This window comes from Phenylobacterium sp. SCN 70-31, from assembly GCF_001724605.1.
Taxonomy (GTDB): Bacteria; Pseudomonadota; Alphaproteobacteria; order Caulobacterales; family Caulobacteraceae; genus Phenylobacterium.
Genome location: NZ_MEEX01000003.1, coordinates 169,398 through 227,068, shown reverse-complemented (window position 1 = coordinate 227,068; position 57,671 = coordinate 169,398). Strand labels below are relative to the sequence as shown.

Annotated in this window: 42 protein-coding genes (2 of these 42 cut by a window edge); 33 read left to right on the top strand and 9 right to left on the bottom strand. The window is 71.0% G+C overall.

Annotation, left to right across the window (positions count from 1 at the left end; genetic code table 11):
• Together ABS78_RS02265 and ABS78_RS02260 are read right to left on the bottom strand one after the other, a co-directional pair.
• Window positions 1-671: the 5' portion of a phytanoyl-CoA dioxygenase family protein gene (locus ABS78_RS02265; protein WP_293374449.1), read on the bottom strand. Its footprint begins 262 nt before the window's first position; only the first 671 of its 933 coding nucleotides appear in the window; the start codon lies at window positions 669-671; the stop codon falls past the left edge of the window.
• Window positions 668-943, bottom strand: coding sequence for a hypothetical protein (locus tag ABS78_RS02260; RefSeq protein ID WP_293374447.1), 276 nt, complete (start codon window positions 941-943; stop codon window positions 668-670). The genes ABS78_RS02265 and ABS78_RS02260 overlap by 4 nt, the downstream gene beginning before the upstream one ends.
• 171 nt (window positions 944-1,114) lie before the next feature.
• Here ABS78_RS02260 and ABS78_RS02255 point away from each other — a divergent pair, with 171 nt between their 5' ends.
• From ABS78_RS02255 to ABS78_RS02245, 3 genes are all read left to right on the top strand, one after another.
• Complete coding sequence (locus ABS78_RS02255) at window positions 1,115-1,894, top strand: SDR family oxidoreductase (protein WP_293374445.1); 780 nt, start codon at window positions 1,115-1,117, stop codon at window positions 1,892-1,894.
• A 10-nt stretch (window positions 1,895-1,904) separates the two neighbouring features.
• Window positions 1,905-2,699, top strand: coding sequence for an enoyl-CoA hydratase/isomerase family protein (locus ABS78_RS02250; protein WP_293374444.1), 795 nt, complete (start codon window positions 1,905-1,907; stop codon window positions 2,697-2,699).
• 78 nt (window positions 2,700-2,777) lie between these two features.
• On the top strand, window positions 2,778-4,484 hold the full coding sequence (locus ABS78_RS02245) for an ATP-binding protein (protein ID WP_293374442.1): 1,707 nt from the start codon (window positions 2,778-2,780) through the stop codon (window positions 4,482-4,484).
• 131 nt (window positions 4,485-4,615) lie between these two features.
• Here ABS78_RS02245 and purU read toward each other — a convergent pair whose 3' ends face one another.
• Entirely contained in the window at window positions 4,616-5,458 is an 843-nt protein-coding gene (gene purU, locus ABS78_RS02240; RefSeq protein ID WP_293374440.1) for a formyltetrahydrofolate deformylase, read from the bottom strand.
• A 152-nt stretch (window positions 5,459-5,610) separates the two neighbouring features.
• Between purU and ABS78_RS02235 the strand changes: the two genes are divergently transcribed.
• The gene (locus ABS78_RS02235; protein ID WP_293374438.1) at window positions 5,611-6,165 is read left to right on the top strand and encodes a hypothetical protein; all 555 of its coding nucleotides are present in this window, start codon (window positions 5,611-5,613) and stop codon (window positions 6,163-6,165) included.
• Between the two features lie 4 nt (window positions 6,166-6,169).
• Here the strand turns inward: ABS78_RS02235 and ABS78_RS02230 are convergent, their stop codons facing one another.
• The gene (locus tag ABS78_RS02230) at window positions 6,170-6,871 is read right to left on the bottom strand and encodes a superoxide dismutase (RefSeq protein WP_293374436.1); all 702 of its coding nucleotides are present in this window, start codon (window positions 6,869-6,871) and stop codon (window positions 6,170-6,172) included.
• Between the two features lie 342 nt (window positions 6,872-7,213).
• Here ABS78_RS02230 and ABS78_RS02225 point away from each other — a divergent pair, with 342 nt between their 5' ends.
• From ABS78_RS02225 to ABS78_RS02215, 3 genes are read left to right on the top strand one after another with little or no spacing between them, the layout of a single operon-like run.
• The gene (locus tag ABS78_RS02225) at window positions 7,214-8,767 is read left to right on the top strand and encodes a ShlB/FhaC/HecB family hemolysin secretion/activation protein (protein ID WP_293374434.1); all 1,554 of its coding nucleotides are present in this window, start codon (window positions 7,214-7,216) and stop codon (window positions 8,765-8,767) included.
• Window positions 8,767-11,487 carry a filamentous hemagglutinin N-terminal domain-containing protein gene (locus ABS78_RS02220; RefSeq protein WP_293374432.1) on the top strand — a complete coding sequence of 907 codons (2,721 nt, stop codon included), beginning with the start codon at window positions 8,767-8,769 and terminating at the stop codon, window positions 11,485-11,487. Before ABS78_RS02225 ends, ABS78_RS02220 begins: the two co-directional genes overlap by 1 nt.
• The gene (locus tag ABS78_RS02215) at window positions 11,484-14,630 is read left to right on the top strand and encodes a CHAT domain-containing protein (protein ID WP_293374430.1); all 3,147 of its coding nucleotides are present in this window, start codon (window positions 11,484-11,486) and stop codon (window positions 14,628-14,630) included. Before ABS78_RS02220 ends, ABS78_RS02215 begins: the two co-directional genes overlap by 4 nt.
• A 102-nt stretch (window positions 14,631-14,732) precedes the next feature.
• Here the strand turns inward: ABS78_RS02215 and ABS78_RS02210 are convergent, their stop codons facing one another.
• On the bottom strand, window positions 14,733-15,545 hold the full coding sequence (locus tag ABS78_RS02210) for a glycine zipper 2TM domain-containing protein (protein WP_293374428.1): 813 nt from the start codon (window positions 15,543-15,545) through the stop codon (window positions 14,733-14,735).
• Between the two features lie 686 nt (window positions 15,546-16,231).
• Here ABS78_RS02210 and ABS78_RS02205 point away from each other — a divergent pair.
• The 20 genes from ABS78_RS02205 (at window position 16,232) to ABS78_RS02110 (ending at window position 46,663) form a co-directional block, all read left to right on the top strand.
• Complete coding sequence (locus ABS78_RS02205; RefSeq protein WP_293374426.1) at window positions 16,232-16,723, top strand: hypothetical protein; 492 nt, start codon at window positions 16,232-16,234, stop codon at window positions 16,721-16,723.
• A gap of 12 nt (window positions 16,724-16,735) precedes the next feature.
• Complete coding sequence (locus ABS78_RS02200; RefSeq protein WP_293374424.1) at window positions 16,736-18,082, top strand: amidohydrolase family protein; 1,347 nt, start codon at window positions 16,736-16,738, stop codon at window positions 18,080-18,082.
• Between the two features lie 39 nt (window positions 18,083-18,121).
• On the top strand, window positions 18,122-20,134 hold the full coding sequence (locus ABS78_RS02195; protein ID WP_293374422.1) for a PQQ-binding-like beta-propeller repeat protein: 2,013 nt from the start codon (window positions 18,122-18,124) through the stop codon (window positions 20,132-20,134).
• A gap of 143 nt (window positions 20,135-20,277) precedes the next feature.
• Entirely contained in the window at window positions 20,278-22,803 is a 2,526-nt protein-coding gene (locus tag ABS78_RS02190) for a DUF1592 domain-containing protein (RefSeq protein WP_293374420.1), read from the top strand.
• A complete protein-coding gene (locus ABS78_RS02185) occupies window positions 22,800-24,098 on the top strand; it encodes a DUF1552 domain-containing protein (RefSeq protein ID WP_293374418.1) in 1,299 nt (432 codons plus the stop codon). Before ABS78_RS02190 ends, ABS78_RS02185 begins: the two co-directional genes overlap by 4 nt.
• A 2-nt stretch (window positions 24,099-24,100) precedes the next feature.
• Window positions 24,101-25,765: an ankyrin repeat domain-containing protein gene (locus ABS78_RS02180; protein ID WP_293374417.1), complete on the top strand. Its 1,665-nt coding sequence runs from the start codon at window positions 24,101-24,103 to the stop codon at window positions 25,763-25,765.
• Between the two features lie 41 nt (window positions 25,766-25,806).
• The gene (locus ABS78_RS02175) at window positions 25,807-27,432 is read left to right on the top strand and encodes a carboxylesterase family protein (protein ID WP_293374415.1); all 1,626 of its coding nucleotides are present in this window, start codon (window positions 25,807-25,809) and stop codon (window positions 27,430-27,432) included.
• Between the two features lie 49 nt (window positions 27,433-27,481).
• Window positions 27,482-28,645 (top strand): FMN-dependent L-lactate dehydrogenase LldD, encoded by a 1,164-nt coding sequence (gene lldD / locus ABS78_RS02170; protein ID WP_293374413.1) that lies wholly within the window; start codon window positions 27,482-27,484, stop codon window positions 28,643-28,645.
• Between the two features lie 126 nt (window positions 28,646-28,771).
• The gene (locus tag ABS78_RS02165) at window positions 28,772-29,671 is read left to right on the top strand and encodes a fumarylacetoacetate hydrolase family protein (protein ID WP_293374411.1); all 900 of its coding nucleotides are present in this window, start codon (window positions 28,772-28,774) and stop codon (window positions 29,669-29,671) included.
• Between the two features lie 82 nt (window positions 29,672-29,753).
• Complete coding sequence (locus ABS78_RS02160; RefSeq protein ID WP_293374409.1) at window positions 29,754-30,572, top strand: helix-turn-helix domain-containing protein; 819 nt, start codon at window positions 29,754-29,756, stop codon at window positions 30,570-30,572.
• 4 nt (window positions 30,573-30,576) lie between these two features.
• Window positions 30,577-31,044: a cytochrome c gene (locus tag ABS78_RS02155; protein WP_293374407.1), complete on the top strand. Its 468-nt coding sequence runs from the start codon at window positions 30,577-30,579 to the stop codon at window positions 31,042-31,044.
• Window positions 31,045-31,136: 92 nt separating this feature from the next.
• A complete protein-coding gene (locus tag ABS78_RS02150) occupies window positions 31,137-32,441 on the top strand; it encodes an MFS transporter (protein ID WP_293374405.1) in 1,305 nt (434 codons plus the stop codon).
• Between the two features lie 295 nt (window positions 32,442-32,736).
• On the top strand, window positions 32,737-35,370 hold the full coding sequence (locus ABS78_RS02145; RefSeq protein WP_293374403.1) for a TonB-dependent receptor: 2,634 nt from the start codon (window positions 32,737-32,739) through the stop codon (window positions 35,368-35,370).
• 228 nt (window positions 35,371-35,598) lie between these two features.
• Window positions 35,599-36,615 carry a dihydrodipicolinate synthase family protein gene (locus ABS78_RS02140; RefSeq protein WP_293374401.1) on the top strand — a complete coding sequence of 339 codons (1,017 nt, stop codon included), beginning with the start codon at window positions 35,599-35,601 and terminating at the stop codon, window positions 36,613-36,615.
• Between the two features lie 312 nt (window positions 36,616-36,927).
• A complete protein-coding gene (locus ABS78_RS02135) occupies window positions 36,928-37,791 on the top strand; it encodes an IclR family transcriptional regulator (protein ID WP_293374400.1) in 864 nt (287 codons plus the stop codon).
• Window positions 37,792-38,314: 523 nt separating this feature from the next.
• The gene (locus ABS78_RS02130) at window positions 38,315-39,064 is read left to right on the top strand and encodes an SDR family NAD(P)-dependent oxidoreductase (protein WP_293374398.1); all 750 of its coding nucleotides are present in this window, start codon (window positions 38,315-38,317) and stop codon (window positions 39,062-39,064) included.
• 102 nt (window positions 39,065-39,166) lie between these two features.
• The gene (locus ABS78_RS02125; protein ID WP_293374396.1) at window positions 39,167-40,768 is read left to right on the top strand and encodes an MFS transporter; all 1,602 of its coding nucleotides are present in this window, start codon (window positions 39,167-39,169) and stop codon (window positions 40,766-40,768) included.
• Between the two features lie 139 nt (window positions 40,769-40,907).
• Window positions 40,908-42,551: an ATP-binding protein gene (locus ABS78_RS02120; RefSeq protein WP_293374394.1), complete on the top strand. Its 1,644-nt coding sequence runs from the start codon at window positions 40,908-40,910 to the stop codon at window positions 42,549-42,551.
• A gap of 134 nt (window positions 42,552-42,685) precedes the next feature.
• Window positions 42,686-44,761: an ATP-binding protein gene (locus ABS78_RS02115; RefSeq protein WP_293374479.1), complete on the top strand. Its 2,076-nt coding sequence runs from the start codon at window positions 42,686-42,688 to the stop codon at window positions 44,759-44,761.
• Between the two features lie 96 nt (window positions 44,762-44,857).
• Window positions 44,858-46,663, top strand: a complete 1,806-nt coding sequence (locus tag ABS78_RS02110; RefSeq protein ID WP_293374392.1) for a PAS domain S-box protein — start codon at window positions 44,858-44,860, stop codon at window positions 46,661-46,663.
• Window positions 46,664-46,667: 4 nt separating this feature from the next.
• On the opposite strand, the gene ABS78_RS02105 is transcribed toward ABS78_RS02110, so the two are convergent.
• Window positions 46,668-47,963: a PLP-dependent transferase gene (locus tag ABS78_RS02105; protein WP_293374390.1), complete on the bottom strand. Its 1,296-nt coding sequence runs from the start codon at window positions 47,961-47,963 to the stop codon at window positions 46,668-46,670.
• Between the two features lie 50 nt (window positions 47,964-48,013).
• Entirely contained in the window at window positions 48,014-49,021 is a 1,008-nt protein-coding gene (locus ABS78_RS02100; RefSeq protein WP_293374477.1) for a LacI family DNA-binding transcriptional regulator, read from the bottom strand.
• 180 nt (window positions 49,022-49,201) lie between these two features.
• Between ABS78_RS02100 and ABS78_RS02095 the strand changes: the two genes are divergently transcribed.
• From ABS78_RS02095 to ABS78_RS02080, 4 genes are read left to right on the top strand one after another with little or no spacing between them, the layout of a single operon-like run.
• Complete coding sequence (locus tag ABS78_RS02095) at window positions 49,202-50,419, top strand: MFS transporter (protein WP_293374388.1); 1,218 nt, start codon at window positions 49,202-49,204, stop codon at window positions 50,417-50,419.
• A 31-nt stretch (window positions 50,420-50,450) separates the two neighbouring features.
• The gene (locus tag ABS78_RS02090; RefSeq protein WP_293374386.1) at window positions 50,451-51,434 is read left to right on the top strand and encodes a sugar phosphate isomerase/epimerase; all 984 of its coding nucleotides are present in this window, start codon (window positions 50,451-50,453) and stop codon (window positions 51,432-51,434) included.
• Window positions 51,435-51,460: 26 nt separating this feature from the next.
• Complete coding sequence (locus ABS78_RS02085; protein ID WP_293374475.1) at window positions 51,461-52,579, top strand: Gfo/Idh/MocA family oxidoreductase; 1,119 nt, start codon at window positions 51,461-51,463, stop codon at window positions 52,577-52,579.
• On the top strand, window positions 52,576-53,631 hold the full coding sequence (locus ABS78_RS02080) for a sugar phosphate isomerase/epimerase (RefSeq protein WP_293374384.1): 1,056 nt from the start codon (window positions 52,576-52,578) through the stop codon (window positions 53,629-53,631). Before ABS78_RS02085 ends, ABS78_RS02080 begins: the two co-directional genes overlap by 4 nt.
• 4 nt (window positions 53,632-53,635) lie before the next feature.
• Here the strand turns inward: ABS78_RS02080 and ABS78_RS02075 are convergent, their stop codons facing one another.
• On the bottom strand, window positions 53,636-54,442 hold the full coding sequence (locus ABS78_RS02075) for a DUF1080 domain-containing protein (protein WP_293374382.1): 807 nt from the start codon (window positions 54,440-54,442) through the stop codon (window positions 53,636-53,638).
• 152 nt (window positions 54,443-54,594) lie between these two features.
• Here ABS78_RS02075 and ABS78_RS02070 point away from each other — a divergent pair, with 152 nt between their 5' ends.
• Together ABS78_RS02070 and ABS78_RS02065 are read left to right on the top strand one after the other, a co-directional pair.
• Window positions 54,595-56,328 (top strand): GMC family oxidoreductase, encoded by a 1,734-nt coding sequence (locus tag ABS78_RS02070; protein WP_293374380.1) that lies wholly within the window; start codon window positions 54,595-54,597, stop codon window positions 56,326-56,328.
• On the top strand, window positions 56,328-56,882 hold the full coding sequence (locus tag ABS78_RS02065) for a gluconate 2-dehydrogenase subunit 3 family protein (protein ID WP_293374378.1): 555 nt from the start codon (window positions 56,328-56,330) through the stop codon (window positions 56,880-56,882). The genes ABS78_RS02070 and ABS78_RS02065 overlap by 1 nt, the downstream gene beginning before the upstream one ends.
• 29 nt (window positions 56,883-56,911) lie before the next feature.
• Here ABS78_RS02065 and ABS78_RS02060 read toward each other — a convergent pair whose 3' ends face one another.
• Window positions 56,912-57,671: the 3' portion of a hypothetical protein gene (locus ABS78_RS02060; protein ID WP_293374376.1), read on the bottom strand. 161 nt of this gene lie beyond the right edge of the window; 760 of the gene's 921 nt are visible here — the last part of the coding sequence; its start codon lies off the right edge, out of view; it ends in the stop codon at window positions 56,912-56,914.

Sequence of the window (57,671 nt, the reverse complement as noted above, 5' to 3'; positions counted from 1 at the left end):
ATGCGGATCTTGAACATGGTGCGCGTGCGGTCCGACCGGTTCACGCCGCCGCCGTGCCAGACGCCCGAATGCAGGAACAGGAGCGTCCCGGCCTCGCAGACCATGTGCTGCTGGCCGCGGATATTCTGGTAGCGGGCCAGGGCGGCCTCGCTGACCTTGCGCAGGTGGGTGCCGGGGATGAAGCGCGTGCCGCCCATCTCGAGGGTCACGGCGTGCGGGTAGTACATGATCTGCACGTCGAACGCCCGGCGAGGGTCGATGGTGGAGTCCTGGTGCGTGTGCTGGGAGACGTTCTCTCCGCCCGAGGCCTCGTGATAGGCGGGCGGGAAGGTGACGTGCAGGAAGTGGTGGTCGAAGAGGGGATTGTCGCCCACCAGGCTGCGGATCGCGCCGGCCACGACGGGCAGCTCCAGCATCCGGGCCAGGGCCGAACCCTGGGCGTAGGCGCGGGCGAGCGGCACGCCCGCCGGCGTCTCGGGGATGTCGGCCTCGGCCAGCATCCGGCCGTAGGCGGCGCGAAGCTTGCGGCCGGGCTCGGGGGCGGCGACCTGGCCCACCTCGTCCAGGAACTGGCGGTTGACGTCGTCGGGGACCACGGCGTCGAGGCGCAGGAAGCCGCGGGCGGCGAAGCTGGCCATCTGATGCGCCGAGAGCAGGGGAAGGCCGGTCATGGGACAATCTCTTCGAGCTGTTCGAACCAGAACTCGTACTTCAGGTAGCTGACGTCGAACTCGGCGCCGGGAATATGGGGATTGAGCTGGGAGGCCTGGAACAGGCGCCAGCCGTCCTTCAGGGCGTCGAGGCCCGTGCGGTAGGGCGGCTCCTCGGAATCGCCGGCCATGTGGCGCTCGCGGCCCGTGCCGTCGTAGCGGGACCAGCCGACCACGGCCGAATCCAGCGCCGAGTTGGAGAGGTAGAGCACCAGGACGCTCTGTCGCCGCATTCCGTTTCCCCCGTCGGCGCGAGGGTGGCGCCGCGGCGCCGGAAGGGAAAGGGCGCCGCCACGGAAGGGGAGGCGGGTGAAAGCGGGCGCGGATGAAAGCTGGCGTGGGCGCTTGACCTCCCCAGGGGCGCCCGCGACAAGTCGCGCCAACAATCGTGGAGGATATCCGAGATGGCGTTCACACCCTTCGACCTGACCGGCAAGGTCGCGCTGGTGACCGGCGGCAACGGCGGCATCGGCCTGGGCATGGCCGAGGGTCTGGCGGCGGCGGGCGCCAAGGTGGCGATCTGGGGCCAGAATCCCGAGAAGAACGCCAAGGCCGAAGCGGCGCTGAAGGCCTACGGCGGCGAGGTGCTGGTCCAGAAGGTGGACGTGGGCGACGAAGCCGCCATCGTCGCCGGCGTGGCCGAGGTGATCCAGAAGCTGGGCCGCCTCGACTTCGTGGCCGCCAACGCCGGCATCGGCGGCGGCGCGCCGTTCGAGGAGATGACCACCGAGAAGTGGCGTCGCGTCACCACGGTGAACCTGGACGCCGTGTTCTGGACCTTCCGCGAAGCGGCCAAGCACATGGTGGCGCGCGCGAAGGACGGCGACGCCGGGGGCTCTCTGGTGGTGACATCGTCCACCTCGGCCATCCACGGGGCGCCGCGCAACCAGGCCTACGCGTCGACCAAGGGCGCGGTGCTGTCGATGATCCGCGGGCTGGCGGTGGAGTACGCCCGCTACGGCATCCGGGCCAACTCGATCCTGCCCGGCTGGATCGCCACCGACATGACGTCGGGCCTGCAGTCCAACGACAAGTTCAACGACAAGGCCATCGGCCGGGTGCCCATGCGGCGCTGGGGCGAGGGCGACGACTTCTCGGGGATCGCGGTCTACCTGGCCTCGGACGCCTCGAAGTTCCACACCGGCGACAGCTTCGTCATCGACGGCGGCTACACCATCTTCTGAGGCGCGAACCATGTCGGACCGCTACGCCCGCTACGTGCGGCTGAAGTTCGAGAGGCCCGCCGACGGCGTGCTGCGGATCGTGATGAGCAATCCGGGCAAGCTGAACGCGGCCGACGCCGACATGCACCGCGAGCTGGCCGAGATCTGGCGCGACGTGGACGCCGATCCCGACGTGCGCTGCGCCATCCTGACCGGGGAGGGCGCGGCGTTCTCGGCCGGCGGCGACTTCGAGATGATCCAGGGGATCGTCGACGACTTCGAGGTCCGGGCGCGCGTGATGCGCGAGGCGCGCGACATCGTGATGAACATCATCGACTGCCAGACGCCGGTGGTCAGCGCCATGCGGGGCGTGGCGGTGGGCGCGGGCCTGGTGTGCGGCCTGCTGGCGGACGTCTCGATCGCCACGCCGGACTGCCGGATCATCGACGGGCACACGCGGCTGGGCGTGGCGGCGGGCGACCATGCGGCGATCGTCTGGCCCCTGCTGTGCGGCATGGCGAAGGCCAAATACTACCTCCTGACCTGCGACCCGCTGGACGGGGCGGAGGCCGAACGGATCGGGCTGATCTCGCTGGTGGCCGACGACGCCGAGCTGGACGCCCGGGCGCTGGCGGTGGCGACCAAGCTGGCCAACGGCGCGCCACGGGCCATCGCCTGGACCAAGCACGCGCTGAACCACTGGCTGCGGAGCGCGGGGCCGGCGTTCGACGCCTCGCTGGCGCTGGAGTTCCTGGGCTTCACCGGACCCGAGGCGGCGGAGGGACTGGCCTCGCACAAGGAGAAGCGGAAGCCGAAGTTCGTCTGAACCCCGGGCGTTAACCCGCCGCTTCCCTCACCTGGGTCATGCTTGGCGCTTCTCGGTCTCTGGGGGAGGGCGCCGACGATGCGCGGACCTTACACGCTCCTGGCCGCGGTGCGGCGCAAGGAATTGCCGACGCGGCTGGTGATGGCCGCGGCGCTGGCGGGCATCGGCTGGTGGCTGGCGCCGTCGGTCTGGCCGGCGGCGTGGTTCGCGCTGGTGGTCGTGACCCAGTTCGCCGACTGGGCCGTCTATCGCGACATCGCCCGGGAGCCGACGGTCGGGCGCAAGGCGGCGTGGGCGGCGGCCACCTTCGCCTCGACGGCGGTCTACACCTCGCTGGGCGCCTATCTGTGGCTGGCCGGCGGACAGGCGGGGCAGCTCTTCGGGATGCTGATCTCGGCCGGCGGGCTGCTGCACGTGACGATCCACATGCACCATGTGAAGTCGCTGCTTGTCGCCGCGGCCGTCCCGCACGCGCTGGTGTTCTTCTGGATGCCGCTGCGCGGGGTGCTGGCCGGCGACGTCCACATGTGGGCGCTGGTGGCGGGGGCGGCGATGTACGTGGCCCACCTGCTGGTGGCCTTCCGGCAGGCGAACGCCACCACGCGCCAGCTCGCCGACGAGCGCAACCGCGCCGAACAGGCCAGCAAGGCCAAGTCGAACTTCCTCGCCACCATCAGCCACGAGATCCGCACCCCGATGAACGCCATCGTGACGGCGGCGCACCTGCTGCGGGGCTCGCGACTGAACAAGGCCCAGCGCGAGCAGGTGGAGATCCTGACCGACGCCAACGACGTGCTGCTGAGCCTGCTGAACGACGTGCTGGACCTGTCGAAGATCGAGGCCGGCAAGATGGCCCTGGAGTCGGCCGACACGGACCTTCGACGCACGGTCCAGGGCCTGCACCGCCTGTGGCGCCCCCGGGCGGCGGCCAAGGGGCTGGAGCTGAGGCTGGAGATGGCCGACGACGCGCCGGCCGCCGTCTCGCTGGACGCCCTCAGGCTGAAGCAGATCCTCTCGAACCTGATCTCCAACGCTGTGAAATTCACCCAGAAGGGGACGGTCACGATCCGCCTCGCGGCCGAAACGCGCGACGACGGCGAGGTCCTGATCTTCGAGGTGGCGGACACCGGCGCCGGCATTCCGCCCGAGGCCGTGGAGCGGCTGTTCGACGCCTTCGAGCAGGGCGAGGCCGGCACGACCCGCAAGCACGGCGGCAGCGGCCTGGGGCTGGCGATCAGCCGACGGCTGGCCACCCTGATGGGCGGCGGCCTGGGGGTGGAGAGCGAGCCGGGGCGCGGCTCGACGTTCCGGCTTGTGCTGCCGCTGGTGCGCAGCGTGGCGGACGCCGAGGCGACGCCCGAGGATGCGGTCGCCGGGGGCGAGGACATGCTCCGGAACATGGAGGTGCTGGTGGCCGAGGACCACCCGGTGAACCAGCGGGTGCTGGAGCTGCTGCTGGCGCCGCTGGGGTGCCGACTGACGTTCTGCGAGGATGGCGGAAAGGCGGTCGACCTCGCGGCGGGACGGCCGTTCGACGCCATCCTGATGGACATGCAGATGCCGGTCCTGGACGGGCTGGAGGCCACGCGGCGGATCAAGGCCGGCGGCGGGCCGAACGCCGGGACTCCGGTGATCGCCCTGACCGCCAACGCCCTGGAGCATCACCGCGCCGCCTGGGCCGAGGTGGGCGTGGAGGCGTTCGTGAGCAAGCCGATCGACCCCCGCCAGCTCGTCGCCTCACTGACGCAGGCGGCGACGGACGGGGCGGTGCGGCGGGCCGCCTGAGCGTCCGGGAGTCGTCCTGGAGGTCGTCGGGGACTCGAAAGGCGAGACGAGCGGGATGTCGCCTCACGCTCCTCCCCCGTCGGGGGAGGAGGAGCGGCGCCGCAAGGTCATCTGCGAATCCCTGACAGCTTCTAATCCGTGAAGACGACGGTCTTGCGGCCGTTGAGGAGGACGCGGTCCTCGAGGAACCAGCGGACGGCGCGGGCCAGGACGCGGCGCTCGATGTCGCGGCCCTTGCGGACCAGGGCGGCCGGCGTGTCGCGGTGGCTGATGCGCTCGACGTCCTGCTCGATGATCGGGCCTTCGTCGAGGTCGGCGGTCACGAAATGGGCGGTGGCGCCGATCACCTTCACGCCGCGCCCGTGGGCCTGGTGATAGGGGCGCGCGCCCTTGAAGCCCGGCAGGAACGAGTGGTGGATGTTGATGCAGCGCCCCTCCAGCTTGCCGGCCAGGTCGTGGGACAGGACCTGCATGTAGCGGGCGAGGACGACCAGTTCGGTTCCGGTGTCCTGGACCAGCTTCCAGAGCTGGGCCTCCTGGGCCGGCTTGGTCTCGGCGGTCACGGGCAGATGCCGGAACGCCACGCCCTGGAGATCGGTGTGGGGGTAGGTGGAGGCCGGGTGGTTGGAGACCACGGCGGTGATGTCCATCGGCAGCTCGCCCTGGCGCCAGCGCCACATGAGATCGGCCAGGCAGTGGTCCTGCTGCGAGGCCAGGATCATGACCCGACGGCGCTCCTTGCGGCCCCGCAGCGTCCAGGTCATCTCGTAGTCGTCGACCAGGGGCTGGAGATGCGCCCGCCAGGCGTCGACGTCGGCTTCGCCGGGATCGAACACCACGCGCATGAAGAAGCGACCGGTCTCCTGGTCGTTGTACTGCTGGGCGTCGAGGATGTTGGCTCCGCGCTCGAAGAGGAGCGTCGAGACGCGGGAGACGATGCCGGGGCGGTCGTCGCAGGAGAGGGTGAGTATCATCGCCCGGGGCCTCTGCACGCCCCGCGCGGAGGCCGTCAAGCCGGTGATCTCCGAAAGGCGCGATCGCGCGCGGACGTCCGTCCTCGATCGCGCATTGCGGTCACGCCTGTTCGGCGCGAAGACTGGCCGCCTTGCAAAGGACCGAGGCCCATATGCGGATCGCCCACACCCTCGCCATCGCCGCCTTGGCCGTCCCGCTCGGGACCGCCCCCGCGCCCGCGGTCGCCCAGCCGGGGTCGCCGGCCGAAGCCTGCTCCCTGGCCATCCGCTACGAGGTCCAGGACCGGTTCCCGCAGGCGCGGGGCGTGCGGGTCCGCAGTGCGGACGTGAGCCAGGCCGGCCGCAACCAGGCGCGCGTTTCGGGCCGGGGAGAGTTCGAGGACCGCAACGGCGGCGAAGCCCGTTTCCAGTACGGCTGCACCTACAGCTATCGCAACGGCCGCACCTCGCAGCTCGACATCAGCGACGTCCACCACAAGGACGGCGGGTCGAACGGGGCGGCGGTGGCGGGCCTGGTGATCGGCGCCATCGTCCTGGGGGCCATCGTCGCGGGCAGCAAGGACAAGGACAAGGACCGGGACGACGACTGGCGTAACGACGAGGTGTGGAGCCCCGCCAACGGCGTGCGCTGCGTCCAGCGCGAGCGCGCCTGCTACAAGAACGGGCGCTTCTCGCAGTCGTGGACCGACCGGGTCTTCTACCGCTGAGCCGTCAGGCTCCGGCCCGGCGCTCGCCCGACTTGTCCTTGCCCTTCACGGCGGCGGCCTTGGACGCGTCGTCGACCGGCGGCGGATAGCGGAAGCCTTCGCCGCGGCTTCCTGCGGCCGCAAGCTGTTCCGCGGCGAAGTCCCAGTCGGCGAGGTTGTCGAACCAGCGCTCCAGGAACCGCTTCCGGTCGTTCTTGTGGTCCAGGTAGTAGGCGTGCTCCCAGACGTCGCAGACGATGAGGGGATAGATCCCGTCCTTGATCAGGGTGTCGTCGGCGTCATGGGTCGAGATCACCTTCAGGCCGTCCGATCCCGTCACCAGCCAGGCCCAGCCCGAGCCGAAGTGGCCGGCTCCCTCGGCGACGAAGGCGTCGCGCAGCTCGTCCAGGCCGCCGAACGCCGATTCGATCGCCGCTTCGAGGTCGCCGGACGGGCCCTTGCCGCCCGCCGGCCGCATCGAGCGCCAGAAGAAGGCGTGGTTCCAGGCCTGGGCGGCGTTGTTGAACAGCGGCTTGTCGCCCTTGCGGTGCGCCTCGCGGACCACGTCCTCCAGCGGCCGGCCGGCCAGCCCGGCCTTGGGCGCCAGGTCGTTGGTCTTGTCGACGTAGGTCTTGTGGTGCTTGCCGTGGTGGGTGCGCATGGTGTCGGCTGAGATGAAGGGCGCGAGCGCATCGACGGGGTACGGAAGGTCGGGCAGGACGTACATGGCGGGCTCCGGGAGACGGGGAAGGCTTCGACCTCTCCAACACCCGCCGGCGCGACCCGTTCCGGGACGGCGTCGAGATTCCCATTGCGCATCGCCCCTGGAACAGTGTGAATTGCGCGGAGTCGCAAGGAGGGCTGGCCCGCAGCCGTCCTTGTGGCGAACCAGACCTCCGAAAGGGGTCGCTGGCGTCGACACGGGACGCCCCAGGGGTTGGATATGGGGGCTTACCGAGCGCTTTCAGGCGCTGCGGCGACGCTTGCGTTCGCCGTAGCGCCAGCCGTGGCGCATGCGCAATCGACGACACAGTCAAGGCAGGAACTGAACCCCGCCGGGCGTACGCAGATGCAGGCGCCGCCGGCGGCCGACCTGTTCAGCGCGCCGGACGCGGGGCCATGTCCGCTGGCCGAGAACCCGGCCGCGCTGACCGTGACCTCGGTGACGTTGAGAGGACTGGAGTCGGTTCCGGCGACCGAGCTGGCGCCCGCCTATGCGGCGTTCCTGAACCGGCCGGACGGGGACGCAGGCGATCTCTGCAAGATCCGCGATGCGGTGGCCGAGGCGCTGTTCGACCGCGGCCTGCTCGTGCGGGTCGAGATCCCGGCCCAGACGATCGACGGCGGGGCGGTGACGCTGGAGGTGATCGAGGCGCGGATCGCCAACGTCACGCTGCGCGGCGACCCCGGCCCGGCGGCGCCGGCGCTGGAGCGCTACGCCGCGCGGCTACGGGGCATGGCGCCCTTCGATATCGCCCGCGTGCAGCGCTACATCCTGCTGGCTTCGGACGTGCCGGGGATGCAGGTGCGGGCCTCGGTGCGGCCCAGCACGTCGGGCGAGCGCGGGGCGGTGGACCTGGACCTTCATGTCGTGCGCGACGAGGAGGAGGCGATCGTCAACGCCCAGAACCTCCAGGCGCGCGCCACCGGGCGCTGGGGCTTCCTCGGCCGCTACGACCTGAATGCGCGCAGCCGCTACGGCGAACGGACCACGCTGGTCTTCTATCGCACCATCAAGAACGAGCAGTGGGTGGCCCAGGGGCTGACCGAGGCGCGGTTCGGGTCGGAGGGCCTGGTGGTGCGCGGCGGCCTCGCCTACGGCGAAAGCCATCCCGGCGGGTCGCTGAAGGGGCTGGGGCTGAAGAGCGAAAGCCTGATCGGTTCGGTGGAGGCGGCCTATCCGCTGGTGCGCAGCCGGCGCAAGAACATCTGGCTGGCGGGCGGTGTCGAGGTGATCGACCAGACCACGAGCCTGGGCGGGGCGGCCAAGCTGATCGACGACGAACTCCGCGTCGCCTATGTGCGGGCCGAGGCCGACCAGACCGTCTACTCCGGCTACCGGCCGATCCTGCTGCGCGGCCAGGTCGGCCTGCGGCAGGGCCTCAATGTCTTCGGGGCGACCGACAAGGGCGACCGACTGCTGTCGCGCGCCGAGGCCCGGCCCTCGACCTGGAGCCTGAGCGCCGAGGGTTCGATCCTCACGATGCTGACGCCCACGCTCGCGGCCTATGTGGAGGTGTCGGGGCAGTATGCGGACAAGCCCCTGGCGGCGTACGAGGAGTTCTCGGTGGGCTCGCTCACCGTGGGACGCGGCTACGATCCCGGCTACGTCACCGGCGACAAGGCCCTGGCCGCGTCGTTCGAGCTGCGGGGCGGGCCCTATCAGCCCCGGGCGGGCCTGAGCGTCAGCCCGTACGCCTTCTTCGACATCGCCCACACCAGCGACCACGACCGCACCGGCTTCAGCCAGACCCTGACCTCGGTGGGCGTCGGCGTGCAGATCCCCGTGCGGGAGCGCTGGATGCTGGATGTGGGCTACGCGCAGCCGCTGGACAAGCGCGCCATCGACCGCAGCAAGCCCCCGGGCCGGCTGCTCGTCAACTTCACCGCGAGGTTCTTCTGATGCCTGCCTCGACACGTCTCCGCCGGCTGGCCGCCGGCGTGGCCCTCGCCGCGCTGACGGCCGCGAGCGGCGCCTCCGCCCTGCCGGTCTACAGCGGCAACTTCCAGGTGAGCGCCGGCGGCGGCGCGCCGTTCATCAACACCCTGGGATCCGATCTGGTGATCGTCGACCTCAACGCGCCGCGGACCATCATCGACTGGACCAGCTTCAACCTGGCCGCGGGCGAGGTGGTTTCGTACGCCTTCGAGCAGAACAACTGGATCGCGCTCAACCGGGTGCCCAGCGGGCCCATCGAGATCAACGGCTTCATCAGCGCCGCGCGCAGCGCCGGGTTCCCCCTGGACACCGGCGCGACGGCGGGCGGCAACGTCTGGTTCTACTCGCCCGACGGCGTGATCTTCGGCCCCAACGCGCGGGCCAACGTCGGCGGGCTGCTGGCCACGAGCGCGGCCGTCAACCCGGCCCAGTTCCTGAACCCGTCCAACCTGACGATGCGCTTCACCGGGTCGGGCAGCGGCGGGCCGGTCACGATCGCGGGGGGCGGCACGTTCACCGGGCGGGGCCACCTGGCTTTCGTGGCGCCGCGGGTGACGTCCGAGGCCGGGGCCACGATCAACGCGGGCGACCTGGGGACCGCCGCCTACGGCGGGGTCGACACCTACGACATCACCTTCATCCCGATCGGGGCCAACGACCTGGCGTTCTTCACCTTCCAGGTGCCGAACGCGGCGGCGGGGACGCCGTTCTCCGAGGCGCTGAACCTGGCCGGGCAGACGACGGGCGCCAACGTCTATCTGCTGGCCATGAGCCGGGCGGCGGTGACCAGCCAGCTCATCAACGCCCCGGGCCTCCTGGTGGGGGCGTCGTCCGAGACCCGGTACGGCCAAGTCACCATCTCGACCGGCCGCAACATCGTGCTGGGCCAGGTGGGTCATGGCGAGGAGACGCAGCAGGTCGCGGGCGTCACAACCGGTTCGGTGCGGATCGGCGAGATCAACGCCATCGGCAACGTGAACATCTACCTGACCGGCACCGGTTCGATCGGCGACCTGACCGTGGACACGGGCGTCCGCGCCGGCCAGGGGCTGCTGGTCGCGGCCCGGAACATCAGCGTGGGGTCGGGCGGCCTGTCGTCTGGCGACACCGGCATCAACTTCGGCGGCATGATCATCGACACCTCGGGATCGGTCAGCACGCCCAGGCTCACGGCGCGGACCGACATCTTCGTGACGCCCGGCGCCGCGGCCGCCGGCCGACCGAACGGGCCGGGCGTGCTGAACGTGGGGGCGGCGACGGCCGGGGGCGAGATCCGTCTGATCGGCTCGTCCATCACGGGCGCGGCCCTGAGTTCGGGCGGACAGACCCAGATCTTCGCCACCCTGCCGGTGAACCTGTCGTCGCTGAGCACGGGCGGCTACACGCGGATCAGTTCCGACGAGACGATCACCGTCGGCTCGGTCAGCGGCGTCGACCTGGACATCCGCTCGGCCCTCGGCGTCACGGCCAGTTCGCTCACGGGGTCGACCTCGGTGCGGGTCGGCACGGGCGGCCCGGCCGTCATCAGCTCGATCTCGGGACCCACGCTGAACCTCGAATCGCCTTCGGCCCGGCTGGGATCCGTGTCGATTTCGGGCGAGGCGCGCATCCGCACGCGCAACCTCGACCTGCTCGCCGGCCTGACGGCGGGCGAGCTGATCCTGGAGCTGACCTCGCCGTCGGGCCCCCTGATCATCGGCGGCGCGGACGATCCCGGCCTCACCGACGAGGAGATCGGGCGCATCCGGGTGACCGGGGGGCTGACCATCTACGCCGGCCAGACGGCGACGACGATCAACGAGCCCGTCCTGACCTTCGCCGACATCGAGGTGGGTGACCTGACGATCGACCCCACCCGCATCCCGCGCCTGACCCTGGCGGCCAACTCGGGCCGGGAGGTCCGGATCGGCGGCGCGCTCAGCGTCACGGCGCCGGGCGGCGATCTCCAGATCGGCATGCCCGAGGCGGCCAGCCCCTGGGCGCCGGGCGCGATCATCGTGACGGGGTCGATCGGGTCGGCGTCGGGCGACGCCGTCGCCGGCTTCACCGACGTGCGGGCGTTCCGGAGCGTCCGGATGCATGCGACCAACGACATCCTCATCGGCTCGCCGCGGTTCATCGACCTGATCTCGCCCGTGCCGGCGGACCAGATCGACATCGGCGCCGGCCTGCCCGCGGGCGTGGCGCCCGTGGACGACGAGGTGGACCGGCTGTTCATGGTGGCGGGCGCGGTGACGCTCACCGCCAACGACCGCATCGTGCAGCAGAACACGGGCCTGAGCACCGAGGCGGGCCTGTACCTCACGGGCGAGGGGATCGCGGCCAGCGAGCCGCTGCTGACCCTGGGCCGCGCGCAGGTGGGCGACCTGTTCGGGGCGTTCGCCACCGCCGACGGGCTGCTCTCGATCGGCCGGGCCGGGGCGTTCTCGAGCCGGATCGTGCGCGAACCGGGCGACACAACATCGGGCGCCATCCGCATCAACGGCTGCCCGCTGGGCATCGGCTGCGCGACCTTCACGCCGGCCAACCAGTTCCGGGTGGAGCAGTTCCAGCCGGCGGGTCCACGGGGGGCGCTGGATCCGCCCATCCTGACCCCGCCGTCGCCGCTGGACGACGACGAACGCGAAGCGGAAGCCGTGACCACCGGCGCCGGCAACGAAGAGATCTGGCGGAGGGACCGATGAGCCCGCTCAAGACCCATGCACTGCTGTCGGCGTCGCTCGTCGCCGTCGGGGCCGTCCTGGCCGCCGGACCCGCGCTGGGCCAGGCCCGGGCGACATCGCTTCCCGAGGTGTTCCCGCTGGGCCAGAGCGGCGCCAGCGGCGCGGTCTGCGAGGCCGTGCGCGACTACCAGGACCCGCTGGCGCAGAGCGGCGAGGGGCGCGCCTGGCGCATCCGCTGCCGCGGCTATTCCACCACCCTGGGGCGCCTCTATCAGCTCTCGACCCCGCGGGCCTCGGCCTGGCGCGAGGCGCTGGCCGTGCGGGCGCAGTGCGCGCCGGCCCAGGCGGCCCCCGGCGGCCTGCCCGGCGCGCTGGCGGCGTGCCGACTGGGCGGGACCGAGGGCGCGCCCTATGTGGTGTTCACGGCGGAGGAGGGCGGAGCCGTCACCGCGGTCGAAGGGCTGGCGCCTCTGTCCGACATCCTGGAGACGGGGCTGAAGGTGGCGCTCGGCCTGGCCAAGGCGCCGGTCGCGACCCAGATCCAGACCTCGGCGGCCCAGGCCGAGATCGCGGCGGACTTCCCGAACATGGCGGGCCTGGCGGCGGCCGAAGCGGCGGCGGCTGTCGATCCCGAGCGCCTGCGCGCCCGCGGCTACGTCCAGAACAACGAATGGCGGTTCGACGAGGCCGAGACGGCCTTCCGGGCGCTGGTGACCGAGGGCGAGGCGCGAAACGCCCCGCCGGCGGCGCGGGCCGAGGCGACGCTGAACCTGGCCATGAACATCTCGAACAGCGGACGGTTCGAGGAGGCCGAGGCCTATTTCGCCGACGCCGAGGCGCTGATTCCGGCCGACGACCCGACGCTGCGGGCCCGAAGCCTGAACTATCGCGCGCTCCACGCCCGCAACCGCGGCCGGTTCGACGAGGCGGTGCGGCACGCCCGCGCCGCGCTGAGCCTGCGCGCCCAGGTCCATACCCAGGGGGCGGCGGCCACCACGGCCGGCCGCCCGGCGACCGCCGGGGCCGACGGCCCGCTGGTCATCGACCCGGGCACGGCGCGGCGGCTGAACGCGCCATCGCCGGCGCAGAGCCAGATCGAGGCGCCGCGGGTGAGTCAGGCCGAACAGCTCGCCATCCAGGACGCCCAGGCGTGGCAGGCGATCGGTACGTCGCTGGCGATGCAGGGCCAGGTCGCCGAGGCGCGTCAGGCGCTGATGCGGGCCCAGGACATCCTCGTCCGCAGCGCCGCGCTCGGTCGGCTGACAGCCTGGCTCCAGAGCCGGGTGACGGCCGACCTCGCCGAACTGGATCTGCGCGAGGGCCGCGCGGTTCAGGCGGCGGCGGGCTATCAGCGCGCGCTCGGCGTGCTGCGCACGCGGCATGCGGGGAGCGCGGGCGAGGGCGCGCTGCTGCTGGACCTGGGCCGCGCACAGGCGGCCGCGGGCCAGGACGACGTCGCCCTGGCGACGTTCGGGCGGGCCATGGAGATCTTCCGCGCCCAACGGGGCGGCCTGGGGGACTCGGCCAACGCCTCGGCGCCCTATTTCGACCTGCTGCTGAAGGCGATCGCGCGCGACCCGGCGCGGGCCGGCGAGTACGGCGCGCGCTTCTTCGACGCCAGCCAGACGGTAGTGTCCAGCGCCACCGCCGAGACGGTCAACCGCCTGGCGGCCCGCGTCGCGGCGGGCGACGGCCAGATCGCCGGGCTGTCGCGGGCGTTCGAGGATGCGCGGCGGCGGGTGCGGGCCACCGAGAGCCAGATCGCCGCCCTCCAGGCCGAGGGCCTCTACACCGACGACGTCCGGGCCCAGATGGAGATCATCCTGAACGTCGAGCAGGCCGAGGCCGACGGGCTCGAGGCGCGGATGCTGGCGGCCAACCCCCGCTACAACCAGCTCGTCGCGCCCGGCGCCTCGGCGGCCGAGATCCAGGCGGCGCTGAAGCCGGACGAATCCTACGTGAAGCTGCTGCCCCTCGGCGCACGCACCTACGGCGTCCTGCTGACGAAGACGTCGGTCCGGCCGTATGCGGTGGACATGGGGCGCGCCGAGGTGGACGCCGCGGTCCGGCGGCTGCGCGAGCCGCTGGAGCCGACCGAGAGCCTGATTCCGTTCGACGCGGCCGCCTCGGCGGCGATGTTCGACAAGCTGTTCGGTCCTGTGAAGGCGGAGGTCCTGGCCTCGCGGCACCTGGTCTATGAGCCGGAAGGGCCGCTGGTTTCGTTGCCGGTGGCGCTGTTCGTCACCGACGCGGGCTCGATCCGCAAGGGCGCCGACGGCGAGACCGACTATGTCCGCACCGCGTGGCTGGGCAAGACCGTGAGTTCGTCGCTGGCGGTTTCTGGTGCCAGCTTCCTCCAGTCGCGGGCCTTTGCGCCCTCGGCGGCCAAGCAACCCTACCTGGGCTTCGGCGACCCGGCGATGCCGCGCGCCGAGGCGCGGGCGTTCACCTCGGTCACGCGCTCGTTCGTCCGCCGCAGCGCGGCGCTGGAACGGGTGTGCGGCGAGACGCGCAACGCGCTGCTGCGCATGGAAGCCCTACCCGAAACGGCGGCCGAGGTGCGGCAGGTGGGCGCGAGCCTGGGGACTCCCGGCGCGGTGGTCGTGGGGGCCGAGTTCACCGACGACGCCATCCGCGGCCGCAGCGACCTGAACGACTATCAGGTGCTCTACTTCGCCACCCACGGCCTCCTGCCCCAGCCCGACGCCTGCGTGCCCGAGCCGGCGCTGGTGACCTCGCTGGGCGGTGACGATTCGGACGCGTTGCTGGATTCGAGCGAGATCCTGAACCTTCGCATCGACGCCGACCTCGTGGTTCTGGCCGCGTGCGACACGGGCGGCCGCGGCGCCAGCGTGGACCGGACGGGGCTGACCGGCGGGGGCGAAGCCCTGGGCGGCCTCACCCGGGCGATGGTCTACGCCGGCTCGCGAGCCATGGTGGTGTCGCACTGGTCGGTGGATTCCGAAGCCTCGGTGCGGCTGATGACGGGCCTGTTCGCGTCGTCCGCCCCCAGCATGGCCGAGGCGTTGCAGCAGTCGCAGGCGGCCTTGCAGGCCGAAGCCGATCACGCCCACCCCTATTTCTGGGCGCCGTTCACCCTGGTGGGCGACGGGGCGCGGGCGCTGCCGGGCCTTGCGCGGCGGACGCAGACCGCCGCGCGTTAGCCGGGAAAGGGGCGCGGCGGACGCAGACCGCCGCGCATCAACCGGAGAAAAGGACGCGGCGACGGTCGACCGCCGCGTCGGAGCGCAGCTTTCGGAGCGGCGTCAGGCGCGGTTGACCTGCCAGACGCCGTTGCGGTCGCGGCAGGCGTTGAGGCGCTCGGTGTAGCTGGGCTGGCCGCGTTCGTTGATGGTCTGGACGACGGTCTTGCACTCGCCGCGTCCCTGGCCTCCGCCATAGCCGCCGCCGGCCGGCGTGACCACGCCGCGCGAGACGTAGCCCTGGATCCAGCCGTCCTCGATCACGGCCAGCCAGCCGCCGGCGACGCCGCCCGCCACTTCGATCTCCTCGCCCGGCCGCAGGCGGTCGACGACGGCGGCGTTGGTGCTGGGACCCGCGCGCATGTTGATGCGGCTGTTGGCCGTATAGGTTCCGCCCACGTCGCTGGCGCGGGTGGCCGGGGTGACGCCCGAGGCGTAGCGCCAGCGGCCCGTATAACCCTGGGAGCCGCCGTAGCCGCCGCCGTAGTTGCCGCCGGTCGTGCCGATCACCTCGATGCGTCCGGTCGCGCCGGTGGTCGGATCGCTCCAGGTCTGGGGACGTCCCGTGTCGAGGGCGCGCTCGAACGCCACCTGGGCGTCCTGGGCGCTCTTGCGATCCATCCGGCAGCCGATGTTGTTGCCGATCATCGAGCCCAGGCCTGCGCCGATGACGGCGCCCAGGGTGCGTTCGTTCTTCGAGATCTGGCTGCCGGCCAGGGCGCCGACCAGGCCGCCGACCACCGCGCCGGTGGTGTTGCCGCTGCCGGCCGCGTCGCAGCCGTAGAGAGAGCCGAGGCCCTGGGCCGAGGCCCCCTGGGGCGCGGCGAGCGCCAGGGCGAAGCCGGCGAGGGCGGAAGCGGTCGCGAGACGGGGCATGGGGTCCTCCTGGACGTTTCCCCCATGATGAGCCAACTCGCATGGGAAGGCCAAGCCCTGCACGTCTCGCGTGTGTGGGGAATCCGTCGGGCGGCGCGCGCGGTGTCTCGGGCGCGATGTCTCGGGTGGGGCGGAGCTTCAATCCCTGTGGACTGACGTCGCCCGGCTGTGGCAAGCCGGGCCGTCACGCGGGCGTGGCGGAATTGGTAGACGCAACGGACTTGGGCTTCGGCTTCGAGTGCGCCGGGGGAAACCCCAGACGTAGAACCGCTCAAATTCGGGGAACCCTGTCAGATGGGAATCCCGAGCCAAGCCAGGGGAGGGCGCTCCTCTGGAAGGTGTAGAGACTAGACGGGCGGCGCCTGTAGCCCGAGGGCCGATGGCCTGGAGGCCAGGGCGAAGGGATAGTCCAGACCACGAACGTCCCGCCTCCGCGAGGCGGGCGGCGGCGAAAGCCGAAGTGGTACGAAAATCCGTAGGGCCGTGAGGCTCGTGCCGGTTCGACCCCGGCCGCCCGCACCACCGCGAACAGCGGGACTGCACAAGCCTGAGCGATGGCGGCCCTTCCCGAAGCCGCTCAGCGGGCTGTCGACCTCAGGCCGGCGGCTGGGCGCCCCTTTGCGATGCGGCGGTGGGCGGTCTGCGGAGATAGGGCGGCGTCCGCAGGGCCCGCGGATCGGCCGGCGATGGGCAACAAAGCGCTGGCCTTCCTAAAAATCCCACATTATGAACCACAATTCTATTTGTTCGCCGTCCTGGTTCTTTCGAGGGTTCGAATGCTCAAGCGTGCCGCCGCGTACCGGACTGCCTGTGTGGCCGTGGTGGCGATCGTCGCCGCATCGGGGAGCGCGCCCGCAGTCGGCTGGACGGGCGAGGAGCCGCCTGTGGAGGCCGCGCCGGCGACTGTCGAGGCGCCGGACCCTATGCGCGGGCTCGAGACCTTCGAGGCGGTCTGCGGCATGTGCCACGAACTCTCGCGGGCGACGGATGTGGGCCGCACACGCGCCGGCTGGAACCAGATCGTCGGCATGATGGTCGGCCACGGGATGACCGCGACGAGCGACCAGATCAAGGAGATCGTGGACTACCTTTCCGTCGCCTATCCCGCCGCGCCGCCGCCCGCCGCCGCCGCTCCCACAGCGCCGCTGCCGGACGCTCCAGCGTCGCCGGCCTCCTGAGGCGGCGTCGAGATGCCGCGCATCCTCACCTGGCTGGCGAGCCTTGCGGCCCCCGTCCTGGCCGCCCTCAGCCTCGGCGTCGCGCCGGCGGCCGCGGAAACGACGGTGCTGCGGGGCGTGACGCTCATAGACGGGACGGGGCGGTCCCCGCTTCCCGACGCGGCGCTCGTCCTGCGCGACGGACGCATCGCCTGGGTCGGTCCGACCCGCGCCCTGACGGTCGCGCCCGGCGCGGAGGTGATCGACCTCCAAGGCAAGTACGTCATGCCCGGGCTGATCGACCTCCATACCCATGTCGGCATCACGATCGACATGCGGCAGGACATCGGGAACTACACCCGCGACGCGGTCGAGCGCGAGTTGGGCGTCTACGCCGCCTATGGCGTGACGACGGTCCAGACGCTGGGAACCGACCGGGACTCCATCTTCGCGCTCAGGGCCGAGCAGCGGGCCGGACGCCCCACGATGGCGCGCGTGTTCACGGCGGGGCAGGGCCTCGTCTTCAAGGACGGGTTCGGGGGCGTCGCGGGTCTCAACCGACCCGTGGCCACGCCGGACGAGGCCGCCAGGGCGGTCCACGAACAGGCCAACAAGGGCGTCGATCTGATCAAGCTCTGGGTGGACGACAATCTCGGCGCGGCGCCGACGATGCCCCCCGACGTGACCCTGGCCGCGATCCAGGCTGCGCACGCGCGCGGACTGAAGGTGGTCGCGCACGTCTTCTACCTGGCGGACGCCAAGCGCCTGGTCGCGCAGGGCGTGGACGGCCTGGCCCACATGGTCCGCGACCAGCCGGTCGATCAGGACCTGATCGACGCGATGAAGACGCGGGGCGTGTGGCAGATCGCCGAGGCGCTGGCCCGCGAGTCGGCCATGTTCAGGCTGGCCGAACCCGAGGCGTATCTGGACGACGCGTTCTTCCGTCGCGGGGCCTCGCCCGCGACGTTGGAGGTGATCGGGAGCCCGTCCCGCCGCGAAGCCATACGCGGGGGCGCTCATTTCCACGACTATCCGGAGCATCTGGCCATGGCACAGGCGAACGCCCGGCGGCTCGCGGCCGCGGGCGTCAAGCTGGGGTTCGGGACCGACGCCGGCCCGCCGGGGCGTCTGGGCGGATATTCGGCGCACGAAGAACTCGCCCTGATGGTCGAGGCCGGGTTCTCGCCGACGCAGGCGCTGACCGCGGCCACGGCGACGGCCGCGGCGTTCCTGGGGGCCGAGGACCTGGGCGTGCTGGAGGCCGGCCGCTGGGGCGACATCGTCGTGCTGGACGCCGATCCGACGGCCGACATCCTGAACACGCGGAAGATCCACGCCGTGTACATCGCGGGCCGCCGGCTCACGCCACGCGGTGAATGAAAAAAGACCAACAACGACAAGTCGTCGGAGGGAAACGCCATGCCTGAACACCTGACTCGACGGACCGCATTGCTGGCGGGCGGGAGCACGTTCCTCGCCGCCGCCGCGGCGCCGGCCCTGGCTCTGGGCCAGACCCGTCCGGACGGATGGGCCGCCTACAGCACCGGGACCGGCGAATGGAGGACCTACGGCGGCGATCTCCGCAGCCAGCGCTATTCGCCCCTCGCACAGATCGACGGAGGGAACTTCAACCGGCTCCGGGTGGCCTGGCGCTTCAAGCCCGACAACCTGGGGCCGTCGCCGGAGGTGAACCTGCAGGCGACGCCGCTGATGGTGAACGGCGTGATGTACATGACGGCGGGGACGCGCCGGGCGGCGGTGGCGCTGAACGCGACGACCGGCGAACTCCTCTGGAAGTACAATCTCGACGAGGGCCGCCGCCGCGGGCCGCGGATGCAGTCGGGCCGTGGCCTGGCCTACTGGACCGACGGCCAGGAGGAACGGATCCTGTACGTGACGCCGGGCTACCAGCTGGTGGCCCTGGACGCGAAGACCGGCGCGCCGCTGCCGGGCTTCGGTGAGCGCGGGCGCGTCGATCTGCGCAAGGAGCTTCCGGACACCGACGTGGATCTCGACACCGCCGACATCGGCCTGGCGGCCGCGCCGCTGGTGGTGGACGACGTCATCGTGATCGGCGCGGCGCATCAGCCGTCCACATTTCCGCGCAAGTCGAACATCAAGGGCGCCATCCGCGCGTACGACGTGCGCACGGGCCGCCGGCTCTGGACCTTCCGTACGATCCCGCAGAAGGGCGAATTCGGCCACGAGACCTGGCTCAACGGCTCGGAGATCTACACGGGCAACGCCGGTTCGTGGGCCCAGATGAGCGCGGACCCGGAGCTGGGTCTCGTCTACTTCGGCGTCGAGCTGCCGACGGGCGACTGGTACGGCGGCGCCCGTCCCGGCGCGGGCCTGTTCGGCGAGAGCCTGCTGGCGGTCGATATCAGGACCGGCGAACGCCGGTGGCACTATCAGATGGTGCATCACGGGATCTGGGACGACGACGTGCCCTGCGCGGCCATCCTGGCCGACATCACCGTCAACGGGCGACGCATCAAGGCGATCGCGCAGGCCCAGAAGAACGCCTGGCTCTATGTGCTCGACCGCGAGACAGGAAAGCCGGTCTGGCCGATTCCCGAGCGCAAGGTCCCCAAGGGCGACGCGCCGGGTGAATGGTATTCGCCCACCCAGCCGCACGTCACCAAGCCCCCCGCGTTCGATGCGCAGGGGACCTCGATCGACGACCTGATCGACTTCACGCCCGCGCTCCGGGCCGAGGCGGTGAAGATCGCGGGCGACTACAAGCTCGGGCCGATCTTCACGCCGCCGGCGGCGAGCCGCTGGCCTCGGCCGCTGGCGACGCTGGTGGCCGCCACGGGCCAGGGCGCCGCGCAGTGGCCGGGCGGCGCGTTCGACCCCGAGACCAACCTCTTCTACATCTATTCCAACAGCGCCTATTCCGCCCTGGGGATCGTGCCGGGCGACCCGCAGGTCACCGACAACGTCGGCATGCTGGGCCAGGCCCCGGCCCCCGACGGGAGCGCCGACTCCTCGATGGCGGTGCCGACCGTCCAGGGGCTGCCGCTGTTCAAGCCGCCCTACGGGCGGATCACGGCCATCGACCTCAACAAGGGCGAGCACGTCTGGCAGACCGCGCACGGCGAGACGCCCGACGAGGTGCGGAACCATCCGGCGCTCAAGGGGGTGGACGTGCCCCGCACCGGCAACCGCGGCAAGGTGGGCGTCCTGGTCACCAAGACGCTGATCATCGCCGGAGACGGGACGACGACGACCGCTCCGGACGGCGAGCATACCGGCTGGCTGCGGGCCTACGACAAGGCGACGGGCGAGGAGCGGGGCGCCGTCAAGCTCGCGGGCCGGGTCACGGGCTCGCCCATGACCTACAGCGTGGGGGGGCGGCAGTACCTCGCCGTCGCCGTCGGCATGCTGGGCAAGCCGGCCGAGCTGGTCGTCTACCGGCTGCCCGGCTGAGGCCAAGCCCGGCGATCGTCGCCAAGCGCCGGGCTCATCTCATTTTGTGAGACTGCAACCCAGGTTCCCTTGACCGCCTCTCGGCCCTTGCCGAGAGTGCCCGGCGATGGGTCGAGGAACGTGCGTTTTCGGGATTTTTGAAGATGAAGCGTAGTCCTGACCCATCGACGCCGTTTTCCCGACTGCTAACCGCCGCCGCCGTGGCGGTCGCGATCGGCGTCGGGGTGGGCGTATCCGGCCTGGCCCTCTCGTCCGCCGGCGCTTCGGCGACCGGCGCTCAGGGGACGGCGCCGGGCGGATCTGCGCCGGACGCGACGGTCCAACGCGCCTCGGCGCCGGCGGCGCCGGCCGTGGACGAAGCCCTGCTGAAGTCGCTGGAGACCCCCGAAGGCCGCGACACCTTCGTCAAGACCTACTGCGCCACCTGCCACAGCAAGCGAGGCAAGGCCGGCGACCTGACCCTGGAAGGAGTCTCCAGCGCCGATCCCGGCGCCAACGCCGACCTGTGGGAAAAGGTCGTGCGGCGGGTGGCGGCCGGCGAGATGCCGCCGCCGCGAGTCCGGCGGGCGGACGCCAAGGTCGCGCACGCCTTCGTGGCGTCGCTCGTGACGGAGCTGGATCAGAACGCCGTGAAGCGGCCCTACGCGGGCCGGACCGTGGTGCGGCGGCTGAACCGCACCGAGTACGGCAACGCGGTGCGCGATCTGCTGGGGATCGACTTCCCGTTCGCCTCCGAACTGCCCGCCGACGCCCTGGCGGCAGGCTTCGACAACATCGGCGACGCCCTCGCCATGTCGCCGGTGCTCATGGAGAGCTATCTGCGGGTGGGCCGCCAGGTGAGCGAACTGGCGCTGGGCGTCAGCGACCCGTCTCCGGTCATCGACCAGTTCCCGGCCATCAAGAACCAGGCCGCCTGGCTGGGCGAGGGCGCGCCGTTCGAGACGCGCGGCGGCGTCGTCGCCCGGAAGTATTTCCCTCACGAGGGCGAGTACGAGCTGCGCGCCTTCCTGAACGACGAGGCGCTGACCCCGCTGGAGGGCGTGCGCTTCTTCCGGACGCGCGTACACGTGAAGCCCGGCCTGCACACCTTCGTCGTCACCTTCCCCAAGGATCGCGCGCTGCCCGAAGGGCCGGTGCCGGGGCTGGCCGGACCGGGCGGCTCGGCCTGGGGCGGTCCCCTGGACGTCAAGGGATCGGCGGTGCGCCCGACCCTGCTGTTCTTCCTCGGCGGACAGAAGGTGAAGGAATTCGAGATCGGCGGCCCCACGGCGAGCGAGGCTGCGTTCGGCGCCGCCAGTGGCCCGCCCGTGGTCGCGCGCGCCGAGATCTCGGGGCCGTTCGACGTCGTTCCGACGACCCGCCGGGCCGCCCGGTCGGACGTCCTGGCCTGCCGGCCCGAGAAGGCGTCCCAGGAGGCCGCCTGCGCCGAGCGGATCCTCCGGAACCTCACGCGCCGCGCCTTCCGGCGGGACGTGACGGGCGAGGATCTCCGCCCCTTCCTGGCGACCTACGCGACGGCCCGGACGAAGCTCGACTTCGACCATGCGCTGGCGGCGGCGATGCGGGACGTCCTCGTGTCGCCCGGCTTCCTCTTCCGCCTGGAGTTCGACCCCCGATCGGCGAAGCCGGGACAGGCCCATCGCATCTCGGATTTCGAGCTGGCCTCGCGCCTCTCGTTCTTCCTGTGGAGCACCATTCCCGACGATCGCCTGCTCGACCTGGCCAGCCGGGGACGGCTGAAGCAGCCCGCGGTGCTGCAGGCCGAGGTTCGGCGCATGCTGGCCGATCCGAAGGCCGACGCCCTGGTCAACAACTTCGCGGCGCAATGGCTGGCGCTGGGCGAGCTGGCGAACATCCAGCCCGACGCCAAGGCCTACCCCGAGTTCGACCCGGGCCTGAGGGAGGCCTTCGCCGAGGAGACGCGACTGTTCCTGCGCAGCGTCATCCGCGAGAACCGCAGTGTGCTCGACGTCATCAACGGCGAGTACACCTACATCAACGAGCGCCTCGCCGGCATCTACGGGCTTCCGGGGGTGAAGGGATCGGGCTTCCGGCGGGTTCAGCTCGCCGCGAACACCCAGCGCGGCGGGGTGCTGGGGCATGGCAGCGTCCTGATGCTCACCTCGCACACCAACAAGACGTCGCCGGTGCTGCGCGGCAAGTGGATCCTGGACAACCTGCTCAACTCGCCGCCCTCGCCGCCGCCCGCCGGCGTACCGCCCCTGGACGAGAGCCCGCGCGACGGCCGCCAGCTCACCACGCGGGAACAGGTGGAGCGGCACCGCGCCAGCCCCGTCTGCTCGAGCTGCCACTCCCGCATGGACCCGTTCGGCTTCGCGCTGGAGAACTTCGACGTGATCGGCCGCTGGCGGGTCCGCGACGAAGGGGGGCCGGTCGACCCGTCGGGCGAACTGCCCAACGGCGAGACGTTCTCGGGTCCCGACGGTCTTCGCCGGATGCTGCTGAGCCATTCCGACGAGTTCGTCGGCGCGACGGTCGCCCGGATGATGACCTATGCGCTCGGCCGACCGCTGGACGGCCGGGATCAGCCGGCGGTGCGCCGGGTGGTGCGCGAGAGCAAGACGGGGGGCTACCGCGTCCACGACCTGATCCTGGGGATCGTCACCAGCACGCCGTTCCAGATGAGACAAGCGAGTGAAGCGTCATGATCATCGCCCGTAGGCATCTCTCTCGTCGCGCCCTGCTCCGCGGGGGCGCCGGAATCGCCATCGCCCTGCCGTTCCTCGACGCCATGCACCCCGCGCTCGCCGCGGAACGCACGACGGCGGCGGCGCCCGTGCGCCGGCTGGGCGTGGTCTACTATCCGCACGGGGTGGTCGCCGACCGGTGGACGCCCACCGACGCGGGCGGGACCCTGAAACTCGGGGCCGGCCTCGCGCCGCTGGAGGGCCACAAGCAGAAGCTTCTCTTCGTGACCGGGATGTCGTCCGACCCGGACCGGGAGAAGCCGGGCTTCCACGACCGGGCTGTGACGTCCTGGCTGACGGGCGTGGAGATGGCGCGGGACAAGGTGAACCTGGGGCCGTCCATGGATCAGCTGGCCGCGGCGAAGCTGAGCGGCGAGACCCAGTTCGGCTCGCTCGAGCTGAGCACCGAGGCCGTCGGCCAGTTCGGCGGCGTGGCGTACCGCGACGCCACCACGCCGCTGCCCTACGAGCGCAATCCCCGCATCGTCTTCGAGCGCCTGTTCGGCGACGGGGGCAAGGTGGACGCCCAGGCCGTCGCCCGCCGGGACGCGATGGATCAGAGCACCCTGGATTCGGTGGTGGCGCAGATCGGCGCGCTCAAGCGCCGCCTCGGCCCCGCCGACCGCCGCAAGCTCGACCAGTACCTGGACTCCATCCGCGACGTCGAGCGCCGCATCCGCATCGCGTCCGAGCGCACCGCCGAACTCCCGGAGGCCACGCGCCCGCCCGGCGTTCCGGACAGCTGGGTCGAGCACGTCAAGCTGATGTTCGACCTCCAGGTTCTCGCCTACCAGGCCGACCTGACGCGCGTGGTCACCTTCATGACCCAGAAGGAGGCCTCGACGATCACCTTCCCGCACCTCAACGTCAGCATGCAGCATCACGAGGCGTCGCATCACAACTACGACCCGGCGAAGCTGGAGGTGCTGCACCGGGTGAACGTCACCCAATCGGAGCTGTTCGCCTACTACCTCTCGAAGCTGGATTCGATCGACGAGGCCGGCGGGACGCTGCTGGACAATTCGTTGATCCTCTTCGGCAGCTCGCTGTCGAATCCGACCGTCCACAGCCAGCGCGACCTGCCGGTGATGCTGGCCGGCGGCGCTGCGGGCCGCGTGCGCGGGGGCCGGATGGTGAAGCTCCAGGGCGATACGACGCCGCTCACGAACCTCCACCTCAGCCTGCTCGATCAGCTGGGGATTCCGACCGAGAAGCTCGGTGACAGCACCGGCATGTTCAACCGCTTGGGGATCTGAGGATGTTGAGGGCGCGCTACTTCGCCATCGCCGGCCTGTCGGCGACGCTGATCGCTTCGGGCGCGGGCGCGACGGCGTCTTCGGACCGCCTGCTCGCCGCCGCGCGCGACGATGTGGGGACCGAGGCCCTGGCGCTGGTGCGAGGCCAGGTCGACATCGACGCCCGGGACGAGAACGGCGCGACGGCGCTCGCCTGGGCGGTGATGCGCGCCAACCACGCGCTCGTGAGCGCGCTCCTGGCGGCCGGCGCCGATCCCAACGTCGCCGACGTGCGCGGCGTGACCCCGCTGGCGCTGGCCGTCGCCAACGACGACGAGGCGCTGGTGAAGGCGCTGCTCGAAAAGGGGGCGGACCCGAACCGGACCCGCGAGGGCGGCGAGCCGCCCCTGATGACGGCGATCCGCCTGGGGGCGACGGGCATCGCCCAGATCCTGCTGTCCCACGGCGCGGACGCCCGTGCGCGCGAGGATCGGTTCGGGCAGACCGCGCTCATGTGGGCGGCGGACAATCCCGCCGTCGCCAGGATGCTCCTGGAGAAGGGCGCCGACCCGCGGCTGGCGACCAAGTCCTGGGACGTCACCGCCACGATCTACACGCCCATGAACGCGACCCTCGGGGTGACGGGAATTCCCTGGAACAACGACGGGGACTTCACCGCCAGGGCGGGCGGGGACACCGCCCTCATCTTCGCCGTCCGCAGCCGGAACGTGGATGTGGTCCGCCTGCTCCTGGACGCGGGCGCCGACGTGGATCAGGCCTCCGCCGACGGGACGACGCCGCTGCTGGCGTCGCTCTACCAATGGCGTTCGTCCGACGGACGGTCGCTGACGTTCTCGCCGAGTCCCGAGATCGCGACCCTTCTGCTGGACCGAGGAGCCCGCATCGATGTGGCCGACCGCGCCGGCTACACGCCGCTGCATGGCGCGGTGCTGGGCCTGTCGCTGAGCGAGAGCGTGGGCGTCAGGCCGCGGTCGGTCGCTCAGGCCGAGCGCCTCGCGCCTCAGCCGCCGCCGAACGAGGCGGAGGGGCTGGTGCTGGTGGAGCGGCTGCTGGCGGCGGGCGCCGACCCCAACCGGCCGACGCTCCATCCCACGCCGGGGCCGGTGGGCGCGGTGCGGGTCAATCCCGCGCCGCCCGGATCGACGCCGTTCCACATCGCCGCGACGGCGCACAGCGCCAAGCTGATCGCGCTGCTGGCGCAGCACGGCGGCGATCCGAACCGTCTCCGCAAGGACGGCCACACGCCGCTCTCGGTCGCGGTCCAGAGCAACGATCCGGCGGTGGTCCGCGCGATCGTGGATCGGGGCGGCGACGTCAGGCGGCGATACGATCCGGCGGACGAGGTCGCCGATCCGGTCGAGGCCAAGAGCGAGCGCCGCAGCGGGCAAGGCATCCTGCACATCGCCGCCGTGGCCGGGTCGGACCGGGTCGTGGAACTGCTGGTGGCGCGGGGGGCGCCGGTCCTGGCCAAGAACGACCAGGGCGAGACGCCGCTGGAACTCGCCGACGCGCAGGAGCGGTTCCGCTACGCCCTGGAACGGGAAGGCCCGCTCGGCGGCGGCCCGACGCGGGACGTGGTCCGCGAAACCTACACCTCCGACGCGTTCAAGCGCGTGACGGCGCGCCGCGGCGCCCTGGCCGACGCGGGCGCATCGCGGTCGCGGTGATCGGGTCGACCGCTGGCGGGAACTTGCGAGGGAGCAGGGGTTTGCAGAAGCGCTTTCAGTTCGGCGCGGCTCTGGCGGCCGCGCTGGCCGGGCTCATGGTCGGGCTCGGGCCCGTCGGTCCGGCGGCGGCCCAGGTGGTGGATCGACCGGCGCCGGGCGACCCCGTCACGGTGACGGGCGGCCGGGTCGCCGGCCTGGAGACGGGTTCGGGAGTCAGGGCCTACCTTGGAATCCCCTTCGCCGCGCCGCCGGTGGAGGATCGGCGGTGGCGTCCGCCCGCGCCGGTCGTCCCCTGGACGGGCGTGCGGCATGCGGTGAGCTATCCCTCGGCCTGCATGCAGAGTGGGCGCGGGCCGGGCCAGTTCTTCTACTCGGGCCCCGAGCCGGTCAGCGAGGACTGCCTCTATCTGAATCTCTGGACGCCGGCGAAGACGGCGTCGGCGCGTCTGCCGGTGGTGGTCTGGATCTACGGCGGCGCGTTCTCCCGGGGCTCGGCCTCGACGCCGCGCGAGCGGGGGGAAGCCCTGGCGCGCAAGGGGGTCGTCTACGTGGCCTTCAACTATCGCGGGGGCGCACTGGGGTTCCTCGCGCATCCCGAGCTGGCTCGGGAGGACCCGCACAACGCCTCGGGGGCCTATGGCTTCCTGGACCAGGTGGCGGCGCTGCGCTGGGTGCAGGCGAACATCGCCGCGTTCGGCGGCGATCCGGACAACGTCACGGTGGTCGGCCATTCCGCCGGCTCGGTCTCGGTCTCCGCCCTGCAGGCCAGTCCGCTCGGTCGCGGGCTGTTTCATCGGGCCATGGGCGTCAGCGCCAGCTCGCTGACGTGGGAAGCGGGCGAGATGGTTCCCCGGAGCGAGGCCGAGGCGCGGGGCCTGGCGGCGCAGGCCGCCCTGAACGCCGGCGGGATCGCCGAGATGCGCCGGATGGCCGCCGACCGGATCATGCAGCAGAACGTGGGGCCGCCCAGCATCGACGGCTGGTTCATGCCGCGGTCGCCGATGGAGATCTTCGCAGCGCGCGAGCAGAGCGACGTGGGGGTCTTCGTCGGGTTCACGCGGGACGAGGGCTATGGCGACCTGTTCGCCGCGCGGACGCCGGAAGCCTATGTGGCCGCGGCGCGGGCGATGTATCCCGCCGACGCCGACCGGCTGCTGTCGCTGTATCCCGCATCGGGCGCCGACTGGCGCGACCAGGCCCGGCGCGCCAGTCGGGACATCACCCTGGGCGCCGCGATGCGCCGCTGGGCGATGGGGCAGACGGGGCCCGGGCGGCGGAAGGCCTATGTCTACATGTTCTCACGGGCGCATCCGTTCGCCCCCGGCGTCGATTTCATGGATTTCGACCCATCGACCGCCGGCGCCTACCACTCGGCCGACCCGGCCTATTGGCTGAACAACCTCGACGCCGTGAACTTCGACCGGGAGACGCGGCGGTGGACGGACCGGGACCGGCGGCTCGCCGACCGGATGTCCGACATGCTGGTGGCCTTCGCCCGCACGGGCGATCCCAGCCTGAGCGACCTGCGGGCGCCGCCCTACGATCCGGCCGACGAACGCCTGATCGAACTGGGCGACACGATCGCGGTCGCGCCGTTCCCGGGGCGGGAGAACGTCGAGTTCCTCCACGGGTTGAAGATCGCGCGGGAACGGCCCGCGCAAAACTGATGTAGCCGGCGGCGGCCACGCGCCCCGCCCGTGTGAGGGAGGGGGCGCCATGAAGGCCGCTTCGGCGCTGGACTATCGGGAACTGGCGAAGCGCCGGCTGCCGCGGTTCCTTTTCGAGTACATAGACGGCGGATCGTACGCCGAGGTGACGCTGCGACGGAATGTGGCCGACCTTCAGGACGTGGTGCTGCGCCAGCGCGTCCTTCGGGACGTCTCGGATCTGGATCTCTCCACCTCTCTCTTCGGGCGGCGGATGGCGTTGCCCGTCGCCCTGGGACCCATCGGGCTCGCCGGCATGAACGCGCGGCGCGGCGAGGTTCAGGCCGCGCGGGCCGCCGAGGCCGCGGGAGTGCCCTTCACGCTCTCGACCGTCTCGGCCTGCGGGCTGGAAGAAGTCGTCGCCGGCGTCCGGGACCCCATCTGGTTCCAGCTCTACATGATCCGCGACCGGGGCTTCATGCGCGAACTCCTGGCGCGCGCGCGGGAGACGGGGTGTTCGACCCTCGTCTTCACCGTCGACATGCCGGCGCCGGGCTCGCGCTACCGGGACTATCGGTCGGGCCTGGCGGGCGCGCCGGGGCTGGCGGGCGCCGCGCGGCGCGCCTGGCAGTCGGCGCTGCGACCGGAGTGGGCGTGGGACGTCGGCCTGCTCGGCGGCCCCCACCAGCTCGGCAACGTCGCGCCGGTCCTGAAGGGGCGGACAGGGCTCGAGGACTTCTTCCGCTGGATGCGCGACAATTTCGATCCGGCGACCACCTGGCGCGACCTCGACCTCATCCGCAGCGAATGGCGTGGCCCCTTGGTGATCAAGGGAATCCTGGACCCCGAGGACGCCCGGGCGGCGGCCGACATGGGGGCTGAGGGAATCGTCGTCTCGAACCACGGCGGGCGTCAGCTGGACGGGGTGCTTTCGACGGCGCAGGCCCTTCCGCGGATCGTGGACGCCGTCGGCGACCGGCTGGAGATCCTGGCCGACGGCGGCGTGCGTTCGGGCCTGGACGTCGTGCGGTTGCTGGCGTTGGGCGCCCGCGCCGTCCTCCTGGGACGGGCCTGGGCCTATGCGCTGGGCGGCGGCGGCCAGGCCGGCGTGGCGCACCTGCTGCAACTGATCGAGGCCGAGATGCGGGTGGCCCTGGCGCTGACGGGCGTGACCCGGGTCGGCGATCTCGACCGCGACGCGCTGACCGAGGGAGCCGTGGGCCGGCGAGGCTGATCCGCCTCGGCGCGTCGCCGCCGCGCGCGGGCCAAAGACGTTTGACCCGGCGTATTTCACAATATATTCGATCATTCCATATAGTGGCATTTGGCGATGCGTCGCCGGATGGGAGGAGTGTCGGGTATGAGATTGCTGCGCTACGGCCCGCTGGGTCAGGAACGGCCGGGACTCCTCGATGCGGAAGGTCGCATTCGCGATCTGTCGGGCGTGGTGGCGGACATCTCGGCCCGCCAGATCACGCCGCAGGGCCTGGCCGCGCTGAGAGCCCTCGATATCGAGAGCCTGCCGGTGGTGGAGGGCGCTCCCAGGCTCGGAACGCCCGTGGCCGGTATCGGCAAGTATATCGCCATCGGGCTCAACTACGCCGACCACGCCGCCGAGTCGGGACTCCCGGTCCCACCCGAGCCCATCTTCTTCACCAAGGCGATCTCGTGCCTGAACGGCCCGGACGATCCCATCGTCATGCCTCGCGACGCCACCAAGCTGGACTGGGAGGTGGAGCTGGGCGTGATCATCGGCGCGACGGCGCGCCATGTTCCCGCGGATCGGGCCCTCGGGCACGTCGCCGGCTTCGTCCTCGCCAACGACGTCTCGGAGCGCGCCTTTCAGAAGGAGCGGGGGAGCCAGTGGGACAAGGGCAAGGGGTGCGACACCTTCGGCCCCGTGGGCCCTTGGCTGGCGACCCCCGACGAGATCGCCGACTGCCAGGACCTCGACATGTTCCTGGACGTGAACGGCGTGCGGATGCAGACCGGCAACACCCGGACGATGATCTTCGACGTGGCCGAGTGCATCGCCTACGTCAGCCGGTTCCTGACCCTCCATCCGGGCGATCTGCTGATCACGGGGACGCCGCCCGGGGTGGGGGAGGGCAAGCGGCCGGACCCCATCTACCTCAAGGTCGGCGACGAAGTCCGGCTGGGGATCGAGCGCCTGGGCGAACAGCGGCAGCGGGTTATCGCCTTCGAGGCGCCCGAAGCGGAGGCGATGTTCGCCCGGCGTGACGCCCGTGCGTTGGCCTAACGGCCGGGCGGGGCCGATCGCGGGCCGTCGGCGCGCGCCCCGGCTCTGCGCGGTTCTGCGCCGGCGGAGTTAGGAGCCGTCCGTGGCGACCCCCAGGATCAAGTCGGTGCAGAAGGCGTTCGCCCTGCTCAAGGCGTTCGAGGGTGTCGCCGGGCGGCTCGGCAGCGCCGAACTGAGCCGGCGCGCGGGGCTGCCGGAAGCCTCGGGCTATCGCATGATACAGACTCTGGAAGCGGTCGGCGCCGTCCATCGCGACCGGCGCGGCCGCTATCGGCCGAGCCTGTGGCTCGCGGCGCTCTCCCATGAGGTCCCGTTCGCCGACCTCCTGGCCGAAGCGGCCTGGTCGGTGCTGGAGGAACTCGCCGAGAGGTTCGACGCCACCGCGCGCGTCGATGTTCTTCAAGGCGGCGTCATCGTCCACGTCGCGAGGGCCGTATCCGACCGCGGCGCCGAACGCGACGGGCGCCGCCTCGATGCGGAGGACCCCCGCGTCGCGGTGGTGGCGCGCCTGCTGCGCCCCGGATCCGACGCGGACGCCGAGCCGGGCGGCCGGGAAGAGACGCGTCCCGTCTCCGGACGACGGTCGCAGGTCTCGAGCGCGGTGGCGCCGATCATAGGGGCGGATGGCGCGGTTCTGGCGGCGCTGTCGCTCACCGACTGGTCGCGCAGCATGGACATCCGAGGCGCGGACGTGCGGGCGGAACTGGCCCAGGGCGCGGAACGCATCGGCGAGCGCATGCGCGCCTGGATGTCCGCCGGGCTGCTGGAGCCAGCGTCATGGGCCGAGGCCCGGCCGGCGACCGGTGGGGATGGGCGTGACGTGGAGGCCGGCGACGGCGGTCGGACGCAGGGGCGCAAGCCGCCTCCGCGCCCCGCCGCCCGGTCCGAGCGGAGTGAGTGAGATCATGCGTGGATTGTGGTTGGGGGTGGCGCTTGCGGGCGGGCTGGTCGGTTGCGGAGACATCGCCGCAGCCCAGGGGGCGAAAGCCCCTCAAGCCGACGCCGTTGCGGTGCGCAAGGAGGGGTTCAAGGCGATGGGCGCGGCGCTGAAGCGCATATCCGACGAGGCCCGGCGCCCGAAGCCGGATCGGCGCCTGCTGGTGGCGGAGGCGGATCGACTGTCGGCCCTGTCGGCCCAGCTTCCCGGATGGTTCGCCGGCCCCGAGGCCGGGCGGGACCGCAAGGACAGCCAGGCGCGGCGGGAGATCTGGAGCGATCCACAGGGCTTTTCGGATGCGGCCCGCGGGGTGCGGGAAGCTTCACGCAAGCTACGGGGCGCCGCCGCTACGGGAGACGCCCGTGCGGTGCGTGCGCAACTGGCCGGGGTCTCGGCGTCCTGCAAGGCCTGCCACGACCGCTTCCGCGGGCCATGAGGCCCCGGCGCGCGGCGCGAGGGTGGGCGGTCCTGGATTGGATGAATTCGCAACAAGTGGCATAAGGCGCCACAATATAAGAGGGGGAAGCGATGGAGACTGGGGGCGGACCTTCCGGCCGACGCAGGGGCTTTGTCCGATGGCTGATCATCGGCTGGGTCTTCATCATCGCGGCCATCTCGTACCTGGACCGCAACAACATCTCGATCGCGGCCTCCGCGGTTCAGGCGGAGTTCGGGATCTCGGACGTGCAACTCGGCGGCCTGTTCAGCGCGTTCGTGCTGGGCTACGCGCTGATGCAGCCGATCGCCGGGCGCATCGCCGACCGGTTCGGGCCCTACCGCCTCATCGCCTTCGCGATCCTCTGGTGGAGCGTGCTCACCGCGGCGCTTCCCTTCGCGCCGGTCGACACGAGCGCGTCGTTCGCCATTCTGTTCGGCCTCAGGCTGCTGCTGGGGGTGGGGGAGTCCGTGATCTTCCCCGCCAGCAACCGACTGGTCGCCACGTGGATTCCGTCGCACGAACGGGGGCGGGCGAACGGCTTGATCTTCGCCGGCGTGGGCGTCGGCGGCGGCGTCGCGCCCCCGCTGATCACCTACATCATGATCAGCCATAGCTGGCGCGAGGCCTTCTATGTGAGCGCGGCGATCGGCCTTGTCGCCGCGGTGATCTGGCTGATCGTCGTGCGCGAGCGTCCGCGGGACCACAAATGGGTCCGCGCCGAGGAGGCGGCCTACATCGAGGCGGGGCTGCCCGGCCGGAGCGAGCCGTCCAAGGTCGAGCTGATTCCCTGGAGCCGTATCCTCCTGGATCGGCACGTGGCGACGCTGACGCTCTGCTATTTCTGCTACGGCTACGTCGCGTACATATTCTTCACTTGGTTTTTCAAATACCTGTCCGAAGTTCGGGGACTGGATCTGAAGGCCAGCGCGCTCTACGCGACCCTGCCGTTCATCGCCATGGCGGTGGCGTCCTTCCTGGGCGGGGCCCTCTCGGATCGCCTGCTTTCGCGGTTCGGCCCGCGCGTCGCCCGATGCTGGCTCGCGGGGGGCGCCATGCTGGTCGCGGCCGGCTTCGTGTGGAGCGCCACGCAGGTGGCCGACGCGCGGCTGGCGGCGCTGGTGCTGGCGGGCGGGGCGGGGGCCCTCTACATGGCGCAGAGCGCGTTCTGGGCGATCAGCGCCGACATCGGCCGCACGTCGGCCGGCACGGTGTCGGGCGTCATGAACATGGGCAGCCAGATCGGAGGCGTCGTCACGGCCTCGCTCACGCCGGTGATCGCCAACGCCCTGGGCTGGACGGCGTCGTTCTCGGTGGCGGCCGGCGTGTGCGCCCTCGGCGGCCTGCTCTGGCTGTTCGTGAAGCCGGATCACCAGCTCCGCCCGCACGGCGCCTGAGGTGTCCGCGGAGCGGGCAGTGACAGATCCTGCAATCCGGAATCCGCGTCCGGCGAGGCGCTGCGACCGGAGTTCATGCGGAGTCGCGGGGCGCGGCCCGTTCCCATCCTATCCGCGACTGTCCACGTTTTTGGCCAGCAAGCGGAAATCGTCACAGGGAAAACCGACATAAATCCATTTTGTGGAATTATGTCGCATATTATGCGAGTTCTTCTTGCGCATGGGGCAGGGCTCCACTATCGAGAGCCCAAGTGTCCTGGAAATGAGATGCGCGAGCCGAGGGGGAAAATCGACAATGCGTGCATATAGTGGAGCCAATGTTCAGGCGGATCGCCGGCGGGTCGCCGGCCGGATCGTCCGCCTGCTCGGGTCCGTGGCGCTCGGGAGTCTGCTTGCGGCCCCGGCCGTGGCCCAGACGGCCAGCGACGGAACGGTCGAAGAGGTCATCGTCACCGGCACCAGCCTCCGGGGCGTGCAGCCCACGGGCTCGGGCCTCGTTTCGATCCAGCGCGAAGACATCATGGCCATCGGGGCGCCGACCACGGCCGACCTCCTGACCAAGGCTCCGCAGCTCAACAGCTTCAACACGGCGCCGCGTCCGGCGCTGGGCGGCCTGACCGGGCCCTCGACCGTGCCGGGCCTCCGGGGCCTGCCGGTCGGTGCGACCCTCATCCTGCTGGACGGGCAGCGCATCACCGCCGACAGCCCGCTGCAGACGCCGCCGGATCCCTCCTCGATTCCGCCCGCCGCCATCGAGCGGGTGGAGGTGGTCGCCGACGGCGCTTCGGCGATCTACGGCTCGGACGCGGTGGCGGGCGTGATCAACATCATCACGCGTCGCAACCTCGACGGCGCGGAAACCTCGATCCGCGTGGGTCGGGCCCAGAACGGCTACGACACCATCGACCTCAGCCAGGCCTTCGGCCGGACCTGGAGCGGCGGCTCGGCGATGCTGGTCGTCGCCTACGCCGAGCATGACCGCCTGACCAACGGCGCCCTCCCATACTATACGGAGGACCTGCGCGCCTTCGGGGGGATCGACCTGCGTCCCACCAACTGCCCCACGCCCAACGTGGTCATCTCCGGCGTCAACTATGCGCCGCCGACCTACGCGCCCGGCGTCGCGGCGCGTTGCAGCGCGAACCAGTTCGCCGACACCCTGCCCGACACCCGCCGGACCTCGATCGTCGGCAGCGTCCGGCACGAGGTGACGGACAAGCTCAGCCTCCACGGCAGCGTGCGGTATGCGGCGATCTATCTGTCGTCGAACATCGCGGCGCCCGCCGCCTCGCTCGCGATCCCATCGACGAACCCGTTCTTCCAGGCGTTCTCGGGTGGGGCGCCCACGACCGAGACCGTTCTCTTCAACCTGCGGCCGATCACCGGGCAGCAGCAGAACCACGCGTTCGGCAAGTCCGGCAACGCCGTCATCGGCGGCGAATACAAGCTCCCGAAGGACTGGCGGCTCAACGCCTCGATCAACTACGGCTGGAGCGACAGCGCCGGCGTGGGCGACGGCGTCAACAGCGCCCTGCTGGCGGCCGCGGCCGCGGGCACGACGACGCTGACCGCGCTGGATCCCTTCGGCGGCCGGACCGACGCGAACCTGCGCGCGCGCATTTCGGACTTCGAGAACGTCTTCGCCGCCACCCAGAAGCTGTACGACTATCAGATCAAGGCGGACGGCGCGCTCTGGGCCCTTCCGGGCGGTGAGGTGAAGCTGGCGGTGGGCGCGGCCTTCCGTCGCCACAAGTACGACGCCCTGGCGACCCAGGGCCCGCGCGGGACGAACGGCAACTTCAACGCCTCGTCGGCGGTGCGCGACACCAAGGCCCTGTTCGCGGAAACGTTCGTTCCCCTGGTGGGGCCGGACAACGCCATGCCGCTGGCCCAAGCCGTGAACTTGTCGGCCGCCGTGCGTTACGACGACTACAGCGACTTCGGCTCGACGGTGAACCCCAAGTTCGGCCTCACCTGGGCGCCCGTCGAGGACCTGGTGCTCCGCGGGAGCTACGGCAAGTCCTATCACGCGCCCGACGTGGGCGACGTGTACGCGGTGGACAATCGCGCCAACTTCATCGCGCGCTTCGCGGTGGTGCCTCCCGGGAGTGCGCCCACCGACACGATCGTCCTGGCCGGGGGCGCTCCGAACCTGCGTCCCGAGAAAGCCGAGACCTATTCGATCGGCGCGGACTTCACGCCCTCGTGGATCCCGGGACTTCGAGCGTCAGTCACCTACTACAACATCAAGTACAAGGATCAGGTCGGGCTGGCGCCCGGAACCACGGACATCTTCACCAACCCGGCCTTCCGGTCGTTCGTCACGCTTAACCCGACGCGGGCGCAGCTGGACGCGCTGATCATCCCGGGCCGGCTGGTGCTGAACACCACCACGCCCATCCCCTCGACGGTGGGCCAGATCCTCGATCGTCGCCGCCAGAACCTCGGCGCCACGAACACGGATGGCATCGACTTCGACGTCAGCTACCGGTGGAACACGGACTACGGATCGTGGGCCGCGGGCGTCGCCGGGAACCGCATCCTGAACTTCGACCTGCAGACCGGCGTCGGCTCTCCCTTCGTGCCGCAACGGCAGATCGTCCGGACGCGTGTCCGCGGAAACGTCGCCTGGACGAACGGCCCGTTCGCGGCGGGCGCGGCGCTGAACTACACGGGTCGCTTCGACCAGTCGTACGCCAGCGGCGCCGGCGGGGCGGCGGTCCAGCGGGTCAAGCCGTTCATCACTCTGGACGTGAACGGCGCCTACGACCTGCCCGACGACGGACTGCTGGGGGGAACCTCGGTGTCGATCAATGTGGACAACGCCTTGAACGAGCGGCCGCCGGTCGCGCTGATCAGCGGCGGCTACAGCCTGGCTGCGACGCCGCTCGGCCGCACGGTCTGGCTGGGTCTCCAGAAGAAGTGGTGACACCGGGACCCGGGGCGACGAGGACCGTCGCTCCGGGTCCAGCTCCGGGGTCAGGCGCCGGCGCGCGTTCCTCGAGCGGCGTTCCTCGACCACGGTGAGCGCCGTTCTCCCTTACGAGCGCGGGCTCCGGGCCTCGAATTCCGGGTGGGGTCGCGTCGAACCGGCGCTTCCGCCCGGCGCAGACCTGCTCTAGGCGGGATGTTTCGCGCAGTTGGAAGAGGTGAACTGATGAGCATGGCCCCGGTATCTTCCCGCCGCGCCCTCCTGAAGGGAGCGGGGAGTCTGGCCGTCGCCGCGCTGGCGCCGTCCGTGGCGGTTTCGGCCCCGGTCCCGGCCTCCGCCCGAACCGGCCCGTTCGGAGGGGTCTTCCCCATCGGCTTCACCACGGATCTGCCCAACGGCCGGCTGGACTACGACGGGTTGGCTTCGCAGGTGAGGTTCTGCGGCCGCGGCGGCGTTCCGGGCTTCGCGTGGCCCCAGCTGGCCAGCGGCTGGACGACGCTGAGCGAGCCGGAACGCCTGAAGGGCGCCGAGGTGATGGTCGACGCCGCCCGGCAGGGCGGACCGGCGATCGTGGTCGGCGTGCAGAGCCGCGAGGCCGACTTCGCCGAGACCGAGCGCTATGCGCGTCACGCGGAGAAGATCGGCGCCGATGCGGTGATCTGCATCCCGCCCCCCAACGTGAGTTCGCCGAAGGACCTGCTGCAGTACTATCGGCGCATCGGCCAGGTGACCAAGCTGCCGATGTTCGGTCAGGCCGTCGGCCCGTTCAGCGTCGATCTCCTCGTGGAGATGTACGAGACCATTCCGACCTTCCGCTATGTGAAGGACGAGACGGGCGATCCGCTGGAGCGCGTGCTCGAGATCAACCGGCGGACGGGGGGCGGATTGCGGTCGTTCTCCGGCTTCGGCGTCGCCACCATGATGACCGAGATGGAGCGCGGCTTCGGGGGGCACTGCCCGTTCGTGTCGCTGTCGGACCTGTTCGCCACGACCTATGATCTCTTCCACAGCGGACGCCGGAGAGAGGCCTTCGACCTGTTCGGACGAATCCAGGCGGCGTCTTCGATCTTCGGGCAGAGCGACATCAATGTGCTGGTCGCGCGCGGGGTGCTGAAGCCGGAGGTCACCAAGCGCGTCGCGCCGGACGCCCCCGGCTCGGGCGCCCGAAAGCCGCCCGTGGTGAATCCCGACGAAATCCGGCGCGTCCTGGACGTCTACCTGCAGCCCTATCTGCGCGCCTAAACTCCCACATTCAGGTGTTTTACTTGATATGTAGGAATACCTGACGCTTTGCCGTTGCGGCTGCGAGGGCGCGCCGCGTGTCTCGCACTGCGCTTCGGAGCAGGTCGGAGTAGGGGGTGCGCGCTTCGTTTTGCACGCTCAGGTCGGCGCCAGGCGGCGATGCGCCTTGACTTGAGATCGGCAGGGTTTATCTCATGATTTGGGATTATGGGAGCCGCGACGCGGCGGAGCGGTGCGAACCCGATGGGGGCGTCACGAGATTCCGCCGGGACCCCGCGGCCGGATTTCGGATGGTGTTGAGCCGTGGCGCGGGTGTCGAAGACGAAGTCGGCGGATGGGCTCCCCGAGGGCGGTGAGGAGAAGGGGCGCAGCCTCGCCGGAACCCAGACGCTGGTACGGGGCCTCGAGATCATCGACGCGGTTTCGCTGCGTCCGCTCGGCCTGCCCGAACTCGCCGAGAGCATCGGCCTGACCCGCAGCACGGCCCATCGCCTGGCCGGCACCCTGGTCGAGCACCGCTACCTGAACTTCGTACGGGGCATGGGCTATTCGCTGGGCCCCCGCATCCTCGAGCTCGGCTATCTGACCGCGCGCCAGACCAGCCTGCCACGCGTCGCCCGCGAGCACCTGGAGCAACTGGCGGCCCGCACGGGCGATACGGTGCATCTGGGTGTCCTGGAAGACGGGCAGGCGCTCTATCTGGACAAGATCTCCGGCAACCGACGGGTCGAGATCAGCTCCCGCATCGGCGAGCGGCAGCCGCTCCGGTCCACGGGCCTGGGCAAGGCGCTGATCCTCGACGCCTCCGAGGCGCAGTGGCGGGAGTACTACGACCTGGAGGCGCGCCAGGGGCGGGGCTACGACGTGGATCTCCAGCTCTGGCTGCGCCGGATGCGGGAGTACGCCAAGAACGGCTACGCCTTCGACCTCGAGGAGAACGAAGACCGCATCCGATGCGTCGCCGCGCCGGTTCGGGACGTCTCCGGCCGGATCGTCGGCGCCATCAGCGTGTCCAGCGCCGCCCAGTACATGGACGACATGCGGATGCACGGCCTGACGTTCGAGGTCCGCCGCGCCTCCGAGGCGATCAGCTCCGAGCTGGGCTACAATCCGGGGGTCGACGGGGCGGCCGCGGAAGGCGGCAAGCGGCGCCGCACGGCCAGCACCCGCGACTGAGCGCTCGCCGGCCCGCGGCCGGCCCGCGCCGACCCTCGTCCGGTGCGCTTCCTTGGCCTTGTGCGCCGTCCGTCCGCCGCGCGGGCGAACCTGCCAAGCGTTCCGCATATCTCTGAGCCCGGCGAGCGGGCGCGCCTTCGGATCGTGGCGGCTCTCCGAACCGGTCGAGGCAGGGGGCAAGGCCTCGCGCGCGACGGAAGGGAGCACGATGGCCGGCGATCGCCGCGCCAACCCGAACTCTCCGCTGTCTCCAACGCGCCTTTCCCACATTGTCGTCATTCTGACCCTTTGGAGAAGGGAGGTCGTCGCGTTCAAAGTGAGGAATGACGATCAAGTCTCATAAATAACATTTGCATCCCAGAATGTGATAAATCAAAAAGGGCGCGCATCGCATCTGCGGCGTTGTTGATCGCAGGGCGGTTCGAGTTCCGAGGGATGGGATGACGCGATTGGTCTGGGGAGTTGTCGGGCTACTCCGCCCGTGGGCGCGCGCGCTGCCGCGAAGCTCCGGCGGGCGCCCTTCATGAGCACGTTTGCGGACCGTTTCAGCGGGCGTTGCGCGATCATCACGGGCGGGGGCTCCGGGCTCGGCAAGTCGGCCGCCGCGCGTATCGTCGCCGAGGGCGGCGCCGTGGTGCTGTGGGACAACAACGTCGCCACACTGGCCGCGGCGGGTCACGAGGTCGGCGCCAAGGGCGTCATGGCCGTCGATGTGGCCGACCCGCAGGAGGTGGCCCGCGCCGCCGAGGAAAGCGCGGCGATGCTGGGTAAGGTGGATATCCTGATCGCCAGCGCCGGGATCACGGGGGCGACGGCCCCGGTCCACGACTTTCCCGTCGACAGCTGGCGCCGGGTCATCGACATCAACCTCAGCGGCACCTTCTACTGCTGCCGCGCCGTGGTGCCGCACATGGTCGCCAACGGCTACGGCCGGATCGTGAACGTGGCCTCGGTGGCCGGCAAGGAAGGCAACCCCAACGCCTCGGCCTATTCGGCGTCCAAGGCGGGCGTGATCGGCTTCACGAAGTCGCTGGGCAAGGAGATGGCGGGCAAGGGCGTGATCGCGAACGCGCTCACGCCGGCCACCTTCGCGAGCCCGATCCTGGAACAGCTTCCCGCGAGCCAGGTCGAGTACATGCGATCGCGCATCCCGATGGGCCGGCTCGGTCTGGTGGAGGAGAGCGTCGCGATGGTCTGCTTCATGGCCAGCGAGGAGTGCAGCTTCACCACGGCCTCCACCTTCGACACCTCGGGCGGCCGCACGACCTTCTAGCCTCCGGCCGGCGCGGCTCCCGCGCCGGTCCTCTCCCTGCGCCGATCCCTCGCCCGCGTGGCCGCGACGGCGTCCCAGGCCTCAAGACCTCACGAGAGCCCGATGAACCCTCAGTCGGAAGCAGACGCCCGGACCGCCGCCGACGCCTCGCAGGCGCGACGGACGAGCGGACCCTACGCCTGGTACGCGCTGGGCGTCCTGGTGGTGGTCTACACCCTGAACTTCATCGACCGGCAGATCCTCTCGATCCTCGCCGAGGACATCAAGGACGCCCTTGTCCTGGAGGACGGCGACCTCGGCTTCCTCTATGGCACCGCCTTCGCCGTCTTCTACGCGGTGTTCGGCGTGCCGCTCGGACGCCTGGCGGACAACTGGCGCCGTGGTCACCTCATGGCCATGGGGCTGGCGCTGTGGTCCGGCATGACGGCGCTGTCGGGCTTCGCCACGAACTATGCGCAGCTCGCGGCGGCGAGGATCGGGGTCGGCATCGGCGAGGCCAGCGCCTCGCCCGCGGCGTTCTCCATGCTGGCCGGCTATTTCCCCAAGAACCGCCGCGCCCTGGCCGCATCGATCTACACGTCCGGGGTCTATCTGGGCATGGGGCTGAGCCTGCCGATCGGCGGACTGATCTCGGACAACTGGAACACCGCCTTCGCGGGCGGTGGCGCGCCGCTCGGGCTACAGGGCTGGCAGGTCACGTTCCTGGCGGTGGGCCTGCCGGGACTCCTCGTGGCGCTCTGGGTCATGACCCTGCGCGAGCCCGTCCGCAGGACGGACGCCGGGGTGATCGAGCCCGTGGTGCGCCCGGGCGCGTGGCGGATGTTCCTCGCCGATGTGATGACCATTCTGCCGCCGTTCACGCTGTGGAGCGTCTCGAGGTTCCCGGGGGCGCTGCGCCGCAATCTGATCGGGCTGGCCGTCATCGTCGCCATCGCGTTCGGCCTGATCCGGCTCACCGGCGACGCGGGACAATGGATCGCCTACGCCGTGGGCTTCTACGCCCTGTTCTCGTGGACCCAGTCGCTCCGCTTCACCGACCCCCCGACGCATAAGCTGATCCTGGGGTCGCCGGTGGTGCCGCTGGCGGTGCTGGGCTTCGGCTGCCTCGCCGTCATAACCTATGTGATCAGCTTCTGGGGCGCGCCGTTCGCCATGCGGACCTACGATGTGAGCGCCAGCACGGCGGGTGTGGCCATCGGCCTGCCGGGCGCGGCGGCGGCGGCGGCCGGCGTGATTCTGGGCGGCCGTCTCTCGGACCTGTGGAAGGAGCGGGATCCCCGCGGCCGGATCTTCACCTGCATGCTCGCCGCGGTCCTGCCGGCTCCCTTCATCGTGGCGATGGTGCTGGCGCCGGACTTCGGGACGTATGTGCTGCTGAGCCCGTGCGTCTACTTCCTGGCGAATCTCTGGACCGGGTCGGCGGTCGCCACCTACCAGGACTTCGTGCTGCCCCGCATGTACGGGACCATCAGCGCGGTCTACCTGGTGGGGAGCACGATGGTCGGTCTGTCGCTCGGGCCGTATGCGTCCGGCAAGATCGCCGCGGTCAGCGGCTCGCTCCAGGCCGGCGTGATCAGCATGCTGGCCGCGTCGGTGGTGGCCCTGGTGGCGCTCTGGGCGCTGAGCCTGCGCGCCGAGGCGGCGGAGACCACGAAGCTGGAACGCGCCATCGCCGCCGGCGAGCCGCCGCCCGTGGCGGCGTGAGCCTGTGCGCGGGTCTCCGCCTCCGGAGTCCGAAGCTCGCGCGCATTCACAGCCGTGGATGTCGGTTCTGAAAATCTAAACCATTCGGCGAGACGCTTTCCGCGGACCCGGCGGGTCCCCGGCAAGGAGACGAACGGGCATGGCGCAAGAACCCGTCCTGACGCTGGCGCAGGCCGTGGAGCGGCTGGCCGGCGTCGAGGACGCCCTCGAGGTGGCGGCCGTGGTGCGCACGGCGGCGCGGAGCCTCTCGGGCGCCGACGGCGTGGCGGTCGTCCTGAGGGACGGCGACCGGGTGCGATATGTGGACGAGGACGCGGTGGGACCGCTCTGGAAGGGCGGCGTCTTCCCGATGGACGCCTGCATCTCGGGGTGGGCGATCGCGCACCGTCAGCGCGTGGTGATCCCCGACGTCTTCGCCGACCCCCGGATCCCGCACGAACTCTACGCGCCCACGTTCGTGAAGAGCTGCGTCATGACACCCGTGGGCCGCCCGGACCCGCTGGCGTGCATCGGGGCCTATTGGCGCGACGTGCGCGACCCGACGGGCGAGGAACTGGCGGCGCTGGACGCCGTGGCCCGCGCCACGGCCGGCGCGCTGGAGAACCTGCGCCTGCGCCGGGCCCTGGCCGATGCGCTGGCGCGCGCCGAGGCGGCGAGCCGCGCCAAGAGCGATTTCCTCACCAACATGAGCCATGAGATCCGCACGCCGCTCAACGGCGTGGTGGGCGGGCTGGCGCTGCTGGAGGCGACCGCCCAGTCGCCCGAGCAGGCCCGGCTGACGGCCATGCTCCAGGCCTCGAGCGCCGACCTGGAAGGCGTGCTGCACGACGTGCTGGACTTCGCCCGGCTGCAATCCGAGACGGCGAAGCTGGAGGTGACGGCCTTCAACCTGGCCGACGCCGTCCGGGAGGTGGCGCGGCTGTTCGAGCTGAGGTTCGCGCGCAAGGGCCTGGATTTCCGCGTCGAGGTCGATCCGGCGGTCCAGGGCTGGGTGAGGGGCGACCGGGGCGCGGTCAAGCAGGTGCTGGCCAACCTCGTGCAGAACGCGCTGAAGTTCACGCAGACGGGCCGCGTGGTCGTCTCGGTCGATGCGCCGGCGGCGGGGCAGGTCCGTCTTTCGGTGGCCGATACCGGCGTCGGGATCGCCGAGGCGTTGCGCGTGCGCATCTTCGAGAGCTTCGAGCAGGCCGACGGCTCGGCCACCCGCACGACCGGCGGCCTGGGCCTGGGCCTGGCCGTTGTCCGCCGCCTGGTGGAGCTCATGGGCGGCGAGGTCTCGCTGGAGAGTCGCCCCGGCGCGGGCTCGATCTTCACCGTCTCCATGCCGCTGCAACGCGCCGCGCCGCCGCGCGCCGCGCCGGCCCTGCGCACGGTCACCGCCTCGGACGACGAGGCGGCGCGCATCCTGGTGGTGGACGACCATCCGGTGAACCGGACGCTGGTGAGCGCGCTGCTCGACACGATCAGCGCCGAGACGGTGGAGGCCGAGGACGGGCAGGCGGCCTGCGAGGCCTTCGCGCGGGAACGGTTCAGCGCGGTGCTGATGGACATCCAGATGCCGATCATGGACGGTCTCACCGCCACCCGCATGATCCGCGAGTTCGAGCGCGAGTCCGGCGCCCGCCCCACCCCCATCATCATGCTCAGCGCCAACGCGCTGCCCGAGCACATCGAGGCCAGCCGCGAGGCGGGCGCCGACCGGCACCTGGCCAAGCCGGTCTCGCCGGCCCAGCTCTTCGATACGCTTCAGGCGGCGCTGGCCGGCGATCTTCGCGCGGCCTGAAGCGGCGGCGTGCGCCCGAGGACCACACGGGCTGCACAGCCGCCCGGATCACCTTAAGGTTTCCTTCGCGGGCGGCGCGCTAGCGTCTGACGGGTGCCCGCCAGAGGCGCGTCGAGGACGTTCAGGTGTCGGAGATGGAGCGGCGTTCGAGCCAGGCCCTTGTCGCGGCCCTGCTTTGCGGCGGCTACGCGCTGAACCTCTGGCTGACCAACGTCATGCGGGTGGAGGCCGGCGGCGTCGATGCGATCTGGACCGCCAACGCCTTCGTCATCGGCGCCATCCTGCTGCTGCCGCGGCGCTGGACTCCCGTGTGTCTCGCCGCAGGCTTCACGATCCAGGTGGCGATCATCCTCGCCTTCCGCCACACCTTGTTCGATGCGGTGGCCTATTCGCTGCTGAACTTCTTCGAAGCCATCATCGTCACCCATCTGGCGCGGCACCTGAATGCGGTGCGCCTGACCACGCCCGGCCGCTTCGCGCGCCTGATCTTCCTGGCGCTCCTGCCGGTTCTGATCGTGGGGTCCGGGATCGTCGGGCTCGTCGCCCATGTCCTGTACGGCGAATTTCCGACGGCGATGGTCCTGAACCGGCTGGCGGCCAAGTTCCTGGGCATGTCGCTGGTGTTGCCGGCGATCCTGCTGCTGGGCCACCGCGTCGCGCCCATGGCCGCAGCGAGGCCACTGTGGGAGGCCGTGGCCGGCGGCGTGCTGGTGACCGGGCTGGCCGCCCTGCTGGCGACGCCGGCTGCGCCCCTGGCCCTTCTCAGCCTGTTCCCCGCCGTGACGCTGCTGGGGCTGCGCATGGGACCGAGGGCGGTGATCCTGGCCATGGTGCTGATCTGCGCGGCCATGCTGTCGGTGGGGCTGACGATCGGGCGCTCGCCCATCCTCGCGGGCCAGATGAGCCTGAGCGAGCAGATCACGGTGATGCAGGTCTATCTGGCGATGATCTTCGCCACGGGCATCGTCACCGCCCTGACCGCCACGCACCAGCAGCGTCTGCGGGCGCTTCTCGCCAGTCGCGCCCGCAGCGACCGGCGGGCGCGCGACCGCGCCCAGGCCGCATCGGTGGCCAAGACCGAGTTCCTGGCGACCATGAGCCACGAAATCCGCACCCCGCTGAACTCGATCATCGGTTTCGCCCAGGTGCTGGAGCGGACCGACCTGCCCGAGGTGGCGAGGCGGCAGATCGGAGTCATCCGGCGGTCGGGCGACGCCCTGCTCACCGTCGTGAACGATATCCTGGACTTCTCGAAGGTCGAGGCCGGACGCCTCGAACTGGACCCCAAGCCCGTCGACCTCATGGACGTATGCCGCGACGCCCTGGCGATCGTGGAGGAGGCGGCGGAGCGCAAGGGGCTGGCCCTGGAGATGACGGTGGCCGGCGATCTGGCCGAGGCCTACGTGTGCGACGACCATCGTCTGTGCCAGGTCCTGCTGAACTTCCTCAACAATGCGGTGAAGTTCACCGACGCGGGACAGGTCACCCTGGCGCTGACCGCGACGCCGGCGGGCGAGCGGGACCTGATCCGCTTCGCCGTGGTCGACACGGGCGTGGGTATCCCCGAGGACGCGCAGTCGGTGCTGTTCGATCGCTTCCGGCAGGTGGACGGCTCGATCGGCCGGACCTACGGCGGGACAGGCCTGGGACTGGCCATCTGCAAGGGCCTCGCGCAGGTCATGGGCGGCGAGGTGGGCGTGCGCTCCATACCCGGCGCGGGATCGGAATTCTGGATGGAAGCGCCGTTGGCGCGGACGACGCGGCCGGCGCGGAGCGGTCAGGCCGAGGCGGACGTGGGCGCGATGACGGCGCATATCCTGCTGGTGGACGATCATCCGGTGAACCGCGACCTGGGGCAGGCCGTCCTGGCGATGCTGGGCTGCACGGTCGATCTCGCGTGCGACGGCCACGAAGCGGTGGAGATGGCGCGGGTGGGCCGCTACGACGCCATCCTGATGGACGTGCACATGCCGGGCATGGACGGCCTGGCGGCCACACGCGCGATCCGCGAGCTGGAAGGGACGGTGGCCCGGACGCCGGTGATCGCCATGAGCGCGGACGTCCTGCCCGAGCAACTGGCGCGAATGCAGGCGGCGGGCATGGTCGACAGCGTGGCGAAGCCGATCAACATCGAGAAGCTCCACGCCTGCCTGACAGCCTGGGTGGGGCGCGACGCCGACGGGGCGCCGGTGGCCTCGGCTGCGGCCTGATCGGCGCGGGCGATCCGCAAGCGATCGACATCGAAAGGTTGTGGTGCGGCCGTAACGCGCCTCATAATGGCGTCGGGTCTTCAGCCGGGGGGATGAATGCCGGGCCATTCCCATATGCTCCAGTCGGAACGAAGCGCGCTCGAGACGATGCAGAGGCTGGAGGGTATCCTTGCCTCGGCGATGGATGCGATCATCACCGTCAACGACCAGCAGCGGGTGGTGGTGTTCAATCCAGCCGCCGAGCGGATGTTCGGCCTGCCGTCGTCCGAGGCCCTGGGCGAACACATCTCGCGGTTCATCCCCCTGCGGCACCATGCGGCGCACGCCGAGCATATCCAGCGGTTCATCGAAACGGGCGACACCAACCGGCAGATGGGATCCCTCGGCGCCGTGAGCGGCCTTCGGGCCAGCGGCGAGGAGTTTCCCATCGAGGCCTCGATCTCTCAGGCGCAGATCGGCGACGAGCGCCTGGCCACGGTGATCCTGCGCGACATCACCGAGCGTCGCGCCGCCGAGGAAGCCGTGCTCGAAAGCCGGCGGCGCATGCAGGCCATCGTCGAGTCGGCGATGGACGCCCTGATCACCGTGGACGAGCGGCAGCACATCCTGGTGTTCAATCCCGCGGCGGAACGCATGTTCGGCGTGGCGGCGTCGGATGCGATCGGCTCGCCCATCGAGCGCTTCGTGCCCGAGCGGTTCCGCGCGGGGCACGGCCGGCACATCGACCGGTTCAAGGAAGCCGGCATGACCAACCGCCGGATGGGCGCGCTGGGCGCCGTCAGCGCGCTGAGGGCGAACGGCGAGGAGTTTCCGGTCGAGGCCTCGATCTCGCAGGTGAAGGTCGGCGGCGCGACGCTGGGGACGGTGATCCTGCGCGACATCACCGAGCGGCGAGCGAACGAGGAGGCCCGGGACCTGCTGGCGCGCGAGGTGGATCACCGGGCGAAGAACGCGCTGGCGGTCGTGCAGGCGGTGATCTCGCTCACAAGGGCCGCCAGCAAGGAGGCTTTCGTCACGGCGGTGCGCGGTCGGATCTCGGCGCTGGGTCGCGCCCATTCGCTGCTGGCCCAGAACCGCTGGCAGGGCGGCGACCTCGCCCAGATCGTCATGGACGAGATGGCCGGCTACGGCCGCGACGGCCATGTGGAGATCACGGGCCCCAGCGTCGCCCTGCGCCCCAATGCGGTGCAGCCGATCAGCCTCCTGGTGCACGAACTCGCCACCAACGCGGTGAAGTACGGCGCCCTGTCGGTGGAGGGCGGACGCGTTCGCGTGGCCTGGACCCTCCGCCGGGACGGCGCGCTCGGACTCGTCTGGGAGGAGCAGGGCGGCCCGCCGGTGGCGGCGCCCGGTTCGCCCGGCTTCGGCTCGACCCTGGTGCGCGAGGTGGCGACCCGCCAGCTCGCCGGCGAACTGGACATCCAGTGGCCGGCCACGGGCATGCGCCTGACCGCGATCCTGCCGCAGGCGGCCCATCGCAGCGAACTGTCCGGCGCCGGCTCGGTCAGTCCGGAGGCGGCCGACGACGTCGTGGGCGCGTCACCCCGCCGGGGGCGGCTGCTGGTGGTCGAGGACGAGGCGCTGGTGGCCATGGCCGTCGCCCAGGACCTCACGAATCTCGGTTGGGACATCCTGGGTCCCGCGGCCAGCATCGAGGAGGCGCACCGCCTGCTGACCGCCGGCCCGCTTCCCGACGCCGCCGTCCTGGACGTCAACCTGAGCGGCGACCTGGTCTATCCGCTGGCCGAATGGCTGCGGGCGCAGCAGGTGCCGTTCGTCTTCTGCACGGGATACGAGCAGCTCGAGAGCCATCCCGCCTACGAGCAGTGGCCACGGGTGCGCAAGCCCGTGGACGTGCAGCTGCTCGACACCGAGCTGCTGCGCGCCCGGGAGGCCGCGTAGGGGATCAGGCCGCCGCGTCCAGCGCCGACTCCAGGTCGGCCAGGATGTCGTCGATGTGCTCGATTCCGATGGAGAGGCGCACGTAGCCCGGCGAGACGCCGGTGGCGACCTGCTCGGCCTCGGTGAGCTGGGAGTGGGTGGTCGAGGCCGGGTGGATGGCCAGGCTGCGCGCGTCGCCGATGTTGGCGACATGGTAGAAGAGCTGGAGAGCGTCGATGAAACGGCGGCCCGCCTCGACGCCGCCGTCCAGCTCGAAGCCGACGAGGCCGCCGTATCCGCCCTTGAGATAGCGGTCGGCGCGGGCGCGGGCCTCGGCGCCGGCCTGGGTCGGGTAGATCACCCGTGTCACCCGCTTGTGGCTCGCCAGATAGTCGGCGACGCGGGCGGCGTTGGCGCAGTGGCGCTCCATGCGCAGGTGGACGGTCTCCATGCCCTGGAGGATCTGGAAGGCGTTGAAGGGCGAGAGCGCCGCGCCGAGGTCGCGCAGCAGGATGACCCTGGCGCGCAGGATGTAGGCGATGGGCCCCAGCGGCTTCACCGCCTGGGTCCAGACCGCGCCGTGGTACGAGGGGTCGGGCGTGTTGAGCAGCGGCTGGCGGGCGGCGTGCGCCTCCCAGTCGAAATTGCCGCCGTCCACGATCAGGCCGCCGATCGAGGTGCCGTGGCCGCCCAGGTACTTGGTGGCCGAGTAGACGACGATGGCCGCGCCGTGGTCCAGCGGCCGGCACAGCAGGGGCGCGGCGGTGTTGTCCATGATCAGCGGCACGCCCAGTTCACGCCCGATGGCGGCGACCTCGGCGATGGGGAAGACGTCCAGCTTGGGGTTGGGCAGGGTCTCGGCGTAGTAGGCGCGCGTGCGGTCGTCGGTGGCGCGGCGGAAGTTCTCGGGATCGTCGGGCGAGACGAAGCGCACCTCGATTCCCAGGTCCTTCAGGGTGTTGGCGAACAGGTTCCAGGTGCCGCCGTAGAGCGCGGTGGAGCTGACCACGTTGTCGCCGGCGCGGGCGAGGTTCTGGATCGCGAAGGCCGAGGCCGCCTGGCCCGAGGCCACCGCCAGGGCGCCGACGCCGCCTTCGAGCGCGGCGATGCGCTTTTCCAGCACGTCGGTCGTGGGGTTCATGATCCGGGTGTAGATGTTGCCCAGTTCCTCCAGGGCGAAGAGGGCCGCGGCGTGCCGCGTGTCCTGGAACTGGTAGGATGTGGTCTGGTGGATCGGCACCGCCACCGAGCCCGTGGTGGGGTCCGCGCGCCAGCCGGCGTGGACGGCGAGTGTGTCGGGGCGAAGGCCGGGGCCGGACATCAGGCGTCTCCTCTCGTTCGTTGAGAGGCGGACTACCCCCCACCGGGGTGTCAGGCAACCGGCGCGGCGGTGCTGGCGCGGATCACCAGGCGGTGGGGCAGGGTGACATGGCGCGCTGCGCCGGCTTCGCCCGACAGGACTTCCAGCAGCAGGCGCACCGTCTCGTGTCCGATCTCGGCCATCGGCTGGCTGACGGTGGTGAGCGGCGGGTCCAGGTAGGCGGCGAATCGGATGTCGTCGAAACCCACGAGCGAGACGTCCCGCGGGCAGGCGAGGCCCAGGCCGCGCAGGGCCGCCAGGGCGCCCATGGCCATCTCGTCGCTGAAGCAGAACAGGGCCGAGGGCGGCGCGGCGGTCGACAGCAGGTCGCGGGCGAGGGCCGCTCCGGCCTCGACCGAGAAGTCTCCCGTGGCGACGGCGAGACCCTCCACGGCGCCGGCCGTCCGGGCGGCGGCGCGCACGCCGGCCAGGCGGTCGCGGCTGAGCGGGCTGGCCAGCGGGCCGGTCACCACGCCCACGCGCCGGTGGCCCAGCGCGTAGAGATGGGCCATGGCCTCGGTCGCGGCCTTCTCGTTGTCGATGTGCGCGGACGAGACCCCCAGGGCGGGGCTGTACTCGCAGCCGTTGACGATCGGCGCCCCCGGGCCGAGGGCCGCGGCCATCTCGGCCAGGGTGTCGGAAAGGCGGTGACCCAGGAAGATCAGGCCGTCGGCCTCCTTCCGCCGCAGCATCGCCGCATACTGGTCCTCGCGCTCGGGCTCGTGGCGGGTGTCGCCGAGCAGGACGGAGTAGCCGGCGGCGCTGGCGGCCTCTTCCACGCCCCGGATCACCTGCGAGAAGAAGGGGTTCGAGATGTCGGGCACCGTCACCAGGATCTTCTGGGTGCGCAGCGTGCGCAGCATCTTGGCCGCGACGTTGGGCGAGTAGCCCAGGCTGTCCACCGCCGCCAGGACGCGCGCGCGCGTGGCCTCGGCGACGCGGCCGGGCGCGCTCAGCACGCGCGAGACCGTCGCGGTCGAAACCCCCGCGCTGCGAGCCACATCCTGAATCGTCGCCATCGCCGCGACACTGGCGACGCCGCCGCGCGGATGCAACCGGCGTGACCGCTTGCCCGGCCGTTGCCGTGCGGGATCGGCTCTGCTACCCATGCAATCGATTACATCGACGAGGCGGCGCCGCCCGAACGAGCGCCGTCCGACCCGCAGGGAACCGGCCCGCAGGGAACAGGGGGAGGCGAGATGACGGTCCAGGCGCGGCTGTTCCTGATGATGGTGCTCCAGCTCGCCGTCTGGGGCGCCTGGGCGCCCAAGCTGTTCCCCTACATGACCATGCTGGGCTTCGCGCCGTGGCAGCAGTCGCTGGTGGGAAGCTGCTGGGGCCTGGCGGCGCTGGCGGGGATCTTCTTCTCGAACCAGTTCGCCGACCGCAACTTCGCCGCCGAGAAGTTCCTGGCCGTGAGCCACCTGCTGGGCGGGCTGGCGCTGGTGGCGGTGGCGTTCTCCACCACCTTCTGGCCGTTCTTCCTGGCCTATCTCGTCTACAGCCTGCTTTACGTGCCGACGCTGTCGGTCTCGAACTCCATCGCCTTCGCCAACCTGAGCGACCCGGCCCGGCAGTTCGGGGCGGTGCGGATGGGCGGCACGGTCGGCTGGATGCTGGTGAGCTGGCCCTTCGTCTTCCTGCTGGGCGCCCAGGCCGACGCGCATCAGGTGCGCTGGATCTTCCTGGTGGCGGCGATCGTCTCGTTCGCGCTGGCGGCCTACAGCCTTACCCTGCCGCACACCCCGCCGCGCAAGGACGCCGAGGGGTTGGACAAGCTGGCCTGGCGGCGCGCGCTGGGCCTCTTGGGCGCGCCGTTCGTGGCTGTGCTGTTCGTGGTGACCTTCATCGATTCCGTGATCCACAACGGCTACTTCGTGATGGCCGACGCCTTCCTGACCGAGCGGGTGGGGATCGCGGGCAACCTGTCGATGGTGGTGTTGAGCCTGGGTCAGCTCGCCGAGATCCTGACCATGCTGGTCCTGGGCGCCGTGCTGGTCCGGCTGGGATGGAAGGCGACGATGATCGTCGGCGTCCTGGGCCACGCCGCCCGGTTCGCGGTGTTCGCCTTCTTCGCCGACAGCATGCCGGTCATCATCGCGGTGCAGCTCCTGCACGGCGTCTGCTACGCCTTCTTCTTCGCCACGGTGTACATCTTCGTGGACGCCGTGTTCCCCAAGGACGTGCGGACCAGCGCCCAGGGCCTGTTCAACCTGCTGATCCTGGGGATCGGCAGCGTAGTGGCCAGCTTCCTGTTCCCGGCGTTGATGGGGACCCTGCGCGACGGCGTCACCGGCATGGTGGACTATCGCACGCTGTTCCTGGTTCCGACCGGCATGGCGCTGGCCGCCGTCGTCCTGCTGGCCTTCTTCTTCCGGCCGCCCGAGCGCGGCCCCACCGGACCGGTCGCCCCATGACCGGACCTTTCCCGATCACCGGAGACCTCGCATGCGGACACGCCTGTCTGACCCCTCGCGCCGCGGATTCCTGGCGGCCGGCGCCGCGCTGGCGGGGGCGGCGATGACCGGTCCGGCCGCGGCGGCGCAGCCGTTCTTCAAGCGTGTCGGCCTGCCGATCGGCATCCAGCTCTACACCCTGGGGCCGGACGCGGCGAAGGACCTGGACGGCACGCTCGCGGCGGTCGCCGCCATGGGCTACCGCAACGTGGAGCTGGCCGGTTTCCTGGGGCGCAAGCCCGTGGAGATGCGCGCGGCGCTGGACCGCGCGGGGCTGAAATGCGCTTCGGCCCACGTGCAGGCGCGCGCCCTGGGTCCCGACGGCGGCTTCGACGGCGATCTGGACAAGCTGGCCGAGGGCCTGGCCGCCGTGGGGGCCGTCAACGCCGTGATGCCCAGCCCACGCATTCCCGACCGTCTGGCCGGCCGCCCGGCCGAGGGCGAGAGCATCGGCGACTTCTACCGGCGCGTGACCGGCGCGCTGACCCTGCACGACTGGCAGATGAACGCCGCCTTCCTGAACGAGAAGGGCGCGGTGCTGAAGAAGGCCGGGATCAGGATCGGCTACCACAACCACAACTTCGAATTCCGGCCGCTCAGTGGGAACAGTGGGGGCGAGACCACCGGCATGGAGGTCCTGCTGAAGGAGACCGACCCGGACGTCGTGACGTTCGAGATCGACGTCGGCTGGGTGGCCGCCGCGGGCCTGGACCCCATCGCCCTGATGCAGAAGCACAAGGGCCGCTTCACCATGATGCACGTGAAGGACCTGAAGGCCGGGACCGAACCCAACTTCGCGCTCAGCATGCAGCCCACCGAGATCGGCTCGGGCAAGCTGGACTGGAAGCGGCTGTTGCCGGCGGCGTATGCGGCCGGGGTGCGCGGCTTCTACGTCGAGCAGGAGCCGCCGTTCGAGCGGCCGCGGATCGAGGCGGCGAAGATCAACCACGACTTCCTGGCCGGGGTGACGGCTTGAGCGCACGCGGGCCCATAAGGCTGGCCATGGCCGGCGGCGGGCCCGGAGCGTTCATCGGCCCCGTCCATCGCATGGCCGCCGAGCTGGACGGCAAGATCCGACTGGTGGCGGGCGCGTTCAGCCGTGACGCCGGCCGTAACGCCGAGGCGGCGCGCGACTGGGGCGTGGCGCCGGAGCGGGCCTATGCCGATGTGGACGCCCTGATCGCCGGCGAGGCGGGGCGCCCCGACGGCGCCGAGCTTCTGGCGGTCACGACGCCGAACCACGTCCACTTCGCCCAGTCGGCGGCGGCGCTGAAGGGCGGGCTGCACGTGATGAGCGACAAGCCGGCGACGCTGACGCTGGCCCAGGCGCGGGAGCTGGCGGGGGTCGTGTCGGCGTCGGGGCGCCTCTACGGCCTGACCTATGTCTACACCGGCTATCCGATGGTGCGCGAGGCGCGCGAGATCGTGCGGCGCGGCGACCTGGGCGCGGTGCGCAAGGTGGTGGTGGAGTACGCGCAGGGCTGGCTGAGCGAGCCGGTCGAGCGGCAGGGCAGCAAGCAGGCCGAATGGCGCGCCGACCCCGCGCAGGCGGGGGCGGGCGGCTGCATCGCCGACATCGGGGTGCACGCCTTCAACCTGGCGGAGTTCGTCTCGGGCGACCGGGTGGGGCGGCTTTGCGCCGACGTGGCGGCGGTGGTGCCGGGCCGGATGCTGGACGACGACTGCAACATCCTGCTGCGGTTCGGCGGCGGAGCGCGGGGCGTGCTGATCGCCTCGCAGATCTCGGCCGGCGCGCGCAACGGGCTGAACATCAAGGTCTATGGCGAGCGGGGCGGCCTAACGTGGTCGCACGAGCGGCACACCGAGCTGACGGTCGACTGGCTGGACGGGCCGACCCAGGTGCTGCATGCGGCGTCGTCCTATCTGGGTGCGGCGGCGCGGGCCGGGTCGCGGATTCCCACGGGCCATCCTGAGGGGTTCGTCGAGGCCTTCGCAAACCTCTATGGCGACCTGGCCGACGCCATCGTCGCCGGGCGCGGCGATGCGGGACTGGTCCCCGGTATCGAGGACGGCGTGCGCGGCATGGCCTTCGTAGAGCAGGCGGTGGCCGCCAGCCGCACGGACGCCGGCTGGATCGAACTGGACGGGAGCCTCGCATGAAGACGCTGAAGGGCCCCGGGATCTTCCTGGCGCAGTTCGTCGGGGCCGAGCCGCCGTTCGACCGGCTGGAGACCCTGGCCGACTGGGCGGCGAGCCTCGGCTATGTGGGCCTGCAACTGCCGACGGGCGGGGCGGATTCGATCTTCGACCTCGAGCGGGCGGCCGGGAGTCAGGCCTATTGCGACGACGTCGCGGGCATGCTGGCCGACAAGGGCTTGCAGGTCACCGAGCTGTCCACGCATCTCCAGGGCCAGCTGGTGGCGGTGCACCCGGCCTACGACGAGCTGTTCGACGCCTTCGCGCCCGCCGAGGTGCGCGGCCGTCCGCAGGCGCGGCAGGAGTGGGCCGTGCGTCAGGTCAAGGCGGCGGCCGTCGCCAGCCGGCGGCTGGGCCTGTCCGCCCACGCCACCTTCTCGGGCGCGCTGGCCTGGCCCTACCTCTATCCCTGGCCGCAGCGGCCGGCGGGACTGGTGGAGGAGGCGTTCGGCGAACTGGCGCGCCGCTGGCGGCCGATCCTGGACGCCTTCGACGAAGCGGGCGTCGACGTCTGCTACGAGATCCATCCGGGTGAGGACCTGCACGACGGCGCCACCTACGAGCGGTTCCTGGATCTGGTGGGCGGCCATCCGCGGGCCTGCCTGCTGTACGATCCCAGCCACTTCGTGCTGCAACAGCTCGACTACCTCGCCTACATCGACCTCTACCACGAGCGCATCCGGGCCTTTCACGTGAAGGACGCCGAGTTCCGGCCGGACGGACGGTCGGGCGTCTACGGCGGCTACCAGGGCTGGGTCGAGCGGCCGGGGCGGTTCCGCTCGCTGGGCGACGGGCAGGTGGACTTCGGGGCCATCTTCTCGAAGCTGGCGGCCTACGACTATCCGGGTTGGGCGGTGCTGGAATGGGAATGCGCGCTGAAGCATCCCGAGGATGGCGCGCGGGAAGGCGCGCCCTTCATCCGCGACCACATCATCCGGGTGACGCCGCACGCCTTCGACGACTTCGCCTCGGCCGGAACCGACGCGGCGCGCAACCGGCGGCTGCTGGGACTCTAGAAGCTCAGCGAAGCGGCTGGAGCCGGATGTTCCGGAACTCGACGGGGTGGCCCTCGCTCTGAAGCGCGATGTAGCCGCCGGTGACTTCCAGCCGGCCCCCCTGCGCGGCGATGACGCGGCGGGCGTCGGCGGCGGCCAGCGGGTCGTCGGGATCGAGGGCCGGGGCGCTGTAGCGGTGGACCGGCCGGCCGTCGATCGACTGGATGATGTGGCCGTCGGGACGGACCTCCAGTTCCAGGTCGACCCAGGTCCCGTTGGGGATCGTCGGGCCGGACGAAGGCGTGCAGTGGCCAGGCTGACGCTTGCCGTCCGGCATGGTGACCACGATGCCCGGCGTGCAGAGGGCGCCGGTGGGGCGCGGGCCGGGGCCGTGGGCGCCCAGGATCTGGAACTCGATGGAGACGGGGAAGGCCTGGTCCAGGCCCATGCTCCCGGGGCTCTGGGCATGGAACATCACCCCGCTGTTGCCGATGGCCCAGGCGGGCGTGTCGGGGAGGGGCGGCTCCAGCACGCGGTACTGAAGCCGGAGGCGGTAGGTGCTGAACGGCGTCTTGTAGAACAGGTGGCCGAAGCGGTTCTGGAACCGGTCGTAGCCCGCGTAGCTGACGCGGATGGCCCCGTCCCGGACGACGAAGGTGTCGCGCCAGTTCTCACCCGGCGGGTGGCCTGCGATCTTGGGCGTCCAGCCTTCCAGGGACCGGCCGTCGAAGAGGACGATCCATTCCGGCTCGGCCGGCGTGTGGGCGCAGCCGGTCAGAGCCGCTGCGGAAAGGGCGAGCGCGGCGCAGCCGGCCGCGAGGCGGCGAAGCATCGGAACGGTCCTCCCGGGGCGGCGGCTCTCGTGGATTCGACCCCGTCCCCGCTTGCAATGTAATCGATTGCATGTGAGCCTGCACCTCATTCGAACCGGCAGCGCGAACGACCGCCGGACGGAGCTGTTCAGGCTTCGAGGGGGAGACGTCGATGGCCAATCTCAACACCCGCTGGCGGCAGGAGAACACCTACGACGCCATCGTCGTCGGCAGCGGCATGACCGGCGGCTGGGCGGCCAAGGAGCTGAGCGAAAAGGGCCTGAAGACCCTGGTGCTGGAGCGCGGGCGCATGGTGCGCCACCTTGAGGACTATCCCACCGCGGCTACGCATCCGTGGGAGGTGAAGTATCCCCGCGCCAAGCTTCCGCCGGACGAGCTGAAGGCGAAGTACCCGGTCCAGAACCGGACGGGCTATGCGCTGACCGAGTACACCCAGCACTTCTTCGTCCGCGACGACGAGAACCCCTACACCGAGGATCAGCCGTTCGACTGGATCCGCGGGTATCACGTGGGCGGCCGCTCGCTGCTGTGGGCGCGGCAGAGCTACCGGTGGTCGGACCTGGACTTCGAGGCGAACGCGAAGGAGGGCGTCGGCGTCGACTGGCCGATCCGTTATCGCGACATCGCCCCCTGGTACGACTACGTCGAGCGCTACATCGGCGTGAGCGGCCAGGCCGAAGGCTTGCCCCAGCTTCCCGACGGCGTGTTCCAGCCGCCGATGGAGATGAACTGCGTCGAGAAGGTGCTGAAGGCCAAGACCGAGGCGCGCTTTCCCGAACGTCGGGTCACCATCGGCCGCTGCGCGCACCTGACCGAACCCACCGAGGAGCAGATCGCCTTGGGCCGCGGCAAGTGCCAGCACCGGAACATGTGCATGCGCGGCTGTCCGTTCGGAGCCTACTTCAGCTCGAACGCGGTGACGCTGGTGGCGGCCGAGAAGACGGGGAACTTCAAGTTGCGCCCGCACTCGATCGTGACCGAGATCCTGTACGACGAGGCCAAGGGTCGGGCGGACGGCGTGCGCGTCCAGGACGAGACGACCGGCGAGACCATGGAATTCTACGCCAAGGTCATCTTCGTCTGCGCCTCGGCGCTGAATTCGACCTGGCTGATGATGAACTCGACCAGCCGGCGCTTCCCCAACGGCTTCGGCAACGGCAGCGACCAACTGGGCCGCAACATCATGGACCATCACCTGGGGGTGGGCGCCATGGCCGAGGCGCCGGGGTACGAGGACCGATACTATTCGGGTCGCCGGCCCAACGGGCTCTACATTCCGCGCTTCCGCAATCTGGGCGATGCGGCCACGAAGCGGACCGACTATCTGCGCGGCTTCGGCTACCAGGGCGGCGCCGGCCGGCCGAACTGGGATCGCAACCTGCACGCCGCCGGCCTGGGCGGGGCGCGCAAGGACGAACTGAGCCAGCCCGGCCCGTGGATGGTGCGCATCGGGGGCTTCGGCGAGATCCTGCCGCACGCCGACAACCGGGTGACGCTGAACCGGGACCGCAAGGACCGGTACGGCCTGCCCACGCTGCGGTTCGACGCCGGCCTGCGCGAGAATGAAACCGCCATGCGCCGCGACATGAAGACCGCGGCGGTCGAGATGCTGGAGGCCGCCGGCTTCACCAACGTGATCGGCTACGAGACCCCGTCGCCGCCGGGCCTGGGCATCCACGAGATGGGGACCGCCAGGATGGGCCGCGACCCGAAGACGTCGGTGCTGAACGCGCATAACCAGGTGCATGAGTGCCGCAACGTCTATGTCACCGACGGGGCGTGCATGACCTCGGCCTCGTGCGTGAACCCGTCGCTGACCTACATGGCGCTGACCGCGCGCGCCTGCGCCCATGCGGTCGAAGCCAGCCGCAGGGGAGAGCTGTGATGCAGAGTCGTCGCGACGCGCTGCTGAGCTTCGCCGCGGTCTGGGGCGCGCTCAGCCTGCCGGCGGGGACCGCGGCGGCGGGTGCGCAGCCGGCCGTGACCGTCGGCGCGAATCCGGGCTGGACCCCGACCGGCGTCAGCCCGAGCCAGGCGCAGGTGCTGGACGCCCTGTCCGAACTGATCGCGCCGGGCACGGACACCCCGGGCACCCGGGAGGCGGGTGTCCCCGCCTATGTGGACCGCACCATCGCCGGCTACTGCACGGCCGTCGAGGCCGGCGAATTCCGCAGCGTGCTCGATGCGCTGGACGCCGACGCCCGCGCCCGGCACGGGAAGGGGTTCGCCGCGCTCTCGACGTCCGAGCAGACCGCCATCGCCGCGACCTACGACAAGGGGCAGAAATTCAGCCCCTTCGGGCGGCTGAAGGAGGTGGTGCTGGTGGGCTACTTCAGCTCGGAGCCGGGGGCGACCCTGGCGGTGCGCTACGATCCCATCCCGGGCGACTACAAGGGCTGTATTCCGCTCTCGGAGGTCGGACGCGCCTGGGCGCTCTGAGGCGGTCTCGCCGTCCCGGAGCGGTGGGGTCAGGCCCTGCGGCGGGGGGCGAGGCCGGCCCCGGCGCGTTCCCAGGCCGCCACCACACCGCGCTCCGCCAAGCCGGCGAACAGGCGCTGGAGGTCGGCGGCGTGTTCTTCGATCAGGGCCTGGATGTGGGGCCGTGACAGCAGGTCGGGCGCGACGGTGACGCCCTGAGCCGTGCGCGCGCAGACCCCGGTTTCGATCAGCATGACGAGGTGGCGACGCATGGTCTCGCCGGGCAACCCGGCCCGGCGCGCAAGGGACGAGGCGCTGGCGGCGCCGTGGCGGACCGCCGAGTCCGCCGGTTCGAGGGCGGCGTCCAGCACCGCCAGCAGGGCGAGCGCCGAGGTGAGGTCGCCCGCGACCCGGTGGAGATTCTCCACGCTGCGCAGGATGAAGTCGGCGATCAGGCGCGCCGCGCCGCGCATGGGAACGCCATCGTCCACCGCGTAGGCGGCCGGCGGCAGCGGGTCGAGCAGGTCGGCGGCCAGGAGGTCGGCATAGAGTTTCACCAGGCGTTCGTGCGCTGCGCGCACGCTGTCCAGGTAGGCCGGCGACGTCAGCCAGGCCTCGGGAACCATGACGCCGGCGCTGGGCGACACCTGGCAGACGCCGGCCGCTTCCAGTCGCTTCAGCCGCCGCCGGGCGGTTTCGAACGGGACGCCCAGCGAGTTGGCGATGGCGTTGACGGTGGCGGGCCGGCGGACGCTGTCGGGCGCGGCGTGCTCCAGGCCGCCGTACGCGCGGCGCGCGTCCGGGTCCCGC

What these genes read in the sequence shown, in the direction of transcription:
- ABS78_RS02260 (WP_293374447.1), bottom strand. Translation starts at nt 943, where the DNA reads ATGCGGCGACAGAGCGTCCTGGTGCTCTACCTCTCCAACTCGGCGCTG.
- ABS78_RS02255 (WP_293374445.1), top strand. Translation starts at nt 1,115, where the DNA reads ATGGCGTTCACACCCTTCGACCTGACCGGCAAGGTCGCGCTGGTGACC.
- ABS78_RS02250 (WP_293374444.1), top strand. Translation starts at nt 1,905, where the DNA reads ATGTCGGACCGCTACGCCCGCTACGTGCGGCTGAAGTTCGAGAGGCCC.
- ABS78_RS02245 (WP_293374442.1), top strand. Translation starts at nt 2,778, where the DNA reads ATGCGCGGACCTTACACGCTCCTGGCCGCGGTGCGGCGCAAGGAATTG.
- purU (WP_293374440.1), bottom strand. Translation starts at nt 5,458, where the DNA reads ATGATACTCACCCTCTCCTGCGACGACCGCCCCGGCATCGTCTCCCGC.
- ABS78_RS02235 (WP_293374438.1), top strand. Translation starts at nt 5,611, where the DNA reads ATGCGGATCGCCCACACCCTCGCCATCGCCGCCTTGGCCGTCCCGCTC.
- ABS78_RS02230 (WP_293374436.1), bottom strand. Translation starts at nt 6,871, where the DNA reads ATGTACGTCCTGCCCGACCTTCCGTACCCCGTCGATGCGCTCGCGCCC.
- ABS78_RS02225 (WP_293374434.1), top strand. Translation starts at nt 7,214, where the DNA reads ATGCAGGCGCCGCCGGCGGCCGACCTGTTCAGCGCGCCGGACGCGGGG.
- ABS78_RS02220 (WP_293374432.1), top strand. Translation starts at nt 8,767, where the DNA reads ATGCCTGCCTCGACACGTCTCCGCCGGCTGGCCGCCGGCGTGGCCCTC.
- ABS78_RS02215 (WP_293374430.1), top strand. Translation starts at nt 11,484, where the DNA reads ATGAGCCCGCTCAAGACCCATGCACTGCTGTCGGCGTCGCTCGTCGCC.
- ABS78_RS02210 (WP_293374428.1), bottom strand. Translation starts at nt 15,545, where the DNA reads ATGCCCCGTCTCGCGACCGCTTCCGCCCTCGCCGGCTTCGCCCTGGCG.
- ABS78_RS02205 (WP_293374426.1), top strand. Translation starts at nt 16,232, where the DNA reads ATGGGCAACAAAGCGCTGGCCTTCCTAAAAATCCCACATTATGAACCA.
- ABS78_RS02200 (WP_293374424.1), top strand. Translation starts at nt 16,736, where the DNA reads ATGCCGCGCATCCTCACCTGGCTGGCGAGCCTTGCGGCCCCCGTCCTG.
- ABS78_RS02195 (WP_293374422.1), top strand. Translation starts at nt 18,122, where the DNA reads ATGCCTGAACACCTGACTCGACGGACCGCATTGCTGGCGGGCGGGAGC.
- ABS78_RS02190 (WP_293374420.1), top strand. Translation starts at nt 20,278, where the DNA reads ATGAAGCGTAGTCCTGACCCATCGACGCCGTTTTCCCGACTGCTAACC.
- ABS78_RS02185 (WP_293374418.1), top strand. Translation starts at nt 22,800, where the DNA reads ATGATCATCGCCCGTAGGCATCTCTCTCGTCGCGCCCTGCTCCGCGGG.
- ABS78_RS02180 (WP_293374417.1), top strand. Translation starts at nt 24,101, where the DNA reads ATGTTGAGGGCGCGCTACTTCGCCATCGCCGGCCTGTCGGCGACGCTG.
- lldD (WP_293374413.1), top strand. Translation starts at nt 27,482, where the DNA reads ATGAAGGCCGCTTCGGCGCTGGACTATCGGGAACTGGCGAAGCGCCGG.
- ABS78_RS02165 (WP_293374411.1), top strand. Translation starts at nt 28,772, where the DNA reads ATGAGATTGCTGCGCTACGGCCCGCTGGGTCAGGAACGGCCGGGACTC.
- ABS78_RS02155 (WP_293374407.1), top strand. Translation starts at nt 30,577, where the DNA reads ATGCGTGGATTGTGGTTGGGGGTGGCGCTTGCGGGCGGGCTGGTCGGT.
- ABS78_RS02150 (WP_293374405.1), top strand. Translation starts at nt 31,137, where the DNA reads ATGGAGACTGGGGGCGGACCTTCCGGCCGACGCAGGGGCTTTGTCCGA.
- ABS78_RS02145 (WP_293374403.1), top strand. Translation starts at nt 32,737, where the DNA reads ATGCGTGCATATAGTGGAGCCAATGTTCAGGCGGATCGCCGGCGGGTC.
- ABS78_RS02140 (WP_293374401.1), top strand. Translation starts at nt 35,599, where the DNA reads ATGAGCATGGCCCCGGTATCTTCCCGCCGCGCCCTCCTGAAGGGAGCG.
- ABS78_RS02130 (WP_293374398.1), top strand. Translation starts at nt 38,315, where the DNA reads ATGAGCACGTTTGCGGACCGTTTCAGCGGGCGTTGCGCGATCATCACG.
- ABS78_RS02125 (WP_293374396.1), top strand. Translation starts at nt 39,167, where the DNA reads ATGAACCCTCAGTCGGAAGCAGACGCCCGGACCGCCGCCGACGCCTCG.
- ABS78_RS02120 (WP_293374394.1), top strand. Translation starts at nt 40,908, where the DNA reads ATGGCGCAAGAACCCGTCCTGACGCTGGCGCAGGCCGTGGAGCGGCTG.
- ABS78_RS02115 (WP_293374479.1), top strand. Translation starts at nt 42,686, where the DNA reads ATGGAGCGGCGTTCGAGCCAGGCCCTTGTCGCGGCCCTGCTTTGCGGC.
- ABS78_RS02110 (WP_293374392.1), top strand. Translation starts at nt 44,858, where the DNA reads ATGCCGGGCCATTCCCATATGCTCCAGTCGGAACGAAGCGCGCTCGAG.
- ABS78_RS02105 (WP_293374390.1), bottom strand. Translation starts at nt 47,963, where the DNA reads ATGTCCGGCCCCGGCCTTCGCCCCGACACACTCGCCGTCCACGCCGGC.
- ABS78_RS02100 (WP_293374477.1), bottom strand. Translation starts at nt 49,021, where the DNA reads ATGGCGACGATTCAGGATGTGGCTCGCAGCGCGGGGGTTTCGACCGCG.
- ABS78_RS02095 (WP_293374388.1), top strand. Translation starts at nt 49,202, where the DNA reads ATGACGGTCCAGGCGCGGCTGTTCCTGATGATGGTGCTCCAGCTCGCC.
- ABS78_RS02090 (WP_293374386.1), top strand. Translation starts at nt 50,451, where the DNA reads ATGCGGACACGCCTGTCTGACCCCTCGCGCCGCGGATTCCTGGCGGCC.
- ABS78_RS02085 (WP_293374475.1), top strand. Translation starts at nt 51,461, where the DNA reads ATGGCCGGCGGCGGGCCCGGAGCGTTCATCGGCCCCGTCCATCGCATG.
- ABS78_RS02080 (WP_293374384.1), top strand. Translation starts at nt 52,576, where the DNA reads ATGAAGACGCTGAAGGGCCCCGGGATCTTCCTGGCGCAGTTCGTCGGG.
- ABS78_RS02075 (WP_293374382.1), bottom strand. Translation starts at nt 54,442, where the DNA reads ATGCTTCGCCGCCTCGCGGCCGGCTGCGCCGCGCTCGCCCTTTCCGCA.
- ABS78_RS02070 (WP_293374380.1), top strand. Translation starts at nt 54,595, where the DNA reads ATGGCCAATCTCAACACCCGCTGGCGGCAGGAGAACACCTACGACGCC.
- ABS78_RS02065 (WP_293374378.1), top strand. Translation starts at nt 56,328, where the DNA reads ATGCAGAGTCGTCGCGACGCGCTGCTGAGCTTCGCCGCGGTCTGGGGC.